Below are 57671 nucleotides of genomic sequence, written 5' to 3'. Positions count from 1 at the left end.
GGTCTCCGGATCGGTAGTGAAGAACACACTCAGCAGGCTGCCCGCCTTCTGCACGCGGTGGGCCACCCCGGCCGCGGAGAGGGCCTCGTGCAGCATCGTCGCGAGCCGGTCGGCGTTGGCGTCGAGGGTGCGGTAGACCTCGACGTCGGCATGCCGCAGGGTCGCGAGACCGGCGGCGACGGCGACGGGGTTCCCCGACAGCGTGCCCGCCTGATACACCGGCCCGGTCGGTGCGAGTCGTTCCATGACATCCGCGCGGCCACCGAACGCCGCGGCGGGCAGTCCCCCGCTCATCACCTTGCCGAAGGTGTAGAGGTCGCCGGCCACACCCTCGAGCCCGTACCAACCGCTCGGGCTCACGCGGAAACCGGTCATGACCTCGTCCATGATGAGCAGCGCGCCGTGGCGCCGGGTGAGGTCGCGCAGTCCGGCGTTGAAACCCTCCACCGGGGCGACCGCACCCATGTTCCCGGCCGCCGCCTCGGTGATCACGGCGGCGATGTCGTCGCCGAACTCGGCGAAGGCCTCGGCGACCGCGGTGAGGTCGTTGTAGGGCAGCACGAGTGTGTCGTGCGCCGACGCACCGGTCACACCGGGGCTCGTCGGCAGGCCGAGCGTGGCGACCCCGGAACCGGCCGCGGCCAGCAGTGCGTCGACGTGACCGTGGTAGCAGCCGGCGAACTTGATGATCTTGGCGCGACCCGTGTACCCGCGGGCGAGGCGGATCGCCGACATGGTCGCCTCGGTGCCGGAGTTCACCAGCCGGACGCGCTCGACGGGGTCGACGCGGCCGATGATCTCCTCGGCGAGTTCGATCTCGCCCTCGGTGGGCGCACCGAAGGACAGGCCGCCAGTGGCCGCCTCACGAACTGCCTCCACGACGGCCGGGTGCGCGTGCCCCAGGATCATCGGACCCCACGAGCTGACGAGGTCGACGTAGGCGTTGCCGTCGGCGTCGGTGAGCCGGCATCCGGCCGCGGAGGCGATGAAACGCGGGGTCCCGCCGACCGCGGAGAACGCGCGCACCGGGGAGTTGACGCCCCCCGGAATGGCCTGCGTCGCGCGGGTGAACAGCGCGGCCGAGGCAGCCGTTCCGGGAGCAGGCGTGGCAGCAGCGGAAGGGGTCACGGCCTACAGTGTTCCAAACGGCACCGGGTGACCCAAATCCCCGCTGGTCAGCGGGGTCGGCACGGCGTCCCAGCGGTGCGGGGACTAGCCCGCGAGCGCCTTGCGCACCTGTTCGGCGATCGCCGCCTGCCCCTGCTCGTTGGGGTGCACCGCGCCGGGGCCCGAGGTGGTCATCGGCTCGATCCAGCGCTCGTCGCCGGCACACGCGTCGTGACCCTCGGACACCTGCGACATGTCGACGAATTCCACCCCTTCGTCCTCGGCCGCGCGCCGGCCATAGGTGTTCAGCGCCGTCTGCAGTTCGCGGATCATCGGCACGTCACCTTCGGCGAGCCGCATCTCGGGATAGCAGCCGACGGTCGGCGGGAGCAGCCACGGATAGCCCGCGAGCAGGATGCGGGCATTCGGCGCCCGGTTTCGCACATCGCGCAGCGCCTGACGGACAGCCGGGTAGATGTCGGCCGCGACCGGGTCGATCAGCGATCGTCCGTAGCGATCGGTGCACGGCGCACCGGCGCGGTCGACGTCGGCGAGTTCGCTGCAGAGCCGGATCGCGCGGCCGTAGGTCTGTTCGTCGTTGCCGCCGATCATCAGCGTCACCACATCGGTGTCCTCGTCGAGGGCGTCGAGTTGAGGTGGCACGCCCTGGTGCTGCGACTCCCGGAAGTCACCGGTGTCGGCGCCCGCGCAGCTGACGTCGGTCAGGTCGAAGTCCTCTTCCTCGGCGACGATGTGCGCGTAGTTCCTCGACGACCGCTGACAGTAGATGGGCGAGTCCTCCTCGAGCGGGCTCACGCCGGTTCCGGCGCTGAAACTGTCGCCGAGGTTCACGTACACCGTCGACTGGGCGGGCTTTTCCGTCGACTGGGCGGGCATTTCCGTCGACTGGACAGGCGCTTGCGTCGACTGTGCATCCGTTTGCGTTGACTGGGCGGGCGTTTGCGTCGACTGGGCGCATCCGGCGAGAAGGGCACCGGCCGCGACGAGTCCGGTCAGGGTCCCCAACAGCCTTCGTTTCGCCACGACGCAATAGTCGCCTCCATCCCGACCACTCGCCAACATCGCAGCTCAGCGGGTCGATCGGAGGCCGGGAGTAGGGTTCGAACCGGCAGAACCGACATGTGAGGATGTGGCTTCGGATGAGTGGCGACAAGAACGTTCTCGACCCGCGGGGAGTGCTCGAAGCGGTGCCCACCGGTCTCTGGATCGACGGCCGGTCCACACCGGCGGCCGACGGCACCACCTTCGACGTCTATGACGCGGCCACCGAGGAGTCGCTCGTCTCGGTCGCGGACGCGGGGGTCGCCGACGCCCGTGCTGCGCTCGACTCCGCCGTCGCCGCTTCCGCGGACTGGGCGGCCACCGCACCGCGCGAACGCGGCGAGATCCTCCGCCGGACCTTCGAACTGCTCACCGAACGCGCGGACGACATCGCGATGCTGATGACGCTCGAACTCGGCCGGGCCCTGCCCGACAGTCGCGCCGAGACCACCTACGGACTGGAGTTCCTGCGCTGGTTCGCCGAGGAGACCGTCCGGATCGGGGGCCGGTTCACTCCGGCGCCGGCCGGCAACGGACGCATCCTGGTGGCACATCAGCCCGTCGGACCGTGCCTGGCCATCACGCCGTGGAACTTCCCGCTCGCGATGGGAACGCGCAAGATCGGTCCCGCGCTCGCGGCAGGCAACGTCATCATCGTCAAGCCGGCTCGCGAGACACCGTTGACGATGCTCGCGCTGGCCGAGGCCTTCGCCGAAGCCGGCCTCCCCCCGGGCGTTTTGTCCGTCCTGCCCACCACGTCGAGCGGCGAGGTGTCCTCGACGTTGATCACCGACGACCGGATTCGCAAGATCAGCTTCACCGGTTCGACGCCGGTGGGCCGCAGCCTGCTCGGCCAGGCCGCCGAGCGCGTGCAGCGCACCTCGATGGAACTCGGCGGCAACGCTCCCTTCCTCGTCTTCGACGACGCCGACATCGACGCCGCGGTCGAGGGCGCGTTCGCCGCCAAGATGCGCAACGGCGGTGAGGCGTGCACCGCGGCCAACCGCTTCCTGGTGCAGGCGGGGGTCGTCGAGGAGTTCACCGAGAAGCTCGTCGCGAAGATGTCGGAGGTCCGCATGGGGCCCGGCTACTCCGACGGGGTGACCCTGGGACCCCTGGTGAATGCCGATCAGCGGGACAAGGTCGCCGACGCGGTCGAGCAGGCGGTCGCCGACGGCGCCCGGGTGCGGCTGGGCGGTGAACGACCGGAGGGACGCGGCTTCTTCTATCCGGCAACGGTTCTCGACAATGTGGACCCGTACGCCCCGGTGACGCGCGAAGAGATCTTCGGCCCCGTCGCGGTGATCAGCACCTTCGACGACGAGTCCGCGGGCATCGAGGCCGCGAACTCGACCGAGTACGGCCTGGCGTCGTACTTCTACAGCCGCGATCTCGAACGCTGCATGAGGGTCGCCGAGCGCCTGGACTCGGGCATGGTCGGGGTGAACCGAGGCGTGATCTCCGATGCCGCTGCACCGTTCGGCGGGATCAAACAGTCCGGGATCGGGCGCGAGGGCGGCAGCGAGGGCATCGACGAGTACCTCTCGGTGAAGTACATCGCGCTCACTTGACTCACCGCTCCCTGAGGCGCGAGGAGCGATAGCGACGAGCCTCGAAGGGTGTTACGTATGTGACTAGTGATGCAGGTGTTACCACTTTGATACCTGTACGCCCGTACTGATCCCTACACTCGGTCACCATGCGTCGTAGAAACCTCACGACCGCGGCTGCCGCGGCCGCGATCGCCACGGCCGCTTCGGTGGCCGTCGCCGTCGCACCGTCCGAGCCGGCCGCGAACGTCCAGAATGCCGCGATCAGTACCGATTTCGGCAGCGTGGACCTCGGCAGCTCCGAACTCGGCACCCCGAACAGCAACTTCCTCTGGCAGAGTCCGCCGACTCGCTACATCGTCGTCCTGGGTGCCAAGTTCGGTGTTCTCGGCCAGACCCCCGATGTCCTCAAGCGCAGGCTCGACGTCGCGGCCAACCTCGGCAAGAAGCACCCGTTCAACCGCATGATCGTCTCCGGCGGCGACACCCACTGGCTCCCGGTCACCGAAGCCCAGTTCATGAACCTCGGCCTCATCCGACGCGGAATCCCGATGTGGCAGATGGTCAATGAAGGAGCGTCGACCTCCACGGTGCAGAACGCCCAGAACACGGTGCGGATGCTCAAGCACATGGGCGCGAACGGCGCGATCATCGTGACCAACGGCTTCCACATGGAACGCGCGATGAAGAATTTCCGCGACGCGGCCCGGCAGCAGGGCGCCCGCATCGAGTTCCGGTCGGCGTACGCCTAGCACCTCACGGGCACCCTTCGCGCGTCGCCAATTCCGTGCCGCTGATTCGATCCCATCAGCGGGACGGAAACGGCACCGCGGGAACGCAGTTCGCCCCGCCGGCCGAAGCCGACGGGGCGAGATCGTGATTCTCAACCAGCGGTGTGGGTGATCAGCGCAGCAGCGCGCGGCTCATGACGACGCGCTGGATCTGGTTGGTGCCCTCGTAGATCTGAGTGATCTTGGCGTCGCGCATCATGCGCTCGACCGGGAAGTCGCGGGTGTAGCCGGCGCCGCCGAAGAGCTGGACGGCGTCGGTGGTGACCTCCATCGCGACGTCGGAGGCGAAGCACTTCGACGCCGAGGAGATGAACCCCAGGTTCTTCTCGCCGCGCTCGGCGCGGGCGGCCGAGGTGTAGACCATCAGGCGGGCGGCCTCGACCTTCATCGCCATGTCGGCGATCATGAACTCCACACCCTGGAACGAGCTGATCGGCTTGCCGAACTGCTTGCGGTCCTTGACATATGCGATCGCCTGGTCGAGTGCGCCCTGCGCGATTCCGACGGCTTGCGCGCCGATGGTCGGGCGGGTGTGATCGAGGGTCTGCAGGGCGGTCTTGAAGCCGGTGCCCTCGTCGCCGATGATGCGGTCGAGCGGGATCGTGCAGTCCTCGAAGTACAGTTCCGCGGTCGGCGAACCCTTGATGCCGAGCTTCTTCTCCAGCGGTCCGACGGTGAAGCCGGGATCGTCCTTGTGGACCATGAACGCGGAGATGCCGTTGGCCTTCTTCTCCGGGTCGGTCACGGCCATGACGGTGTACCAGGACGACTTGCCGCCGTTGGTGATCCAGCACTTCGTGCCGTTGAGCACCCAGTTGTTGCCGTCCTTGCGGGCGCGGGTCTTCATGCCCGCGGCATCGGAGCCGGCCTCGCGTTCACTCAGGGCATACGACGCCATAGCCTCGCCGGACGCGATGCCGGGCAGCACCTGCTGCTTGAGGTCGTCGGAGCCGTTGAGGATCAGGCCCATGGTGCCGAGCTTGTTGACGGCGGGGATGAGCGAGGACGACGCGTCGACACGGGCGACCTCTTCGATGACGATGCACGCCGCGATCGAGTCGCCGCCCTGACCGCCGAACTCCTCGGGTACGTGGATCGCGTTGAACCCCGATGCGACGAGGGCATCGAGGGCCTCCTGGGGGAACCGGGAGTTCTCGTCGACGTCGGCGGCGTAGGGCTCGATCTCCTTCTCCGAGAGCGCCCGGATCGCCTCACGCAGGGCGATGTGCTCTTCCGGGAGTTCGAAGACGTTGAAGTCGGGATTTCCGTAACCCATGACAACTCCTCACGGCACCTGGAGTGCCTGTTCGTTCCCGGCACGCGTGTACCGGCAGATGTTGATCCCCAGTGCAGCACGGCACTGAGTGCCATGTCAACCGCGCGGGACCTCTCCCGGCCGATTGTCCCCGAATCCGCTGCGGTTGTCCCGCGGCCGTTCGCGGGACTCAGCCCTCCCCCAGCTCCTCGGCCACGCGACGTGCGACTTCCGCCGGCGAGGTCCCCGTCGGATAGGTCACGACGGTGACCTGTCTGCCCGGTGTCGCCCGCCGGGTCGACGCCTCCCCGGCCCGTCCGGCACCGAGTGCCACAGCTACCCGTTCGAGCTCCACGCGCAGGCGTTCCGGCGTGGCCTCGGCATCGCCGCGGATCATCTGCCGGAGCAGGAAGTTGTGGGTGCCGGTGACCGCGGCGACGTAGGCGACGACGTGAACCGGCGACTCGTCGGGCAGCCGGGTGCGCAGGAACTCCTCGAACGCCCCCTGGTAGCGATAGGTGGTCACCAGTTCCCGGTCTCGCAGTGCCGGCACCTCCTGCACCACCTGCGCCCGGCGCACCGCGAGTTCCCGATCGCGGACGAAGTGGCCGAAGACCAGTTCCGCGGCGGCACAGACGGCCAGCCACGGGTCACCGCGGTCGGCGGCGAGCCGAGCGCCGACCTGGGCGAGCAACGACTCGTGGTCGGCGAAGATCACGTCTTCCTTGGACCCGAACTGCCGGAAGAACGTGCGGCGGGACATGCCGGCCGCCGCCGCGAGCTGCTCGACGGTCGTCGACTCGTACCCGTGCTCGCTGAACAGACGGATCGACTCGGCGACGACCCGCGTGCGGAACGCGGCCGGATCGGAGTCCGCGGCTGACATGGGTCAAGTATCACCACACCGCGGGCGACGTGGCCGTCGGACCGGCCCCGAGGAGGATGTTCGGCGCCGACCCGTCCACCGGATGGTGTTCCTTACTCGTCAGTAGCGAGCGCCACAAAAGCTAGGTCCGACGCCGATCCACTACGTACGGTGGAGCCATGGCAACCCCCACTTCGGCGAGTCCCGACGAACAGGCCCCTGCTGCGAAGACCCCTTCGACGACGAGTCCGACACCCATCGCCACCGAGCCGACCGTCGACGATCCGGTTACGCCGGCGTCGGTGTCCGCCGACGACGAGCTGTCCGCGGACGAGCGGGCCCTGCTGGTCGACAACCTGCGGTTCGTCCTCGACGGCCGCTGGCGCACGACGAGGGAGACGGTGCGCGAGAACTCGAATCGCGCGGACCTGCTGCCGGACCCGTCCCGGACACTCGACGAAGCCCGTGCGCACACCCTCGAGGTGATGCGCGAGCTCGCCTCTCAGGGCTTCGCCGCCGCCGGGTTCGCCGAAGACCACGGCGGCAGCGGTGACATCGGGGCGTCGATCACCGCCATCGAGATGCTCGGCTACGCGGACCTGTCGCTCATGGTGAAGGCGGGCGTGCAGTGGGGCCTCTTCGGTGGCGCCGTCGAGAACCTCGGCACCGCAAGGCATCACGAGAAGTACGTGCCCGGGATCATCGATCTGAGCGTTCTCGGTTGCTTCGCGATGACCGAGGCCGGCCACGGCTCGAACGTCCAGGCCATCGAGACCACGGCCACCTACGACCGCGATGCCCGCGAGTTCGTGATCAACTCCCCCACCCCGTCGTCCCGCAAGGACTACATCGGCGGCGCCGCCGCACACGCCCGCTACGCCGCCGTGTTCGCGCAGCTCGTCACCGGCGGACCCGACGAGGAGGCCGAAGGGCGTGGGGTGCACTGCTTCGTGGTGCCCATCCGCGACGAGGACGGCAACGACCTGCCCGGTGTCACCACCAGTGACTGCGGATACAAGGGCGGACTCGCCGGCGTCGACAACGGCCGGATCATGTTCGACAACGTCCGGATCCCCGCGGAGAACCTGCTGAACCGCTACGCCGACGTCGCCGCGGACGGCAGCTACAGCTCCCCCATCGAGAACACCAACCGCCGGTTCTTCACGATGCTCGGCACCCTGATCCGCGGCCGCGTGAGTGTGGCCGCGACTGCCGGTGCCGCCGGCCGCAAGGCGTTGGCACTGGCTACCCGCTACGGCCTGATCCGCAAGCAGTTCGAGGCACCCGACGCCACCGACGAGATCACGGTGATGGACTACCTGGGCCATCAACGAAAGCTGTTGCCGCTCATCGCCAAGTCGTATGCTATCGGGTTCGCGCAGAACGAGATCATCGCCGAGCTCCACGAGGTGCAGTCGGTCGCGCCCGACGATTCCGACGCCGGACGTCAGCGCCAGCTCGAGGGACAGGCCGCCGGCCTGAAGGCCTACGCCACGTGGCACGCCTCCCACGCCATCAACGTCAGCCGCGAAGCCTGCGGCGGCGCAGGCTATCTCGATGAGAACCAGCTGTCGATCATGCGTGGCGACATCGACGTCTTCACCACCTTCGAGGGCGACAACACGATCATGACGCAGCTGATCGCCAAGGAGCTGCTGTCGGCGTATTCCGAAGATGTGCAGGGACTCTCGGCCGGCGGCTGGGTGCGTTTCATCGCCGGCATGGCACGTGACGTGGTGGCCGAGAAGACCGCGGTCCGGCAGGTCGTGCAGACCCTGCTCGACGGCTCCGACGAGGACACCGAGAAGTCGGCCCTCACCGACCGCAGCACGCAGATCCGGCTGTTCCGCAATCGCGAGGATCACCTCGTCCGCACGTGTGCGCAACGTCTGCGTCGCGCACTCGACGACGACAACGATGCCTTCGAGGTGTTCAACAACGCGCAGGACCATCTGCTGCAGGTGGGACACGCACACATCGAGCGTGTCGTGCTCGAGGCCTTCGTCGAGGCGATCGAGAACTGCGATTCCCGTTCGGCGGCAGACCTTCTGGGCAAGGTGTGCGACCTGTTCGTCTATTCGGCGCTGGAGGACGACCTGTCCTGGTTCCTGATGCACCGGCACATCTCGGTGGAGCGCGCCAAGGCGATCCGCCGCGGCGTGAACGAGCTCTGCCTGGAGCTGCGCCCGCACGCACGGTCGCTGGTCGACGCGTTCGGCGTCCCCGAGGAGCTGCTGCGCGCACCCATGCTGCAGAACGGCTGACGCCTGCTCCACAGACCATCGCGGCCACCGTCGAGGAGACGGTGGCCGCGGTCGTTTCTCCGGTCTGGTGTTTGAGCATGGGCGATGCGGGCATACTGCCGCCGACGCCGTTGTGGAAACCACGCTGCGACGCACAGACGAGAGCACGTGGGTCCTACGTTCGACCTGACCTGCGCGGCGACTCGTCCCATCCGCGCTTCCACAGAGTGCATCTGCCGATATGGAAGGGAATCATGTTCCGCCACACCGATTACATGCAATTCGACGTCAAACCCGAGAAGCCCGACCCCATCTACGCGCGCAAGCTCCAGGAGCTGCTCGGCGGCGCCTACGGCGAGATGACCGTGACCATGCAGTACCTCATGCAGGGCTGGAACTGCCGCATGAAGGGCAAATACAAGGACATGATCATGGACATCGCGACCGAGGAGATCGGTCACGTGGAGATGATCGCCACCATGGTCGCCCGTCTGCTCGAAGGCGCGCCGGTCACCAACTCGACCGAGAACGCTCTGGGAGATCCGGTGGTGGCGGCCGTACTCGGCGGCACCGATCCGACCCAGGCCATCTTCTCCGGCGGTGGGCCCCGCCTCGCCGACAGCAACGGCGTGCCCTGGAACAGCGGATACATCACACACAGCGGCAACCTCCTGGCCGACTTCCACGCGAACGTGACCGCCGAGGCCCAGGGACGCGTGCAGACCGCGCGTCTGTGGCACATGACCGATGACCCAGGCGTGAAGGCGATGCTGCGGTTCAACCTCGCCCGCGACACCTTCCACCAGAACCTGTGGCTCAAGGGCATCGAGGAGCTCAAGGAAGACGGGCTGGAGGGCACCATCGCCCCCGACGATCTGTTCGACGAGGAGTTCAGCGAGCACGCCAGCACGTTGTGGCACCTCTCCGACGGAGAGGACTCGAACAAGGGCGGCTGGGCCAGCGGACCCACCCCCGACGGTGCCCACGAGTTCAAGTTCCTGGCCGATCCGCAGCCCCTCGGCGACCGGCAGTCCGGCCCCCCACCGGACCCGAAGCTCTACGCCACCTACGACGGCGCGATGGGCACCCCGCAGAAGCCGCAGTTCGGCACCGAGAAGGGTGTCATCGGCAAGATCAAGGACGCCGTCGACCCCGACCCGTCCGGCTAGACCGACAGTTGTTGCGCACGTCGCCCGGCGGCGGACCCGTTCACGGGGACGCCTCCGGGCACGCGCGCGTCCACCCGACAACCGGAGTTCTCATGAGCGCACTACCCGACCTCATCACGACCCCGTTCCGCTGGCTCGGCGCACTCAGACACGCGCGGGTGTTCCACCCCGACGGTCTGCTGTGCGGGGGTCACGCCGCACTGTCCGCGGATCACCCACTGCCCTTCCGGAGCGGCCCGGTGTCGGTGCGGGTGTCGAAAGGGATCGGCACGCCCGGCGCACTACCGGACATCGTGGGAGTGGCCATCAGGTTCCCGGCGAGCGACCCCGGCACCGTGGGCGGCGGTGGCGTCTCGCCGTCGACGAACGCGACCGGCGCCTGGGACCTCCTGCTGGCGGGCCCGGCCCCGCTGGCCGGCCGCCTGCCCGTACCGCTTCCGACGACGCACTGGGCCACCGCGGTGTCGAGCCTGACGCCCTACCGATACGACGGCCGGCTGTACTGGATCCGGGCCCGCATCCTCGAGCCGTCGGACTCCTCCGGGGTGTCGATCGAGGACCTGGCCGCTCGTCTGCGCCGGAACCAGCCGATCGTCATCGTCCTGGAAGCGGGCGCCAGACGGTTCGTGCCCGTGGTCCGGATCGAACTCGACCACGTCCTCACCGGACTCGACGTCGACTTCGACCCGATCCTGCACCGGCCCGAAGGCGTCGAGTTCGCGCCGTCGTGGCTGGGCGATCTACGACGCCGCGCCTATCGCGACAGCCGGGCGGGCCGTCACTCGGTCACGTCCTGATCCCCGGGGTCCCGGCCCGTGGTCGGGGTGCCCCTGGGCGGCAGACCCAGCCGGACCGCCTCGTGCGCCTGCGTGAGTTCGCTGCGCAACCGTTCGACGTCCCGGGCCCATGCCTGGGCGAGTGTCCCCGAGGTCAGCTTCACGCCGATACCCTTGCGGCGCCGGGGTACTCCGTGCAGCTCGCCGAGCGCGGACGAACTCTCCCAGTCCTCCGGGGTGTGACCGTGGTTGGGCGGGAAGATCTTCTCGATGTCGGCGAGCGGGGTCGTGACGGCGCCCTGCCGGAGGGTGGTCTCGGTGAGTTCGACGCTGACATGGCGACGCGCCGCGGACACCTGCACGACCGAGAACCCGAGGAGGAGCACGAAGAAGATCGCCAGCACCGGCCAGTGCACCTGACCGGGTCCGGCGATCTCGAGGGCCAGGACAGCACCGACCAGGATCGGACCGATGACGACGACCCACCAACTGCCCCCGGATTCGGCGAACAAGATCTCCCCCGCCGGTTCCACGGGGTCCGCCACATCGGGTTCCGGGGCGTCGGGTTCGACTACTTCCGGGTCCGCAACGTCGGAGTCCGGGGCGTCGGGTTCCGGGGCGTCGGGCTCGGAGGCGGGCGGATCGGAGGTCACGTGTTCTTCTTGCGGGACCGGCGGGCCGGAGCGTCCGGCTCCTTGCCGGTGTACCAGGTCTCGGCGGGCGGCCGGTAGGCGAGCAACGACCCGAACAGACCGACGATCGCAGCGAGCAGGGGGAATGCGAAGAACTGGATTCCCAGGCTCAGGAACAGCAGCATCGCCACGACGACCAGGGTCAGCGCCGCCAGCGACGACCGCCACCGCACATCGCCGGTGTAGGCCTTGCTGCCCAGCAGGATGTACGCGACCCCCACGACGACGACCATCGCACCCAGCACTCCGGAGGTGACGGTCCCGGTGTCGGCGACCGCGGACACGACGATCACCAGCGCGCCGAGCGCTACCAGCAGCGCGCCCGAGGCCAGCCAGCACCGGTAGGCCCAGACGACGAGTTTCGGACGCAGCGCCGGATCGGGACTTGTCACTGGTTCTTCGGTCCTTCGTTCTGGTTCTCGGACCCCGAGTTCTCGGGGCGCAGGTTCTCGGGGCGCGGCTTCTCGAGATGGACGGGCTCCGAGTGGGGCTTCTCGGGATGAGGGCCGACGCGCTCATCCCGATGTTCGCTGTCACCATACGGCGTGTTCTCGCCGTGTGGGTTCGGGTCATACGGACTGCGGCCGTACGGGTTCTGGCCATACGGATTCTGTCCGTAAGGATTCCGCTCGTACGGGTTCTGGCTGTACGGATTCTGCCCGTACAGGTTCTGGCCGTACGGGTTCTGGCCATACGGGTTCTGTCCGTACGGATACGGCGGCGTCGGGGGGTGGACCGGTTGTGGCTTGCGCGCCTGCGCCATGGCCCGGCAATACGTCTCGGAGTCGCCGCGCATCAGCAGCACTGTCGCGCCGAGCGCCGCGACGCCGCTGATCACCTGCGGGATCATCGCCCAGACCGGCGAGGTGTCGCCGAACAGCGAGAACAGCAGGCTGACCACGACGTAGACGCCCATCGCCGACAGGACCACGCGCGCCCAGTTGTAACCCTTCCGGGTGAACCAGACGACCAATGCGGTGATAGCGGTCAGGAACAGCGAGGTCACGACCAGCACGCCGATCACGAAGCCCGACGACGTCATGAAGTCGACCTGCTCGGGCGGGACCCCCTCTTGCGGCGCCGCGCGCACCTGATCGCGGATCATGTCGACGAACGTGCCCGTCTGCGCGAACAGCGCCACGATCTGCCCGACGATCACCACCACCCACAGTTCGACGGCGATGGAGACGGAGTCGGGGATCTTCGGTCGCGACGACGCGCCGGGGTCGGACTCGGGCGCGGGGCCGTACGGTTCGGGCATGGGACCAGCCTAGTGAATCGGGATCGCCACCAGCGCCCCGCGAGCGGTCACGACAGGCGCTGTGCCACCTCGGCCGCCCAGTAGGTCAGGACGATCGACGCGCCGGCCCGCCGGATCGAGGTCAGCGACTCCAGGATCGCGGCGTCGCGGTCGATCCAGCCGCGTTCGGCGGCGGCGGAGATCATCGAGTATTCGCCGCTGATCTGGTACGCCGCGACCGGGACGTCGCTCATGTCGGCGACGTCGCGCACGATGTCGAGGTAGCTCATCGCGGGCTTCACCATCACGATGTCGGCGCCCTCCTCGAGGTCCAGGCGGACCTCGCGCAGCGCCTCGACCCGGTTGGCCGCATCCTGCTGGTACGTTCGCCGGTCCCCCTGCAACGACGAGCCGACCGCTTCCCGGAACGGGCCGTAGAAGGCCGAGGCGTACTTCGCGGCGTAGGCCAGGATCCCGGTGTCGGTGAAGCCCTCCGCGTCGAGAGCGGCCCGGATGGTGGCGACCTGACCGTCCATCATCCCGCTCGGCCCGAGGAGATGCGCACCTGCCCGCGCCTGGGCCAGGGACATCGAGACATAGCGCTCGAGGGTCTCGTCGTTGTCGACGCGACCACGGTCGTCGACGACGCCGCAGTGCCCGTGATCGGTGAACTCGTCGAGGCATGTGTCGGCCATCAGCACCGTCGCATCCCCGAGATCGTCGGCCAGGGTGCGCAGGGCCCGGTTGAGGATCCCGTCCTCGGCGTCGGCCCCGGAACCGGTGGCGTCCTTGTCCTCCGGACGCGGCACGCCGAACAGCATCAGTCCGCCGACGCCGGCCGCGACCGCCTCGGCCGCGGCACCGCGTAGCGACTCCATCGTGTGCTGTACGACGCCCGGCATCGACGAGATCGGCACCGGCTCGGCGATGCCGTCGGCGACGAACATCGGCAGCACCAGATGTCGCGGCTCGAGTGAGGTCTCGGCGACCAGCCGGCGCATCGCCGGGGTGGTACGCAACCGCCGGGGCCGAATCACGGGTGGCATGTCGTCTCCTTCGTCTCACGAGCCCTTCGAGGCTCGTCGCTATCGCTCCTCACACCCTTCGAGGCTCGTCGCTGCGCTCCTCGCACCTCAGGGCGGCGCCTCAGGGAGCAGGAGCAGCTCAGGAACGCGAGCGGCGAGACTTCTTGCGCGGGGGCGGAAGTGCGCCCTCGGCCCGGAGGCGGGCAGCGTGCTCGGCGAGTGCGTCGACGAGCTCGATCACCGAGGCGTTCTCCGGCTGCACATCCACCCGGAGTCCGAATTCGGTTGCGGTCTCGGCGGTCTTGGGTCCGATGCACGCGACGATGGTGCGCGCGTGCGGCTTTCCGGCGATGCCGACGAGGTTGCGTACCGTCGAGCTGGAGGTGAAGCAGACCGCGTCGAAGCCGCCGGTCTTGATCATCTCGCGGGTCTCGGCGGGCGGCGGGGCCGCGCGCACGGTGCGGTAGGCGGTGACGTCGTCGATCTCCCAGCCGCGATCACGCAGTCCCTCGGACAGGGTCTCGGTGGCGATGTCCGCGCGCGGCAACAGGATTCGGTTGACCGGGTCGAAGACGTCGTCGTAGGGCGGGAATTCCTCGAGCAGGCCAAGCGAGCTCTGCTCACCCGACGGCACGAGTTCGGGGTTGATGCCGAAGGACCGCACCTTCTCCGCGGTGGCCTCACCGACGCACGCGATCTTGACGCCGGAGAACGCCCGGGCGTCGAGCCCGAACTCGGCGAACTTCTCCCAGACCGCGCGGACGGCGTTGGTGGAGGTGAACACGACCCACTGGTAGCGCCCGTCGACGAGCCCCTTGACGGCGCGTTCCATCTGCGCGGGACTCCGCGGCGGCTCGACCGCGATGGTCGGCACCTCCTTGGGCATGGCGCCGTGGCTGACGAGCCGCTCGCTCATGTCGCCGGCCTGGTCCTTGGTACGCGGCACCAGGACGGTCCAGCCGTACAGGGCACGCGACTCCCACCACGAGAGCTTTCCGCGCGCACCCACGACCTTGCCGACCGTGACGATCAGCGGGCCGGTGAGTGCGTTGCCCTGCTCGTTGAGCGTGGCGAGGGTGGCCTCGATGGTGCGCTGCGCGCAGGTGGTGCCGTTGATGGTGATCGCGGCCGGGGTCTGGGGCGCCATCCCGTGCTCGGTGAGGGCGCTCGCGGTCTCGGCGAGGTGACCCGACGTCGCGTGCAGCACCAGCGGGCCCGGCGCGGCCGCCAGGGCGGCCCAGTCGACCTCGCCGCGCACGTCGGCCTCGGTGTGGGTCGAGCCGAGCGGCATACCGGCATAGCTCGGCACGACGGAGGCCGCGGGCAGACCCGGCAGGACCTCGAAGGTGACCGAGGTGCGGGCGACGGCGTTGACCTCGGCGAGCACCGAGTCGGTGGTGAGCGGGTCCCCGGAGACCACACGCACGACGTCGTCGCCGTTGCGTGCCGCCGCGACGAGGGTCTTGGCGACCTCGGCCGGGTCGCCGAGCGCCGGCCGGACCACCGACTCCTCGTCGGCCTGGCCGGCATCACCCTCGACGGCCTGGGGTTCGTCGGGCGGGGAGGCGGGCGTCGACGTGGCGTCGTCGGCGGGTTTCTCGGCCTTCTTGGCGGATCGGCGAGTGTCGACGTCGGGTTCGTCGCGATGCGCACTACCGATCAGCGACACCACCGGCGCGGGCACATCGGGGTCGATGTAGGCCGTGGTCGCGTTGGTGATCACGGTGCGCGCCCGCACGGTGAGCAGGTCTGGGTCCCCTGGACCCGACCCCACGAACAGGATCCGTCCGGGATTTGCCTTCTTCGTACGGCTCATGGGTTCGCACTCTCCTGCCCTCTCGGCGAGGGCTGCAGTTCGTTCTCTGCTAGGGAGAGTTGACGAGGTCGCCCGCTCCCAGCTCCAGCAGTTCGGCGGCGAGATCCTTGCCCAGTTGAACGGCACGATCGACCGGGCCCACCACCGAAGCGCGGATCACGTCCGACCCGTCCTCGGCCGCCACCGCCGCTCGCAGCGACAGTTCGGCGAAGATGCGCCCGTCCTCGTCGATCGACTCGACCACCTCAGCGATCGCGCCGACCGGTGCGGTACATCCGGCTTCGAGAGCCGCGAGTACCGCCCGTTCGGCATCAATTGCCGCGCGGGTGGACTTGTCGTCCAACTCGGCGAGAATTCTCACCAGTTCGGCATCGTCGGAGCGGCACTCCACAGCGAGTGCACCCTGCGCCGGAGCCGGCAGCATGACCACCGGTTCGAGCGCTTCGGAGACCACTTCGGTCCGTCCGATCCGCACGAGTCCGGCGCGGGCGACCACGACTGCGTCGAGTTCGCCGCTGGCGACTTTGCCCAACCGAGAATCAAGGTTGCCTCGTAGGGGGCGGATTTCCAAACCGAGACCCAATGCTTTAAGCTGCGCGGCCCGTCGCGGGGCGGAGGTGCCGATGACCGAGCCGGGCGGGAGCTCGCCGAGCACCAGTCCGTCACGGGCGACCAGCGCGTCCCGGGGATCGACGCGCGTCGGGACGGCCGCGATCGTGAGGTCGTCCTCGGGGGCGGTCGGGAGATCCTTGTAGGAGTGCACCGCGACGTCGACCTCGTTGTTCCGGAGGGCAACGCGGATGGCGGTGGTGAACACCCCGACACCGATCTCGGCCACCGGCGCCGCCGAGGCGTCACCGGCGGTCTTGATGATGACCAGCTCGGCCGGGTGTCCGGCGGCGGTCAACGCATCGGCGATGGTCTGCGACTGGGTCGTGGCCAGCAGCGAACCCCGCGTTCCGATCCGAATCGGCGCGGGAGAGGTTGCGCTCATCGGTCACCCAGCTCGCCGGCCGCGTCGCCCGCGGGCAGGCCACCGAGATGGTCGGGGGCCGAAACCGCTTCCGCGGCACCGGGCTTGAGTTCGAAGAGCTCGCGCAGCGCCTCGGCATAGTGGTCCCCGTTGGGGGTCGAGGCCAGCTGCTTGACGCGCACGGTCGGCGCATGCAGGAGCTTGTCGACGACGCGGCGGACGGTCTTGGCGACCTCGTCGCGCTGTGCGCCCTCGAGGTCCGGGAGACGGGTCTCGAGCCGGAGGATCTCGGCCTCGACGACGTCGGCGGCGCGCTGACGCAGGGCGGCAACCGTCGGGGTGACCTCGGCCTGACGCTGATGTGTGAGGTAGTCGGCGAGCTCGGCGGCGACGATCGAACGGGCCGCGAGGGTGTCGTTCTCGGCGGCCTGGGTCTCGGAGTCTCCGCGCAGTCCCTCGATGTCGACGATGTGCACGCCGGGCAGTCGTGCGGCGGCCGGGTCGACGTTGCGCGGCAACCCGAGGTCGCAGATGACCAGCGGAGCCGCGTCACCGGCACGGGATGCGAGCGCCGAGTGCACCGAACCGACACCGACGACCGCACCGATCGCGCCCGTACATGTGACGACGACGTCGGCCGTGGCCATCGCAGCCGGCAGGTCGTCGAGCCCGACGCCCCGGACGCTGATGCCGTGGTTGGCGGCGATGTTGCCGGCGAGATGATCCGCCTTCTCGACGGTCCGGTTCACGACGACCATCTCGGTCACGCCCTCGCGGGCTAGTTGCGCGGTGGCCAGGCCACCCATCGCGCCGGCACCGACGACGACCGCACGACGCAGGCGATGGGCACCGGTCGCGGGATCGGTGAGCAGCGACTTGGCGCGGTGGAGCGCGACGGAGACCACCGAGGCACCCGCCCGGTCGATCCCGGTCTCGGTGTGTACACGCTTGCCGACGCGCAGCGCCTGCTGGGCCAGCTCGTGCAGGACACGTCCGGCGGAGTCGTTTGCGTCGGCGCTGAGGTAGGCGTTGCGGATCTGGCCGAGGATCTGCTGCTCGCCGACGACGAGCGAATCGAGGCCTGCCGCGACGGTGAAGAGATGCTCGACGGCGGCCTCGGAGTACCGGACGTAGGCGTGACGGGTCATCTCGTTGACGGTCATGCCCGAGTGGTCGCCGAGGACCGCGCCGACCGCCTCGAGGGCCGGGTGGAAGGCGTCGACGACGGCGTAGATCTCCACTCGGTTGCAGGTGGACACGAGCATGGCCTCGGAGATCGCCCGCGAGGAGAGCAGTTCGTCGATCAGTTTGGGCCGGTCGTGGTCGGAGACCGCCAACCGCTCGAGCACCTCGACCGGAGCACTGCGGTGCGATACCCCGAACAACAGAACACTCACGCTGTCACCGTTTCTTCACCCATTGCGTTTCCCTGGTGCCTGCGAGCCGGCTTCGTTCCGCGCGGCTCCTTGACGTCGTCGCGCGACCCGCGAGAGGCCTGGAAAGCCAACACCTGTAGTTCCAAGGCTAGATCAACTTGTCTGACGACAACATCCGACTCCGCCGGAAGCGACACCGGCGTGACGTTGAGCACCTGCCGAACCCCTGCGGCCACGAAGGCGTCGAAGGCGTTCCGGGCGTCGTCGTCGGCCGTGGCGATCACCGCGATCTCGACCGTCGGGACCGCCCGTTGGCAGACGTCCGCGATGTCGGTCAGCGGCGCCACCCGGGGGCCGCCGGCCTCCAGGACCGTGCCGGTCAGGGCCGGATCGGCGTCGAACATCGCAACGACCCGGAACCCTCGCCCGAAGCCGGCGTGCGACAGCAGTGCGCGTCCCAGCGAGCCGGCGCCGGCGAGCGCAACGGTGTGGATGCTGTCGGTGTGCAGGGTCATCGAGATCCGGGCGGTCAGCCTGCCCACGTCGTAGCCGACCCCCCGCACGCCGTTGGCGCCGACATACGAGAGGTCCTTGCGCAGGATCGCGGGGTTGACACCGGCCGCCGTCGCCAGTTCGCCGCTGGACGCCACCAGGACGCCCCGGCGGCTGAACGAGCGCAGCACGTGCAGATAGGTCGCCAGCCGGGCGACTGTGGGTCCGGGGATGTCGGCGGCCGGGATGTCTGGGGCGGGGACGACAGACGCGGGAGGGTCGGCGTCAGCCGACTTCGCACGCTCCGCGCCCACGCTCACTCCCACACATTCGTCGGCGTCGACCAGACACCGAGACCCGACTTTTCCACCGGACAGAAGGATATAACTCGCCTGTGAATCTGTTCACACGGCCCCCCGGGGCCCGCGGTGCTGTGTTAGGCGACGCCCCGGCGGGCTGAGCAGCTCAGCGCCGGCCGGTGAGATCGGCCCGCAGGCGCGGTTCGTCGACCTCCCAGTAGCTGTGTTCGTCGCCGTCGAGCAGGACCACGGGAAGCCGGTCGCCGAACTCGGCGCGCAGGTCGGCACGTCCCTCGTCGGCTGCCAGGTCGACATCGACCTCGCTGAATCCGACGCCCAGCTCGGCGCAGATCCGGGTCAGGTCGGACCGGGCCGCCGCACAGGCCTGGCACCCGGCGCGGGTCAACAGTTCCACCGTCATGGCAACCATCTTCCCAACGTCGCGATGGTGGGATGGCCCCGGGTGACTAGGCTGTAGCCGGCAAGCAGTGCTGGCGCTACGCGTGGGAGGTGGGCAGTGGGCGAGATCCCGGGCCCGGAAGACCGGCAGGACGACCAGACGCCCGAGGACGCCACGATCCTCCCCCCGAATCCCATGCAGGGCGACGGCCCGACCGGCGACGACTGGGAGGCCCACGCCGCACGGGTGGAGTTCACCGACGACTTCGACGAGGACGCCGAACTCCACGAGCTCGTGGACGACGAGACCAACCGCGTCACCAACTGGATCTCCCAGCGCGCGACCGCCGCCACGGGCCGTTTCCGCCAGACCGCGCACGAACTCCGCCAGACCCTCGCCGGCGAGGCGAGCGCGAAGGCCGCCGTCGACTCGCTGCGGTCACGCGAGACGGCCGACATCCCGGGCGAACCCCGGCGCGACCTCACCGCCGCCGCCTTCTTCGACGTCGACAACACCTTGGTGCAGGGTGCGTCGATCGTGCACTTCGCGCGCGGCCTGGCCGCCCGGAAGTACTTCACCTACGGCGACATCATGGACTTCGCGTGGACCCAGGCGAAGTTCCGGATCACCGGCAAGGAGAACGCGCGCGACGTCGCGGAGGGCCGGGAGAAGGCGTTGTCGTTCATCGCGGGCAAGCCGACCGCCGAACTCGTCGAACTCGGCGAGGAGATCTTCGACGACTACATCGCCGACAAGATCTGGCCGGGCACCCGGGCCCTGGCCCAGCGTCACCTCGACGCCGGGCAGCAGGTGTGGCTCGTGACCGCGACACCGGTCGAACTCGCACAGACGATCGCCGACCGACTGGGCCTCACCGGCGCGCTGGGCACCGTCGCCGAGAGCGTCGACGGGGTCTTCACCGGACGGCTCGTCGGTGACATCCTGCACGGCCCCGGTAAGGCCCATGCCGTGCGCGCACTCGCGATCCGGGAGGGGCTCAACCTCAAGCGGTGTACGGCGTACTCGGACTCGCACAACGACGTGCCGATGCTGTCACTGGTCGGCCGCGCGGTGGCGATCAACCCCGACACCGACCTGCGCGACGTCGCCAAGGTCCGCGGGTGGGAGATGTACGACTTCCGCACGGCGCGAAAGGCCGCCAAGTACGGTGCCGGGACCGCGATCGTGCTCGGCGCCGCGGGCGGAGGCGCCGCGGCGGCCGCCCGGTTCCTGCGGCAGCGCTGACCTTTCCTGCCACGCTGCCGGCCCTGGCTCCCCGGATCAGAAGGGCGGTGGGTCGAGGCGGTCGAGTTCTTCGCGGGCTCGTTTGTTGCGGGCGCGTTCATGTCGCCGGCGGGCCAGTTTGGCGTCCAGTCGGCTGGGGGCGCGCTCCCGGTTGTCGGCGGAGGCGATGACGTGTGGTGTGGGTGGGGCTTGGGCGGCCTGTTCGAACCGGATTCGCCGAAGGTTAGGGAAGGTGTCCTCGAGGGTTTCGGCATCCCCGGGCAGGGTGACCCCTTCGGGGGTCTCGTACTCGGTGACCAGGCGGCCGTCTTCGTCGCGGTATTGCACGTCGACCCAGTCACCGTGGGTTTTGAGGAGGTGACTGGGGCGGCATTTGGCGTTGAGGTTCTCACTCGACGTCGCCCCACCCCGGGCGGGGTCGGTGTGGTCGTATTCGGTGACGTGGTCGAGATCGCATGCGAATGCCGAACGGGTGCAGCCGGGTTCGGTGCAATACCCGTCCCGCACCCGCACGAAATCAGCGCACGACGCGGTCGGCCGGTACCCGTTGCCAGGATGGGTTGCCGGGTAAACCACTGCTACCGATGCGGTGGTGTCGCCGGGCTCACCGTCCGATCGAGTTGTGGCGCCACCGTTGTCGTCGTCGGCTCGTGTGTCTTCGGCTGGTGCCGGGTGTTGGGCGGTCCGCCGGTGATCGTCGTCGTTGGTGGCGACGTAGGTGGGTTGGGTGCGGGCCGGGGTGACCGGGGACAGCGTGGCGTCCGGGCGGGCGGCGAGGTCACGCACATGCTCGTCGCTGATGATGCCGTGCTCGTCGAGGAACCCCACCCCCGGCGCCCCCGCGAGGGTGGCGGCGTCGGTGACCACATGGATCACTATCTCGGCGCGCACCGCCTCGAGGACACCCTGCGGGTCGGGAATGTCGGCAGTGCAGGGCTCGTCGTCGGCGCACTGGCACTCGAATGCCGTGCGGGTCAACAGCGCGAACATCGCATCGGACTGGCGGTGCCCGCGCTTGCGCCCGTCTCGTTTGCATACCGCATCAGCGAGGACGCTGACAGCTTTGGCTGAGATCCGCACGTTCTCTGCCGACATGACGGCGGTGAGTTCGGCGGTGCCGTCGGGCAGTTCGTGGGTCCACACCCCACGTTGGTCCATCGCGTCTTTGCGGCGTTGGCGTACCGCATCCGGATCGTGGCGGAACACGAGGCGGTCGACCATGTCCCGCAACCGCGCCCGATCCCACACACCGCTGCGGCGGCGCAGAGTATCGGCGATCTCGGCGTCGAGGGCGGGGATGACGGGGTCGTCGGCGGGGATCAGCTCGGTGCGGGAGAGGATCAGCCGGATCTGCCACTGCGACAGGACCCCGTCACGCAAGGTGTCCGCGGTGTCGGGGAGCCGGTCACGCAGGGCGATTGCCTCGTCGATCAAGATTTCGGCCCGCCGACGCGACACCGCGGCTTGGCGGGCGATCCGGGCGGCGCAGTCGGCGTGGCCGTCCATCACGAAGCCTGAGGCGCTGGTGGTGACGAGCCGGTCGGTCATCGCCGCGATCGTCTGATATCGATGCCAGGCGAGATAGGACTCTCCGCGTCGGGTGGCGTCGAGGCCGGCCATCAACATGACCATGTCGGTCTCGGCCGCGCGGGCAGGATCGACCCCGGCGACGAACTCGCCCGGTAGATCGGTCCACACCCTCACAACGCCCCCGACGCCTGTTTCGCCACCCGCCCCGAGTTGGGTGATGTGTTTCGACCAATGTAAACCCGACCACCGACAAACCCTGATCGGTCTCAGCTGATGACATCGTCGTAGACGAAACGGATTCCGGGCGTTGCGGAATGGGGCGGCCGGGTTGGCGACGCCTGAGTTCCTCGGGTCACCAGGTGGTTTCGACACGGCGCCTCGCTACGCTCGGTGCCGGCTCAACCAGCGGAGGGGGTGCTGGCTCAACCAGCGGTCAGGGGCCGCCCAGTCGACGGGATTCGACGCACGGTCAACAATCTATTGCGACAACCGGATTCGGCCACCGCACCGTGTCGCCCCGGTCCTACAGCGTCGCCACCTCGCTCATGGGATCGATGAGGACCTTCGCGTGGTGTTCGGCGCCACCGAGGGCGTCGAACGCCGCCCCGACACCGTCGAGACCGACCGTCGCGGTGATCAGCGGTGCGACGTCGACCTTGCCGTCCGCGATCATGTGCAGGGTGTCGTGGAACTCGGCGGGATCGTAGGCGAACACGAAGCGCAGTTCGTGCTCCTTGTTCAGCGCCATGGCCGGCCGGAACGTGTCGGGTTCCATGCACACCCCGACCACGACGACGCGTGACCGGAAGGGCGCCTCGGTCACCACGTACTCGATCATCCCCGGGGTGCCCACGCACTCGAAGACGACCGGACCCTTCGGCGTCGCCCCCAGACGGTCGGCCATCCGGAACAGAGATGACCACGGCGCCAACGGAATCCGGCGAAGGGTCCGCATCGCGTCGAAGGCCGCGCCGAGCAGGTCCTGGGCCCGGGTGATGTACTGACCGGCCTCGGCGCACCGCTCGAAGGGTGAGGTCACCGCCGGGTCGACGACGATGTCGGCGCCCACCCGGTGCGCGAGCGCGCGACGGCCGGACGACGGGTCGCTCGCGATGACCGTCCGGACCCCGTCCGCCTTCAGCATGGCGACCACCGCGAGCCCGATCGGCCCACATCCGATCACGACCGCGACGTCGCGACGCCCGACCTCCCCTCGCCGGACCGCGTGGTGGGCGACGGCCATCGGTTCGGTGAGGGCGGCATGCTCGGCCGACAGACCGTCCGGGACCTCGAAGGTCATGTCCTCCGACACCAGCACGAACTGGGCGTACCCGCCGGGTGCGGACTCCGACAGGCCGGTCAGATGCGCCTGGGCGCCATGTCGGATCATCGGCACGGCCACCACGGGCGTGCCGGGCACCCACCGCTTACGGCATCCAGGCCCGTAGGAGACCACCTCGCCGGCGAACTCGTGTCCCATGACCACCGACTGCCCGGACCGCATGAACGCGTCGTAGCCGACCTCTGCGGACACCTCCGCCGAGGCGTCACAGTGGACGCGGGCATGCAGATCCGATCCGCAGATCCCGGCGCGCAGCACCCGCAACAACACCTGCCCGTCACCGGGCTCGGGGGTGGGGATCTCCTGGACCGTCAGCTCGCCGTTCCGGCACACCACTGCACGCATGCATCATGGGTATCAGCTGACGGGCCGGTGCGGGCGCCGAACGCGTGCCGTCCGGTGCCCCGGGGCGACCGGCGTCAGCCGAAGTAGACACTCCCGCGCCGGCTGAGCATCCGGAAGAGGGTCTGCTGGATCTCTTCACGCACGTGATCGGTGAGGTCGAAGACCACCATCGGGTCGTCGGCTGACGCTTCGTCGTAGGACCCGGTCTCGATGGGCCGGCCGAAGTGGATGTGCCACTTCGACGGCAACGGCACCATGCCCAACGGGCCGAGCCATGGGAACAGCGGGGTGACCGGGAAGTACGGCAGGCCGAGGATCTTGGCGAGCGGCTTGAGATCGGCCAGCATCGGGTAGATCTCCTCGGAACCGACGATCGACACCGGGATGATCGGCGCGGCATTGCGCAGCGCGGTGGTCACGAACCCGCCGCGGCCGAACCGCTGGAGCTTGTAGCGGTCCTTGTACAGCTTGCCGATGCCCTTGTAGCCCTCGGGCCAGACCGCGGTCAGCTCGCCGGCACGCAGAAGCCGGTCGGCGTCGGAGTTGCACGCCAGCGTCGCCCCGATCCGCCGGGCCACCTCGCTGATGCCCGGCGTGTCGAAGGCCATGTCGGCGGCCAGCACGCGCAGATACCGGCCCTCGGGGTGGTTGTCACGCACGGCCAGCGAGGTGATGACCGCGTCGACGGGGATGGTGCCCGCGTGGTTGGCGACCAGGAGTGCCCCGCCCTCGCGCGGCAGGTTCTCGATACCGGTGACCTCGACGCGGAACCACTTCTCGTAGACCTGCCGGATGGCCGGGAACCACACCGACTCGGTGAAGTGGGGGTCGAAGCCGAACTCGTCGACCTCGTACTCCCCCGCCATCCGTTCGCGGATGAACCCGGCGGTCGAGGTGAGGGTGTCGGCGACCGCGCCACGCAGTCCGCCCAGGCTGAACAGCGGACTCGACCTCGTCGGGCCGCGGTGTTCGACACCCAGTGCCTCGTCGGGAAGCGTGATCTCGTCGCTGATCGGGGTGACCTGCGCCGGCGCTCGTCCGAACCCGTCGGTGTTGGGATGACCGAGCATCGACTCACGTTGCGCTGCTGCGGTTTTCGACAGGTCGTGACCGACCTGCTGACTCGGGTGGCGTCGGCGACCGGAATCCCGGACCCCACGGGCGTCGGGGCCCGACGGCGACGTGTAGAGCTGAATGACTTTCGCGGTACGTGCATCTGTCGCTCCGCCACGTGCCAAAATGCTCACCCCTAAGTTGTTTCCTGGGTACGGGATCCGGGCCGGGCCGGGGCCCGGATCTACGTCGATGTCGGCGCTCGAGCCGCCGCGGAGAACGATTCGCCGCACGCGTGCGCCGGATGCGATGTGGGTCTGACGTCCAAGTCTAGAGGTTGCACTCACGTTGCGCATGCTCACGACGACTTCGTCACGATCGTGACCCGAAATTTCACTGCAGCTGGTGGGCCGCCGCGACGACCCGCTGTTCGAACAGTTTCCACGAGTCGGACCCGATCACCGGCGTCACACCGCTGCGCTCGATGAAGTCGTCCAGCGTCTCGAGCGTCGTGTACCGCGGGACGAAGCCGAGTTCGGTCCGCATCCGCGTCGTGTCGAGCACCCGGCCATAGGTGAGGAACTCCGTCTGCGACGACCTCAGCTTCGCCGACCGCAGGTCCTGGAACACGCCCGCGATCGGAGCCAGGAGACTGCTCGGAACTGGCAGTTCGACATGTCCGACGCGTCGGATCGCCTGCGTCAGGGTGACCACGCCCTCGCCGGAGATGTTGAACGTGCCGACCTTCCCGGCGAGGGTGACATGCTCCATCGCCGCCAGTGCGTCCTCTTCGTGCAGGAACTGCAACCGCGGCTGGAATCCGATCACCGTCGGCACGACCGGCAGCGAGAGGTACGAACTCATCCGGGTGGTGATCCGCGGACCCAGCATCGCCTGCGGGCGGAGGATGGTGATGTCGATGTCCTGACGCCGGCGGCCCAGCCCCCGCACATAACCCTCGACGTCGAGTAGATCTCGACCGTATCCGCGCTTCGGCTCGCGGGGAGCGCGCGTCTCCTCGGAGAAGTGCGACGGGTCGCGGCTGCTGGCGCCGTAGACCATCGCGGTGGAACGCAGGACGAGTCGCTTGACCGACGGCGTGCGCTGACAGGCCGCGCACACCTGCATCGCCCCGACGAGGTTGAACTCCTTGATCGCCGCCGAGTGCGGGGCGGTGTCGGCGACCGAGGTCGCCGCGTGGACGACCGTGTCCACGTTGTAGGCGGCGAGTGCCTTGGCGATGGTGGGGCGCCGGATGTCGAGACGCAGGAACTCCGCGCGTCCCATCCGACGCAGGAGGTCCTTGCGCGGCACCCGCGAATCGACCGCGAGCACCTTCTCGATGTCGGGGTTGGCCGCGAGGCGCGCCACGAGGTAGCCCCCGAGGAATGTCGATGCCCCGGTGACCAGGACCACCCTGGGCGGGGCGGAGGTGGGTTCGGCCATGTCCCGAGGCTATCGCCAGCCGGACGATTCGGCCCGACGAGCCGCCCTCGGAACGACAAAAGGACCCGCCGAAGCGGGTCCCGATGCCGAAGAAAGGCCTATTTGCCGAGTTTGCGACGCTGCACCCGGGTCCTGCGCAGCAGCTTGCGGTGCTTCTTCTTCGACATGCGCTTGCGGCGCTTCTTGATCACTGAACCCATCGGGGCGCTTCCTCACGATTGACACTGATGTACTTGTTCGGCCCTGGTCTGCACTTCAGCCGGGAACGGCGCCGGGAGCGAAGCGACGAGCGGCGGTGACAAAGGGCTCACCGGCGCATCCAGGTACGCGACCACCGAGCCTACCGGGCGGCACGCCGGATCAGGAAATCGCGGTCGTCGACGATGCCGTTCCGGGGCCGCGGCGACACCCGTTCGCACGCCCGGGACAGCCATCGTCGAAGCAGAAGACCTCCGTGGCCGGCACGGGCCGGTCACGGAGGTCTTCCGATGAAACTGCTGTTCAGGCGTCCAGCGTGCGCCGGATCAGCCGGCGTCGAAGTACGACGTCTCCAGATAGTCGTGGACCGCTTTCGCGTGCACACGGAACGAGCGTCCGACCCGAACCGCGGGCAGTTCGCCGTTGTGGACGAGACGGTAGACGGTCATCTTCGAAACGCGCATCAACGATGCAACCTCGGCGACGGTGAGAAACTGCGACGCCGAAGCCGCGTTGCTCACTGCGCCTGTCCTGTCACCAGGAGTGTCTGCAGGTGCCATGAATCACTCATACCTCCGGTGCACGCGTCGCGGCCGCAGGCTTCCCCTCCTGCGGACATCAGACACGCACGTGCTTAAAGAAGCTTAGCGTGGCAGATGTGAAAAAAGCGACGTGAGAGACCGGTATTTCTGAGATTCCTGTGACTCGACCCCAACATGCTGGGGTTTGTCGGCCCGTCGACCACAATTCATGGGGTGTCGGTGACGGCGTGTCCCTGTGCCAAACCCTCGACTTCCACTCGACGTCCACCGCGGGCGCTGGCCGCCGCGCAGGCACGAGTCGCCTGGTACACGGCGTGCCGTAGGCCGTTGGCCTCGAACTCGCGGATGGCCTCGGCGGTGGTGCCGCCCGGCGAGGTGACGGCCGCGCGCAGATCGACCGGGGACAACCCCGAATCGCTGAGCAGGATGCCCGCACCGCGGATGGTCTGCACCGCCATCTCCGAGGCCTGGGGGCGGGTGAGCCCGAGCCCGACGCCGGCATCGATCATCGCCTCGGCGAGCAGGAAGACATAGGCCGGTCCCGAACCGGAGACCGCTGTGACCGCGTCCATCTGCTTCTCCGGCACGACTGTGACGCGGCCGACCGTCTGCAGGATCTTGACCACGGCCTGCAGCTGCTCGTCGCCGACGTACCGACCGGCCGAGACCGCCGACATCGCCTCGTTCACGAGCATCGGCGTGTTGGGCATGACCCGGATGACCGGCGAACCGGCCTGCAGGGCGCTCTCGTATCGCGACAGGGGCAGACCGGCCACGAGCGTGACGGTCACCCGCTCGGATTCCGCGTTGTCCTCCGCCGAGGCCAGAATCCGCAGGATCGAATCGACGTCGTCGGGCTTGATCGCCAGGAACACGTACTGCGCCGACTCGGCGGCGCTCTTGACGTCGGTGACCAGCACGCCGTACTCATCGGCGATCTCGGCGGCGCGGCTCTCCTGTCGCTCGGCGACGACGAGGTCCTTGGTCGGGGTGCCTGCACCGATCATACCGGCGAGCAGTGCCTCACCGATCTTGCCTCCGCCGATGATGGCGATGCGTTCGGACACGGATGTCTACCTTCCTGAGGGGATGAGGGCGAGCTGGCGGGACTGTGCGACGACTGTCCCGGTCGAGTCCACCACGAGATGGTCCTCCTCGAACATTCCGGGGCCGACCTCCGAACTCGTCGCGGCGAAGCGTAGCCAGCCGGGCGCGGGGTGCCGGCGGACATAGGTCGTCAGCTGCACGGTGGGTGCCCATCCGAACAGCGCCAGATTCATCACGACGGGCGGCGAGATGTCGCCGACCAGGACCGTGAAGTACTCGTCGGGCTCGACGCCCTTCGGCCGGATCCACCCGCGCACCAGCGGCTCGCCGGTCTCGCCGCGGACGACGGGGAACGTCTCCGAGTCGAGGACCAGATCGATGGCGGGGCCCAGGTGATTGACCTCGGCGATCGGCGAACCGTCGAGTGGGATACCCGTCGGCGACGGCTCCACGGGCAGTGTGTCGAGGACCGTGGGGCCGGAGTGGTGCGGCCGGCCGCTGTCGGGCCGGGCCATCGTCACCGACGAGGACACGACGGTGCGGCCCAGCTGCACCGCGTCGACCGACAGGACCGTGACCGTGCGCCCGCGTTTGCGCACGCCGACCACCAGATCGATGTCCGCGGCGTCGGGGGCGGTGAGGTAGTCACTGGAGATCGCCACCGGGATCATCGCGGCAGCCGACTCGGCGAGCCGATCGCCGTCCGGGGTCAGCGCGCTCAGCGCGGTCCGGGCCGCCTTCGCGACGACCATCTGCAGCGTGCCGCCGTGCACCTTGGGACCGATGGTGAACGTCGCGTCGATGTGCGCCCGCAGGGTGAGCGAGTCCGGACCGCTCCGGTCCACCTCGGTCAGCTCCTGCACCTCGGTGATCTTGCTGGTCATCGTCCCGCCTTCGTCGACCCGGCTCGTCCCCCGAGGAGTCAGCTGCTGAACTGGCCGAGGGGCTCGGGGTGCAGCTCCCGCTTGAGGTGCCGCCGCGCAAAATCTAGCGAACGGGCCAGCAGCGCGCTGCGTTCGGGTTTGGTGCGCGCGCTACCCGTCGTGACCTCGAGCACAACCGCCCCGGCGAAGTCGCTCGCCGCGATCCGTCGGCACACCTCCGCGCAGGGCTGGCCCCCGTCGCCGGGGATGAGGTGCTCGTCGGTGGCCGCCCCGTGCCCGTCGGCCAGATGCAGGTGGTTGAGCCGCGACCCCATCCGGTCGAGAAGCGCGAGGGCGTCGACGCCGGCGGTCGCGGTGTGCGAGAGATCGAGGGTGTAGTTCGCGTAGCCGTCGTCGGTCGGGTCGATGGACTTGCCGAACGCCGACGCCGCCAGACCGGGCCCGCCGCCGCGCTTGGCGAGACGCCGGACCGACGGCTCGCCCGCCCCGAACAAGCGGTCGGCGCGCATCGGGAACATGTTCTCCACCGCGACCGCGATGCCGCTGTCGGCTTCGAGCTCGTCGACCAGGTCGTCGAAGGCCGCGACGTAGCCCCGCTGCCAACGGAACGGCGGATGCACGACGACGGTCGACGCACCCAGGTCCTCGGCCGCCTCCACCGCACGGGCGAGCTTCACGACCGGGTCACGTCCCCAGACGCGCTGGGTGATGAGCAGACACGGCGCGTGGATGGACAGCACCGGCACCTGGTAGTGCTCCGAGAGATGTTCGACGCGCCGGATGTCCTGGCTGAGGGGATCCCCCCACACCATGAGTTCCACGCCGTCGAAACCCAGTTCGGCGGCGTAGGCGAAAGCCGCCTCGGTGTTCTGCGGATACACCGAGGCCGTCGAGAGTCCGATCGGGATCTCGGCCGCTGGTGAGGTTCGGCCCGTCTCCGACTCTGACGGGTTCATCGGTTCGGGCCGGCTCACGCGGCCAACAACACCAGCGGCCCGATGGTGACCAGGAGACCCACACCGAGCGCGAGCAGCGTCGTCGGCAGATCCTTGGTGCGTCGGACCACGTGGGAGAGCGTCACGATCCCGAAGATGACGAGGACGGCGAGTACCAGCGCGAAGTACGGATTCCACCGCCAGAGCTCGGTGAAGCCCCAGAACAGCCCGACGCCGACCGCGAGACCCGCGAGCGCCTGCCCGAACAGCACCAGCCATGCCTTCACCGGCGACTGCTCGGCGTCATCCTCTGCCGTATCGGCGGCGTCGGCCTCGCCGGCGGTCGCCGGGCCGGCGGCGGACTGGATGTCCTCGCGTCCGGCCTCGACGCCCGCACCGGTCGGATGGCCGGCTTCGGCGTCGGGCGTCTCGTCGATGTCCGTCGTGTCGTGCAGGGCATCGAGCTCGCCCGGCTCCCCCGGTTCGGCGGCATCCTCGGGGTCGTCGTCCTTCGTGAGGTCGACCCGGCCGGCGTCGTCGGGGTGGGACTCGACCGGCTCGATGGCCTCGGTCGGGTGGTCGTCGCTCCGGGAGACGTCGGTCCGGTGGGCGTCGGTCAGGTCGTCAGACGTCTGGTGGTCGTCGTCGGCCGGGCGGTCCTCGGTCGGGTGGATCTCGGGGTGCGCGGCGGCGATCGCGGCCGTCGTCCCGCCCGCCGTCGCGGCGGCCGCCGCGGTCGCGGCCCAGCCGGACGTCGACTCGTCGTCGGCGTGTCCGTCGTGGTCCTGCCCGTCGAACCCGGGCTCGTCGACCGGTCGCTCGTCCTGGGCCCGATCGCGCTTCTTGCCGCCGAAGAGTTTCCGGGCCAGCCCGGCGACGCCCGCTGCCTTGGGCTTCTTCGCCGAACCGGCGGGACGGGCCGCGGTCCCGGACCGGCCTCTACCGGCGCCGTGTTCCGCACCCTCCACGTCGGCGAAGTTGCGATAGGCATCGAAGTCCATGACCTCGGAGAACCCGCCGTCGCCCCGCTCGCGGGGACCGCCGGGGCCCGCATCGACCTCGGTCAGGTCGTAGGTGACCACGTCGTCGGAGTCGACGACGGACAGATCCTGCCCGTTCTCGCCGACGACCGGGATGATGCCGGTGACCGCGTTCGCCGACTCCTGGTCGACGGGGGCGGTGTCGCGCGGCGGGGTCTGGCCGAGGCGGCGGGCGACCGCCTCCGAGCTGAAGTCGCGGGTCGACATCGGCGGGACGGACCCCTGGCCGTAGCCGGGCATCCCGCTGGCGGTGCGGCCGCCGGGCCACCCCTGTTGCCGGTCGGCACGCGGGCGGTCGACGACGGGCTGGTCCTCGGCCGGGCGCCGCGGAATCGGGTTACCCGACCTCGGGAACGGTCCGGCAGTCGTGTCCGGCCGCCCCCGCGAAGCCGTGTCCCGCTCCGGAGGCGTCGCCTGCTCCGGACGCGCGGTCTCTGCGGACGGCGCCGCCGGCTCGGGCCGGGCGGGGGTTTCGGGCCGGGCCGGACTCTCGGACCGGGCGGAAGTCTCGGCCGGTGCCGGGGTCTCGGCCGGTGCCGCCGAGTCGCCCTCGGCGTCGGAGACCTTCGGGATCTCGCCGGTCAGCTCCGACACCGAGAACGAACCGCTACGACCGGCGCGCCTACGTCCCCGTCCGTCTCGCGATCGAGCCGGTGCGTCGCCCTCCGAACCCTGTGACCGGGCAAGTAGCTCCGACACCGAGATGGGTCGAGATTCGGGCTCCGAATCCTTCGGCATGAAGTGGTTCTCCGTCCTCGTTCTCGAACGTCATTGGTCCGGGGCTCCGGGTCAGCCGACGCCCTCGTGAACGCCGCGCGCAGGAGTCGGCTCCAGCGCGTCGGCCTGCTCGGCGTCGAGTCGGCGCAGGATCACGCCCTCACGAAGAGCCCACGGACAGATTTCCAGTGTATCGACTTGCAACGCGCGCATCGCCGCCTCGGCGACCAGCGCTCCGGCTACGAGCTGCCCGGCCCGGTCGGAACTGACACCCTCGAGTTCCGCGCGATCCGCCTTGGTCATGCGGGAGATGAAGGAGATGAGCTGGCGCAGCCCGCTCGTCGTCAGTTCCCGGCGGACCCGCGGTCCGGCACTCGACGGCGCCGCCCCGGTCAGCCGGGCGAGGCTGCGGAAGGTCTTCGACGTCCCGACGCACAGATCGGGCGCACCCGGTGCGAGCAGTTTCGCCGCCGGCGCCCGCAGTTCGGCGTCGAGCCAGTCACGCAGCACCCCGACCCGCCGACGGTCCGGCGGATCGTCGGGCAACCATTCGCGGGTGAGCCGGCCGGCACCCAGCGGCAGCGACAGGGCCACGTCGGGTTCCTCGTCGACGCCGTTGGACATCTCCAGCGAACCCCCGCCGATGTCGAGCGCGAGGATGCGCCCGGCGCTCCAGCCACGCCAGCGGCGCACCGCCAGCGAGGTGAGGCGGGCCTCGTCGCGACCCGACAGCACCAGCACACGCACCCCGGTCCGGCGCTCGATCTCGTCGAGCAGATCGTCGGAGTTCGTCGCGTCACGCACGGCCGACGTCGCGAAGGCCATCATCTGTTCGCAACCCGACGTCCGGGCGATATGGGTGAATTCGTCGATCGACTCGATGAGCTTGGCGAGGGCACGGTCACTCATCCGCCCGTCGGCGTCTATCTGTTCGGCCAGGCGCAGAACCGCCTTGGTCGAACTCATCGGGGTGGGATGGCCGCCGCGGTGGGCATCGACCACCAGGAGGTGGACTGTGTTGCTGCCCACGTCGAGGACTCCTAAGCGCACGGCTCAACGGTAGTGCAGCCGCCTCGCCCGCCCGATCCCGGCTACCGTATAGAGGTGACCGCCATTTCGCCGTCCGCGCCCCGCATCGACCCCGCGCCGGAGGTCGAACTCGACTTCCCGCGCGAATGGTACGAATTCGCCGATCCCGCCGATCCCGAGCACGTCATCAAGGCCGACCTGACCTGGCTGCTCTCCCATTGGACGTGCGTGTTCGGCACCCCGGCTTGCCAGGGCATCCTCCCCGGCCGGGAGACCGACGGTTGCTGCAGCCACGGCGCCTATCTCTCCGACGACGACGATCGTGAGACCCTGGCCCGCGGAGTCGCCATGCTGACGCCCGCGGACTGGCAGTTCTACAAGAAGGGCTCGGGCAAGGATCCGGTCGGCCCCAGGGGGTATCTCGAGGAGAGCGACCTCGACGACGAGCCCGCACTCAAGACCCGACTTCACAAGGGCGCGTGCATCTTCCTCAATCGCCCCGGGTTCGCCGGTGGCGTCGGCTGCGCACTGCACTCGATGGCGCTGCGCAAGGGACTCGAGCCGCTCACGGTCAAACCGGACGTGTGCTGGCAGCTCCCGGTGCGCCGCGAGCAGGACTGGGTGGAACGTCCCGACGGCACCGAGGTGCTCCAGACGACGATCACCGAGTTCGACCGGCGCGGCTGGGGCGAGGGCGGCCACGATCTGAAGTGGTACTGCTCGGGCTCCCCCGATGCCCACGTCGGCGCCAAGCAGGTGTGGGAATCGTATGCCCCTGAGCTGACCGCACTGATCGGCGAACCCGCCTACGCGGCGCTCGCGGCCGCCTGCAAACGCCGAAACGGCCTGGGGCTCATCGCGATCCACCCGGCGACGCAGGCCGCAACGCAGCGCCGCGAGACCGACGTCAAGTACGAGCTGCAACCCCCGGAGTAGTCCCGCCGGGCCGCTGCCGGCCCGGTGTGGCTCAGGCTTCGAGCTTGTACCCGAGACCGCGAACGGTGATGAGGTGCTTGGGATTCGCCGGATCCGGTTCGATCTTCGAACGCAGCCGCTTGACGTGCACGTCGAGCGTCTTGGTGTCGCCGACGTAGTCGACGCCCCACACCCGGTCGATCAGCTGACCGCGCGTCAGCACCCGGCCGGCGTTGCGCAGCAGGTACTCGAGGAGATCGAATTCCTTGAGCGGCAAGGTGATCGGAGTTCCGTTGACCGACACGGTGTGCCGTTCGACGTCCATCCGGACCGGCCCGGCCTCCAGGATCCCGATCTCGAGGCCGTCGTCGGGCATGTCGCCACCGCGGCGCAGCACCGCGCGGATACGCGCGATCAGTTCGCGAGCCGAATACGGCTTGGTCACATAGTCGTCCGCGCCGAGTTCCAGGCCGACGACCTTGTCGATCTCGCTGTCGCGCGCGGTCACCATGATCACCGGGACGTTAGACCGCGTGCGCAGGGCCTTGCAGATCTCGGTTCCGGACATCCCGGGCAGCATGAGATCGAGGAGCACGATGTCGGGACTCACCCGATCGAAGGTCGACAGGGCTTGTGCGCCATCGGTGATGACGCTGGCCTCGAAGCCCTCCTTGCGCAACAGGAATGCCAGCGGATCCGCCAACGATTCCTCGTCCTCGACGATCAGAACGTGGGTCAACTCTTGTTTCCTTCGTTGTCGTGACCGGAAATCGGGTCGTTCGATGATGCTGCGTCGACCCGGGCCGGCGGGGTGTGATGATGGCCGGCGCCGAGTCCGCGGGGAGGTGAATCCGGATTCGACAGCGCCTGTTCGGCCGCCTCCGGCCAGCCGGTGTCCGACAGGTCCTCCGGGATGCACAGCGTGAACGTGGAGCCGGTACCGGGCTTGCTCCACAGGTTGATGGTGCCGCCGTGGTTGGCGGCCACGTGCTTGACGATGGCCAGTCCGAGTCCGGTGCCGCCGGTCATCCGCGAGCGGGCCTTGTCGACCCGGAAGAAGCGTTCGAAGACGCGCTGCTGATCCTCCGGCTCGATCCCGATCCCGCGGTCGGTGACCGCGATGGCGACCATCGGCCGCCCGTCGATCTTGATGACCCGACGACTGATGGAGACCACGGTGTCCGACGGCGAGTACGAGACGGCGTTGGAGATCAGGTTGTTCAGCGCGGTGAGCAGCAGTGGCCGGTCGCCGCGGATGGTCACCCCGATCGGATCGTCCGCGCGCAGCTCGATCGCCGCCGCCTCGGCGGCGAGGGTCGCCGAGGCCAGCGCGTCGTCGATGAGCGAGTCGACGTCGATGCAGGTGAACTCCGGGGTGACGCCGTCCTGCAGCCGGGACAGCGCCAGCAGTTCGCTCACCATGTTGCCCATGCGCTTGGTCTCGCCGACCACGCGGCGACTGAAGTGTTGCACCGAGTCGGTGTCGTCGGCCGACTCCAGGAGCGCCTCGGCGAGCAGGCCGATCGCGCCGACGGGTGTCTTGAGTTCGTGCGAGACGTTGGCGACGAAGTCGCGCCGGGTCGCCTCCACACGCTTGTGTTCGGTGTCGTCGAGGCCGTATGCGACGACGTAGCGTTCGTCGCCCTGCGCGACGATCTTGGCGTGACAGCGCACGTGCTCGACGCTGGGCCTCGGAGTCCGGCCGGTCGAGACGAAGCCGAGGCTCGACATCGGCGGGCTGAACTCGAAGCGGCGTTCCACCCCGGTGTCGAGCACCTCTTTCACCGCATCCCACACGGGGTCGGCCAGCAGCATCTCGCGCACGAGTCCGAGTTCGACGGCCCGCTGGTTGTACAGGACGACGTCACGGAACTCGTCGACGACGGCGATGGCGGTCTCGGTGTTGCGCACGACCATGCTCAGCAGACCGGCCTTGGTCATCCGCCCGTCGTCGGTGGTCGACTGCACATCCGAGTCGCGGACCTCCGCCCAGGACGGCACCGCACGGGGACCGAGGGTCACCGGGAACACCGGCGCGGTGGCGTCGGCGGCGTCGGCGGGTGCGGAACCACGCGAGAAGCGGTCGAAGAACGCGAATCCGCGAGACCGGTCACGGTCCCGGGTGCGTCGACCGATCACGACACCGAGGCAGAGCGCGAGTACGAACGCGATCGTCGCGGCGGAGATAGCGGCGGTCACAGGGGCAGCTTACGACTCGACCAACTCCGAACGCACATCTGACGAAGGTGTTCGGCAGTTGTTCACGCGGAGTTGGCCGGAGGCCCTGCGAGGGCCGAGAGCTCGGCGACGGGGGCGGTCATTGCGGAACCGGCACCGCCATGTCGGCGAACTCGGGGTGGCGTTCGATGAAACGCTGGACATAGGAACAGACCGGCACCACCTGCTTGCCGCTGCTGCGGATGTCCTCGAGGACGAACCGGACCAGGTGCCCCGCATAGCCGTGACCGCTGAACTGCTCCCGGATCACGGTGTGCGTGACGACGACCTGGTACGGCTCGGAGACATAGTCCAGATAGCCCACGACCTCGTCCTCGCCCGTGGAGTCGGCGACGAGAATCGCCTCGTACCGCTCCCGAGCAGGTGAATGGTCGATCCGCAGGGCACCCACATCCGCCATGCCGTCTAATGTAGCGCGCGCCACACTGTCGACGCCATGGCGAAACGTGTCACGTCTCGTTGTCCGAACGGACCCTCTGCCTACTTCTGCCCCTGGGCGGCCACCGCAGCGGCACCGGCGGCGGCCGCCTCAGGGTCCAGGTACGTACCACCGGGGTTCAGCGGCTTCAGATCGTCGTCGAGGTCGTAGCGGAGCGGGTTGCCGGTGGGGATGTTCAGGCCCGCGATGTCCTCGTCGGAGATGCCGTCGAGATGCTTGACGAGCGCGCGCAGCGAGTTCCCGTGCGCGGCCAGCAGCACCGTCTTGCCCGCCTTGACGTCGGCGACGATGGTCTCGAGGTAGTACGGGATGAACCGCTCGACGACGTCCTTGAGGCACTCGGTCAGCGGCACCTCGGCGAGGTCGGCGTAGCGCGCGTCGCCGACCTGGCTGTACTCCGCGTCGGGCTCGATCGCCGGCGGCGGGGTGTCATAGCTGCGGCGCCACAGCATGAACTGTTCGTCGCCGAACTTCTCCTTGGTCTCGGCCTTGTTGAGGCCCTGCAGCGCGCCGTAGTGACGCTCGTTGAGTCGCCAGTCGCGGATCACCGGAATCCACAGCCGGTCGGCCCGGTCCAGTGCGATGTGCGCGGTCGTGATGGCGCGACGCAACAGCGAGGTGTAGACGACGTCGGGCAGCAGGTCGTGTTCGACGAGGAGCTCGCCACCGCGCTCGGCCTCGGCCTTGCCCTTGTCGGTCAGCGCCACATCGACCCAGCCGGTGAACTGGTTGGACGCATTCCATTCGCTCTCGCCGTGACGCATCAGGATCAAGGTGCCGTTGCTCATGGCGGATAGTTTTCCACAGTCGGTGCGCGCCTTCTCTGCACCGCCGCCGGAATCCCGCGCCGACCCCTGCGCACGACGCGGGAGGACGAAATGGTAATGAACCCATCGATTCGCCGCGCGAAAGGACCGGGGCAGGTCTAGCGTGATCGCATGACAGCCAGTACAGATGCCGGTTCCACCGGCCAGAATGCGGAAAAGCAGCCCGAGCTCAAACGCGTACTGGGCTGGAAGCTGTTGCTGTTGTTCATCATCGGCGACATCCTCGGCACCGGCGTCTACGCGCTGACCGGGCAGGTCGCCGGCGAGGTCGGCGGCGCGGCATGGCTGCCGTTCCTCATCGCGTTCACGGTCGCGACCCTCACCGCCTTCTCGTATCTCGAGCTGGTGACGAAATACCCGCAGGCCGCCGGCGCAGCGCTCTACGTGCACAAGGCCTTCGGCGTCCACTTCATCACGTTCATCGTGCTGTTCACGGTGATGTGTTCGGGCATCACCTCGGCGACCACCGCGTCGCGGGCCTTCGCGGTCAACATGCTGACCGCGTTCAGCGGCGACTCACCCGACGCCACGAATCCGGCACTGTTCGCCATCGCCATCGGCTTCCTGCTGCTGGTCATGTTCATCAACTTCCGCGGCGTCGCGGAGGGCGTCGGCACCAATGTGGTGCTGACCCTGGTGGAGTTGACGGGCCTGTTGCTCGTCCTGTTCATCGGCTACTGGTTCATCATCGGCGGCAACGCCGAACACTGGGACGCGGTGGTGGCCTTCGAGAGTCCCGACGACAAGAACGTCTTCATCGCGGTGACCGCCGCGACGTCACTGGCCTTCTTCGCCCTCGTCGGCTTCGAGGACTCGGTCAACATGGCCGAAGAGTGCAAGGACCCGGTGCGGATCTTCCCGAAGGTGATGTTGAGCGGCCTCGGGATCACCGCCGTCGTGTACGTCCTGATCGCGATCTGCGCGGTCGCCATCGTGCCCGTCGGCGTGCTGTCGGAGAGCGAGACGCCGCTCGTCGACGTCGTTCAGGCCGCCGCGCCCGATTTCCCGATGTCCGATCTGCTGCCGTGGATCTCGATGTTCGCCGTCGCCAACACCGCGCTCATCAACATGATGATGGCCAGCCGATTGCTGTACGGCATGGCCAAGCAGGGCGTCCTGCCGAAGTTCCTCGCCTACGTCCACCCCGGGCGTCGCACACCGTTCTCGGCGATCATCTTCACCACGGTCGTCGCGCTGTGCCTGCTGACCTACGTCAGCGCCGACCCCAAGGGTTCCATCGTCGGCCTGCTCGGCGGCACCACCGCGCTGCTGCTGCTCGCGGTGTTCACCGTCGTCAACATCTCGGTCCTGGTGCTGCGCAAGGACAAGGTGGGCCACAAGCACTTCCGCACGTACACGCCGATCGCGGTCATCGGCGCCGTCACCTGCGGATACCTGACGCTGCCGTTCACCGGACGTGATCCGGAACAGTATGTCGTCGCCGGCTGGCTGCTGCTCCTGGGCGTGATCCTCTGGGCCCTCACCTACTGGTGGAACAAGCGCACCGGGACCGCGCCCGCCTCGGCATACGACGACATCCCGCCGCACGAGATCCCCTGAGTCCGACTCGAATCCGAATGACGTCGTGCCCGGATTCCGGGCACGACGTCATACAAATCTCGATGAAGTTACTTGCGAAGGTCCTTGCGCAGGATCTTGCCCGAGGCCGACTTGGGGATCGTCTCGATGAACTCGACCGCACGAACCTTCTTGTGCGGGGCCACCTTCGAGGCCACGAACTCGATGACCTCGTCCGCGGTGATCTCCGAACCCGGCTGACGTACCACGAAGGCCTTCGGGATCTCCTCCCCCGACTCCGCCTCGATGACCCCGATGACCGCCGCATCGGCGATCTTGTCGTTGGTCAGCAGCAACGCCTCGAGCTCGGCGGGCGGTACCTGGTAGCCCTTGTACTTGATGAGTTCCTTGAGCCGGTCGACGATGTAGACGCACCCCGTCGGATCGACCTGCGCCATGTCGCCGGTGTGCAGGTAACCGTCGGCGTCGATGGTGTCCGCGGTCGCCTGGTCGTTGTTGAGGTAGCCCAGCATCACGTTGGGGCCCTTCACCCACAACTCGCCGGGCTCGGACAGGCCCTCGCTCGGCAGCTCGATCTCCGCACCCGAAGCCGGGTCGACGATCTTGTTCTCCGAGTTGGCCACCGCCCAGCCGGTCGAGGACAACGGCGGGTCCTGCTGACCCAGCAGACCGGCGGTGTCGGCCGGGATCATGTGGCTCACCGGCGACAGCTCGCTCATCCCGTAGCCCTGCAGCATGTGCAGGTCCAGACGCTTGGCCACCGCCTGACCCAGCTCATCGTCGAGCGGCGCGGCACCGGACATCATCGTGTGCAGCGACGACAGGTCGTAGTTGTCGATGATCGGGTGCTTGGCCAGCGCCACGGCCACCGGCGGCGCGATGTAGGCCATCGTCACCTTGTGGTTCTGGATGTTCTCCAGGAACTCCACGAGATCGAAACGAGGCATGACGACGAGCGACGCGCGGTTGTAGAGCGCGGCGTTGAGCAGCACGGTCATGCCGTAGATGTGGAAGAAGGGCAGCACCGCGATGACCACGTCGTCGGCACCCATGCCCTGGAGCGGGCGGATCTGGGCGACGTTCGCGACCAGGTTGCGGTGCGAGAGCGCCACTCCCTTCGGATTGCCGGTCGTCCCCGACGAATACGGCAGCACCGCGACATGCGTCGACGGATCGAAGGACACCTCCGGCGCGGCCAGTCCCGCGCCCAGCAGATCCGCGGCGTTGGGGTGACCCGAGCTGTCCTGGCCCTCCCCGTCGAGGACGATCAGATCCGCATCCGCCAGCCCGACCTCGTCGGCCGCCGCCTTGGCCTGCTCCAGCATCGGGGAGATCGTGACCAGCATCTTGGCGCCCGAATCCCGCAGCTGCTTGGCGATCTCCGGCCCGGTGAACAACGCGTTGATCGTGGTGGCGGTGCCGCCGGCGCGCAGGATGCCGTGGAACACCGTCGCGAACGCCGGGATGTTGGGCGACAGGATGCCGACCACGTCGCCCACCCCGATCCCCCGCGACGCCAGCGCTCCCGCCGCCGCGTCGATCTGCGAGATCAGCTGGGCGTACGTCGTCGTCGCGCCCGACTTCGGGTCCACGAGCGCGGTGCGTGCCAGATCCTCGTCGGCCACCGCGCCGAACAGGAACTCGTACACGCTCACATCGGGGATCTCGACGTCGGGGAACGGACTCTTGAAGCTCATGGCACCTCCATTGGGGAATTTCTCGCCCGCATCGTATCAACGCATGTTGACATGATGTGACGTGGACCTCTCGCGAAGAGTCTACGATTCGTCCGATTCGGCGGTGACGTCACTCGCCTGATCGGCACCGTCGACCACCGATTCACCCGGCACATAGCGGCCTTCGAGCGGCGCACCGGCCTCGGGCAGGGACTCCTTGTCGATGAGGTGCTCGAACGCGAGGAGGTTGCGCAGGGACTCGCCGCGCGAGACCCGCCACGCCCACTCGCGCCGGATCGAGGTGAGGAAGCCGAGCTCGAGCAAGGTGTTGAAGTCGCCGTCCGCTGCCTCGAGGACCTGCCCCAGGATGCGATCGACCTCGCCGGAGCTCAGCGCATCGGCGGAGATGCGGCCCACCAGGTAGATGTCACCGGTGTTGTCGATGGTGTAGGCGACCCCGTACAGCCGGCGATTGCGTTTCAGCAGGTGCTTGTACACCCCGGCGTAGTTCTCGTCGGGGCGGCGGCACACGAAGGCCTCCACCCGCACACCGTGCTCACTCGCCGTCAGCAGCACCGTGGTCTTGAGTTTGCGTTCGCCGGGCAACTCGACGACCACGTGGTCGACGTCGGCGCCGCCGCCGCTCTTGCGTGTGAAGGCGATCTCGTTCTCGCCCAGCGTCTTCTCGAGCAGGTCGACGACCTCGGTGCGACTCACGGCGTCCTCTCTTCGATGGAATCGGAATCCCTTGCGCAGCGGGCGGTGTCCGGCTGCGTCAGACCGTCACCCGGTTGCGCCGGCGACGCCAGCGGCGCCGGAGGCGAGCCGAGGCCGCGGCCGTCACCGTCGCGTCGGGCGATTCCGGGCCCTGGCGCGCGGCGAACGACCGCATGGCTCGGCTGTAGCTCTCCAGGAGCTGATCCACCGTGTGATCCCAGGAGAACTGCTCGGCATGTGCACGGGCGTTGTGGCCGAGTTCGACGAGACGATCGGGTTGCGCCAGGAGTTTCTCGAGCGCGTTGGTCCAGTCGCCGACCGCGTGGCCGTTGACCAGGACACCGGTCCGCCCGTCGTCGACCGCGACCCCGAGACCGCCGACGTTCGCGGCGATGACGGGCGTCCCGCACGCCTGGGCCTCGATCGCGACGAGGCCGAAACTCTCCGAATGACTGGGCACCGCAACGACATCCGATGCCCGGTACACCTGTGCCAGGCGTTGCGCCGGCTGGGGCGGGAGGAAGGTCACCGAGTCCGAGATCCCCAGCTCGGCAACCTGGTCCATCAGTGCGGTCGGTCGCTGGAGGCCGGAACCCGACGGTCCGCCGACCACGAGCAGACGCAGTCTGCGGCCGGTCGAGGCGGCTTCGGAGATCAGCGGCGCGGCCGCGGCCACGAGGAGGTCCGGCGCCTTGAGCGGTTGGATTCGGCCGACGAACGTCACGATCGTCTCGTCGGGGTCGAGGCCCAGTGCCACCCGGGCCTGCGCGGCCGAACCCGGGGTGTAGCAGTCGAGGTCGGCTCCCGGGGTCACCACGTCGATGCGGGCAGGATCGGCGCCGTACATCGAGAGCAGCTCTGCCGCCTCGGTTTCGGTGTTCGCGACGAGCCGGTCGGCCTCACCGACGACCTGTTGTTCGCCGATCACCCTTAGTTGCGGTTCGGCGGTGTCGCCCTCGGCGAGTGAGGCGTTCTTGACCGCGGCGAGGGTGTGCGCGGTGTGCACCAGCGGGACGCCCCACCGGTCGCGGGCGAGCCAGCCCACCTGACCGGAGAGCCAGTAGTGGGAATGGATCACGTCGTAGTAACCGGGCGCCTGGGCCGCCTCGGCACGCAACACCCCGGCCGTGAACGCGCACAGCTGGGCGGGCAGGTCGCGCTTGTCGAGGCCCTCGAACGGACCGGCGACCACATTGCGCACCGTGACCCCCGGCGCGGCGGCGACCGACGGCGCATCGGCCGACGACGTCGCACGGGTGAAGATCTCGACCTCGACTCCTCGGCGGGCCAGCCGGGTCGCCGTCTGCCAGACGTAGACGTTCATCCCGCCGGCGTCGCCGGTGCCCGGTTGCGCCAGCGGCGAGGTGTGCACGGAGATCAGCGCGACACGCCGCGGGGACGGGCTGGAGGTCATGGTCTCCACCATAGAGAAACGTCGCACCGGCCGACGCGTCCCCCGGCGTGCGGACACCCTGCACGCCCGCCGCCGCGATCACCTAGACTGCTTTCGGTAACGATTGTCATTTGCGTAAAGGTTGTCGATGAGGAAATCCCTGTTGGCCGCGGCCGGCGTGCTGTCCGCCGCGGCCCTGGTGCTGTCTGCCTGCTCGAACGACTCCGGCGGGAGCGACGGACCCCCGACCGTGGTGACCTCCACGAACGTGTGGGGTTCGGTGGCGGCCGCCGTCGCCGGGGACAAGGCCCAGGTCACCGCGCTGTACACCAACGCCGACGGTGACCCGCACGAGTTCGAGCCGTCCGCCGCCGACACCGCGACCATCGCCGACGCCGACGTCTTGGTCTTCAACGGCGGCCACTACGACTCCTACATGGAGGAGGCCGCGGCGAACTCCGACGCGACGGCCGTCGACGCCTACTCCCTGCTGGGCGGTGAGGAGCATGCCGCCGAGGCGCACGGAGACGACCACGCCGAACACGGCGACGACCACGCATCCGGCGGGGACCATTCCGACGGGGCCCACGACCACTCGCAGGGCGATCAGAACGAGCACGTCTTCTACGACCTCCCGGTCGTCGCCCAGGTCGCCGACAAGGTCGCCGACGCGCTGGCCGAGCAGGACCCGGACAACGCGGAGACCTACCGCGCCAACGCCGAGACCTTCACCACCGGCATCGACGGCCTGCGGGCGAAGCTCACGACCATCCGGCAGCAGCACGAGGGCACCGAGGTCGCCCAGACCGAACCGCTCGCGGGCTACCTGCTGACCGAGGCCGGGCTCGTCGACATCGCACCCGCCGGGTTCACCCAGGCCGTCGAAGAAGGCCAGTCACCGGCCGCTGCCGACCGCGCCGCGCTGCAGGACATCCTCGCCGACCGTCGTGCCGCGGTGCTGATCTACAACACCCAGGCCGTGGACCCGGTGACACAGGCGATGCTCGATGTCGCGGGTTCGGCCGGCGTTCCGGTCGTGAAGTTCACCGAGACACTGCCCGACGGCGTCACCGACTACCTCGTGTGGCAGGGCGCCCAGATCGACGCGCTCTCCGCGGCGCTGGGTTCCGGTTCCAATTGACCGGGACAGGCAGCGACGGGGCAGAAACGGATCCGCATCCGGTCGTTGCGTTCTCGGGTGCCCGACTCGCGTTCGGCGACCGGATTCTCTGGGACGACCTGAACCTGACCATCGAGCCCGGCGAGTTCATCGCGGTCCTGGGGCCGAACGGTTCGGGCAAGACGTCGTTCCTGCGGGTCCTGCTGCGCCAGTACGCGCTCGACCGCGGCAGCGTCGCCACCATCGACGCGGTCGGTTACATCCCGCAGCAGCACGCCGAGGACGACGCCGACCCGATGGCCATCCGCGGGCGCGACCTCGTCGGTTTCGGTGTCGACGGCGGCCGCTGGGGCGTCGGTCTGCGCGGGCGGGCGCGGCGACGCGAACTCGTCGACCGCGCCCTGAGCGCGGTGGACGCGCTGCCGTACGCCGACGCCCCGCTCGGCGTCCTCTCCGGCGGTGAGCAGCAACGTCTGCGGGTCGCGCAGGCGGTTGTCAGCGATCCCGGCCTGCTGCTCTGCGACGAACCACTCGCCAGCCTCGACCCGACCAACCAGCAGGTGGTCGTCGAACTCATCGACCGCCGCCGACGCGAGGCGGGGACCGCGGTCGTCTTCGTGACCCACGAGATCAACCCGATCCTCCCCTACGTCGACCGCGTGCTCTATCTCGTCGACGGCAGGTTCCGCATCGGCGCGCCGCACGAGGTGATGACGACGGAGACGCTGAGCGAGCTATACGGCAGTGATGTCGAGGTGCTGCGCGTCAACGGCCGTCTCGTCGTGATCGGCGGCGAGGACGCCCACCACTGTGCCGCGGAGACGGATTCGGGAATCGCACGCTCGGGCGGGCCGGCGTGAGCACCACCTACTCCGCCGTCGACCGCTCGCTGAGCGATCTCTGGGATTTCTCCACGACCATCGACCTGCTCGGTTACGACTTCATGCAGCAGGCCCTCCTCGCGATGGTGCTGCTCGGCCTCCTCGGCGGCCTGTTGGGTCCGCTGATCGTCGCCCGGCAGATGTCGTTCGCGGTACACGGTGCCAGCGAGCTGTCAGTGACCGGCGCCGCGGCGGCCCTGCTGATCGGGTTCAGCGTGAACCTCGGCGGTGTCATCGGTGCGGTCATCGCCGCGGCGGTGTTCGGTTTCCTCGGCAACAAGGCACGGGAACGCGATTCGGTGATCGGCGTCGTGATGGCGTTCGGCCTCGGTATCGGCGTGCTCTTCCTGGCCCTGTACGGCCGGATCGGCACCGGTTTCGCACTGCTGACCGGCCAGGTCGTCAGCGTCGGCATCAACGGGCTCGTCGCGATCGCCATCACCACCGGGATCGTCGTCGTCGTGCTGGCCGTGATCTACCGGCCGCTGCTGTTCGCCTCGACCGACCCCCGCGTGGCGCAGGCACAGGGCGTACCCATCCGGACGCTGTCCGTGGTGTTCGCGATCATCATGGGCCTGGCGGCCGCGCAGGGCGTGCAGATCATCGGCGCGCTGCTGGTGATGTCGCTGATGATCACCCCCGGCGCCGCGGCCGCGCGCGTCACGTCGAATCCGACGCGCACCCTGGTGCTGTCGGTCGTGTTCGCCGAAGTCGCGGCGGTCGGCGGGCTGCTGATGTCGCTCGCCCCGAAACTGCCCGTGTCGGTCTTCGTCACGATCATCTCGTTCGCGATCTACGTCGTGTGCCGGATCATCGGGAACCGCCGCGTGCATCGCACTCGCTGAGTCACGGCGTGCACCGCACGCGCTGACGGGTCATTCCTCGGCGAAGCCGGGGTTGCAGCCGGCGCCGACCATGTCCTCCTCGGCGACGACGGGACGTCCGGGTTCCAGGTTCCAGCTGGGCTTCTCGGGCTCGACCAGACGGGCGAACCGCCAGTGGCAGTCGAACTGGGCCTGCATGCCGGGTGTGTCGGCGGTGGGATCGAGCGCGACGACCTCGGCCCACGCGGACGCCATCGCGCCGGGTTCGGTGGTGTAGCGGCCGGAGCGCGTGGGGAACACCGAGAGACTCGGACCGACGGCGGTGTCGGTCCATTCGGTTCGGTCGATGTAGGGCGGGCGGTAGAGGACCGGCGCGGGCGCCGACGTCGCCGGGTACGGCATGGCGGTGGTGACCGGCGGGGTCGTCGGTTCGGGTGAGGTGGCGCTGCTCGCCGCCGGGGAGTTCGGCGTCGGTTGCCCGCAGGCGGACAGGAGCGCGGTCAGCGCGACGACGACGGCGACGAGCACGACCGCCCGCGGGCTCCCCGCGCACCCCGGCTCGTCCGGCCCCGACGTCATACCGCCACCTTAGGTGACGAGTAACCTGCACCTGTGGTCCCCCGACGCAGCAGGACGCGGACGCTCGCCGTGGTGCTCACCGCGATCGCCGGAGTTCTCCTGTGCCTCACCGGGTGCGCCCGCACGCCGGACCCCGGCCCCCTCCAGCCGACGCCGACGCAGCGGGTCCAGGCCACCCCGGGCGGGCTCGTCCTCGACGGAAAGCCTTGGTGGCCCGCCGGTTTCAACGCCTACCAACTGGGCACCGACTGGGCGGTGAACAGCGGGTGCGGTGCCGAGGTCGACCTCGACGCCTACTTCGCGAAACTGCCCCCGCGGGCACTGACCCGGTTCAATGTGTTCTCGTCCTTCGCCGTTCACAAGCGCAGCGGGCTCCTCGACTTCGCGCCGCTCGACCGGGTCTTCGCCGCCGCGGCCCGGCATCGCCAGCTGGTGCTGCCGGTACTCGCCGGCGGGTCCGGGGACTGCGAGGACGGCCGGTTCAAGGACCGTGAGTTCTACGCCCGGGGCTGGCGCACACCGCCGTCGGTCAACCAGCCGTCCTTCGCGCAGTGGGTCGAGACCGCGGTGACACGGTGGCACGACGAACCGTCGGTCGTCGGCTGGGAGCTCGTCGGCGAGCCGGAGGCGAGCCGGTGCGGTCCGGACTCGTGCGAGTTGGACGCGCGCACCTGTCCCGCCGACGCCACCGCTGTCCTGCGGTCGTTCTTCGACTCGGCGGGCGCGCTGCTGCGCTCCTATGACGCCGACCGGCCGATCTTCGCGGGTCTCGTCGGCGGCGACCAGTGCGGCCTGGCCGGTCCCGGTTATCTCGACGTCGCCCGGTCTCCCGGCATCGACGTACTCGACTTCCACGACTACCGCACCGGACGCGGCCAGACCTCCGGTCCGCTCGGCAGCGACCTGGCGACTCGCGTCCGTCAGGCCCGGAGCGCCGGAAAGCCGTTGGTGGTCAACGAGATCGGCATCGACGCCGGCTCCTGCCTGCCCGCGACGACGCGCGCCCGGGCGTTCGAGGACATCATCGCGAACCACCGCGCGCTCGGTGTCGCCGGCGCGCTGCTGTGGGCTTTCGTCCCGGATCCGCGGGAGTCGTCATGCACCTACGACATCGGACCGTTCGACCCGGCCTGGAGTGTGGTCCGCGCCAACATCCTGTGACCCCGCGGTCTACGAAACCCCCGGCCGATCACAGGATTCGGTACATCCGCCAATCCGGTAGATCGGCGCCGTCGTTACGGGCCTCGAGCGCGAGCACCCCGAGCTGGGCCCCGTTCTCGTACATGGTCGGATACCGCTGATTGATCGCGTCGGACAGACCCCGGCCGGCCGAGGGAACGGTGAGGAAGTACTGGACCCCGCCGTTGCGCGGATCGTTGAGCAATTCGGTGAAGTCACGGTCGGAGGGGATGACGAACTGGCGGGGCCGGGTGGACTGCGCCACCACCGCGAACCCGTAGACGGTGTCGCACAACACCGATCCGTCGGGCAGCCGGAGGTCGTCGAGGTACTCCGCGAGCGCGCGTTCGGTGGAGAACGAGCGCACGATGCGTTCCTCGCCGAGGTACTTGGGAGACACCGAATCCGGTTGCGGACGAACCACCGATCCGAGAGCGAACTCCTGCGGCGCGTACTTGGGTGACGTCATGCCGTAGGTCGTGACCGGGAGCGCCGCCGCGACGACGACGAGCGCCACCGTGACCGCGATCTTGTACCCCCACCGGGAAGCGTACGGACGCACCGGGGCGAGATAGGCGTGTGCGCCCATGCGCCGCACGGGAACCTGATGCCGCAGCGGCACCGACATCAGGGCCACGATCGCGGCCAGCAAGATGACGGTCATGTAGAACCGCAGGAAGCCGAACGTCGATCCGCGTGAGTAACCGAAGATCTGGAACGCGAGTACCGCGACGATCAGCAGTACGGGCAGCAACGGCATCAGGCGGCGCCGGCGCGCGCGCACCGCGATCAGTCCGAGGATCAGGATGGGCAGGAGCGGCGCGAGGATGGTGATCTCGGTGAGCGAGAACCTCACCGCGTCTCCGGTGGTGGCCGAGCCGCTGCCGCCGGACTGGGCGATGATCGCGGCATTGCCGTATTCCGAGGTGAACTGGGCGAAGGCATCACCGGTGATGAGCCACCCGGCCGCCGCCCAGGCGAGAAAGGCCAACGCGCTGGGCGCGAGGGTGAGCGTCACGTCGAGCAGGACACGAGGCACCCGCTTCGCGGGGTCGTGCCGGGAGTAGGTCACCCAGGCGACCACGAACGCGGCCGCGATCGCCGCGGCACCGCCGTCGTAGCGGGTGAGGTAGGACAGCGCCAGCGCGATCCCCGCGACGACGAGTTCGTGGACGTCGTCGGTGGACACCCATCGGATGAGTCGCCGGGACGCCCAGGCGAGGAAGAAGAGGTAGGGCGCCTCACTCATCCCGTTGGCCGCGTACAGGACGATCATCGGGTTGATCGCGTAGAGGACCGTGAACGTGCCCGCCACGCGCGGGCTGAGTCCCTGATCGCGTGCGATGCCGGAGATCTGCACGATCGATCCGGCCATGAAGGCCGACGACATGATCACCGCCGACACCGCATGCGTCGTCATCTCCGGGAACCACGGACTCAACGCGACGAGGGGCAGCTGGACGACCGCGGTCAGCGGGGTGAAGACGAAGCCGATCGCCGCCAGGTGCGGGGAACGGCTGAACAGCACGCTCTGCGCCGACTGCACCCGCGACAGCGCGTCGCCGAACAACAGATGGACCTCGGTGGCGAGGTAGATCCCGATCACGAGGTAGGGGATCCACGCGGCCAGGAAGATGATCACCCCGGCCGGGACGCGGCGCCTCACGTCCGGGCTCCCGCTGGTTCCGCGGTGTCGTCCTCGTCGCCGTCCTTCTGGCCGGCCTGATCGCTCGCCGCACTCTGGCTGCTCGTCGACAGACCGTGAAAGGTCTTCTCCCAGTACGACGGATTGACCAGGATCTGCCACATGCCCTTGATGGCGGCGACACTCATCATCAGCCAGTACAGCGGGATCAGCAGCGCCGACAGCAGCAACTCGCTGCGGTCGTCCTCGCGGATCGCGATCAGGTTCATGTAGATCGCGGCGCCGTTGCCCAGCAGCATCGAGAGCAGCGCCAGATAGTAGATGGGCCCGGGGAACAACTCCGCGACGAACGCGGGCTGCCCGCCGATCCACATGGCCAGGATGAGCCAGAAGACCATGTTGAGGCAGGCGATCACCGGCGTCCCGGCGATGAGCAGCGTGAACCGCACGAATGCGACCGGCCCGAGGATGTGCCACAACTTGACCGGGTGACGCATGTGGACGAGCCACGTCTGCATGTAGCCCTTGTACCAACGGGAGCGCTGGCGGACCCAGTTGATGGCGTCGACGTTGGCCTCTTCCATCGTGACCGAGTCGAGCACCAGGGTGCGGTATCCGTGGTCGGCGATGCGCACACCGAGGTCGGCGTCCTCGGTCACGTTGAACGGATCCCACGCCCCGATCGTGTCGAGGACGTCGCGCTTGAAGTGATTCGACGTGCCGCCCAACGGGATCGGCGCCCGGCTGACCATCATGCCCGGCAGCAGGAACCCGAACCAGATCCCGTAGTCGGCGGTGAACCACTCGGTCAGCAGGTTGTCGCGCACGTTGTGGAAGCTGAGCTTGCCCTGGACGCACACCACCGACTCGTCGTCGGAGTTGTTCAGCACATGGACGGCGCGGCGCAACTGCAGCGGATCGGGTTTGTCCTCGGCATCGAAGATGGTGACGATGTCGCCGGTGGCGAAGTGCATTCCGTAGTTGCAGGCCTTCGGTTTGGTGCGGGGTTGCGCCGGCGGTGTCAGGACAACGGTGACGATGCCGTTCTCCTCGACTCCGCGCGCCGCCTCGATCGTCGGCTCATCGTCTTCTTCGAGCAGCAACAGCACCTGCAGCTTCTCGCGCGGATACTCGATGGTCTCCATCGCCGCCACGAGCTGTCCGACCACCTCGGGCTCACCGTAGGCCGGGACGAAGACGGTGTAGTGGGGCAGCTCGTCGTCGGGGATCGACCGGGCCTGCTCGTCGGACACCCGGATCGCCCCGTTGACCAGTCCGCGGCGGAAGATCACCACCCGGTCGACCAGGGTGACCACATACCCGATGGTGGCGATCGACACGAGTGTCGCGCAGGTTCCGACGGGATAGAAGACCATCGCGACGGCGACGAGGCCGAGGACCGTGAATCCGATGATCTTCTGGATCCGGCTGAACGCCACCGACGCCGACATGTCCGCGTCGGCATCGCGGAGGCGGTTCACCGCGTCGTCGAGTGCCTGCGCCCGGTACGCCGGGTCGGCGAGCAGTTCGGCGACCGGACGCCGGGGCCGGGTGCTCCGCGCGACGCCGGGTGCGTCCGCGTCCCGCATCTCGTGGTCGTCGCTTCCGTCGGCTGCGTTCATCACCGCTCCTCCACCGCCTCGGCACCGAGCTGTGCGCCGATCAACGCGCCGGCCAGCTGGATGAGCAGGGTGCGGTCCTTGTACTGCGGGTCGCTGTCGCTCAGCACCGAGTTGCCGCGCAGCAGGATGATCATCAGCGAGTTGAGGTTCGCCAGGATGGTGATCCGGGGTTCGGGGAAGTACGCGTCGGGTTCGTGGTTGTCGACCGCCCACAGCATGACCTGCTGCGTGCGGTTCCCGTTGGTCCACCACCACGACAGCACGGTGTAGGTCAGGTATCGCTCGTCGTCGACGACACTCCACAACTTTCCCTCGACCCCGAACGGCAGCGCCAGGTCGAACGGCTCGCTCGACCGATCCCGGGAGAGGTCGTACCGGAAGATGTCCGGATACACCTCGAGCGCCAGGGACCGGCGGCTGTCGACGCTGTCCACGACGACCCGGCGCGGACGCGCGAACTTGTCGAACGCCCGCGTTCCGCGGCTCTGCACGAGAACCTGCCGGTTGAGCGTCGCACCGGGTCCGTACAGGCGGCTGACCCAGCCGTAGACGCCGACCGATTCCTGTCGCCACCCGACCGGCACCACCAGCGCCGGACCGATGTCGAGTTGGGGGAACCGCGCGCTCTGCCACGTGCTGCCGACGGGCGGGGTGGGGATCATCGCGAGGATGACCGCGGCCAGGAGTACCACCAGGCCCGGCCGTCCCACGAATGCCACCTTGGGCGCCGCGAAGTGTCCGGTGTCCGGCGGCGCCCAGTGCATTCCGCCGCGCCGCCGGTAGTCGAACAGCATGTACGACGACGTGGCGAGCGCGGCGATGAGCGCCGGGTACGGGACGAGGACGTTGCGGGGTGCGTCGAGCAGATAGAAGATCACCAGCGCACCGGTCCCGATGCCCCCGGCGAGCAACGCCGCAAGCGCCTTGCGCCGCCACGTCCGGCCCACCGCGATCGCGGTCGCAGCCACCGCCATCAGCACCAGCGTGAAACCCGCAGCGAGGGTTGTGCCGCCGAGCGGCAGCACGACTCCGCGCACCGGCAACGGGAATATCAGGGCGAACAGCAGCCACGCCCACCGGTATCGCGCGACGGGACGCAGCCCGAACAACAGGATCGATGCCCCGAGCACGAACAGCCACAGCGCGAGCAGGTCCATGTGGGTCGTGAGATACGCACGGGCGTAGCGCGGGTTGACCAGGTACTTCATCGCCAGCGACAGGATGAGCACGACGATCCCGACGATGACGTCGGTCTGCCGGTCGTAGATCGGCAGTTCGTCGAAGCGGCGCCACGAGACACCGACGACCGCGACGAGGCTCAGGACGACGAGTACCGGCACGTACAGGATCAGCGTCTGCGCCATGAGCTCGTCGGCGACGGCCCGGATGGTGTTCCAGAAGCCGAGTGCGGTGCAGGCGAGCAGGAACAGCCATCGCAGGGCGATGGCCCGGTCGGGGTGCTCGACGAACATCCGGACCGGCTGCGCCGGTTTCCGGCGCGTCGCCACCCCGACGACTCTCGAGTCGACGACCCTGGAGACGGTCGATGGCACCGGAGATCAGTCCCCGTCGGTGTGCCGGCGCCGGCGCCGGAGCACCAGTGTCGCCGCGACGGCGGCGATGAGGACGGCGACGGTCGTGACCGCCACCGCGGGCCACAGCGAACCGTCCGACGACTCCGTCTCCGGCTGGCCCTCGTCGGCCAGCACCTCCACCGGTTCCTCCCCGGCCACTTGCAGCAGGGCGTCACCGTTGAGCGACGGCCACCGGTCGGGATCGGCCTCCAGCCAGGTGAGCACGGCGTCGAGGTCCGCGGAATCGTCGGTCGAGCTGGCCACGAGCACGGTCCGGCCGGCATCGCGCGCCACCTGCAGCGAGCCGAATTGCAGTGTCGGGGTGACGACCACCTCCGAGCGCCGGCCGTCGTCGTCGCGGACCGAGATCGTGCCGCCGTCCGCGGTGACAGGCAGGTCCACGTCCGGGACGCCGCGACCGTCGGCGGCGATGATCACGGCCGGACCGTCGGTGGCCATCGCGTCGTCGACGGGCATCACCTCCACCCCGAGGCGCACCGCGGACAGGCGCTGCAGACCCGACATGAGCGACACCGCACGCCGGACGTCGGCGACGTCGCCCGCCGTCCATGCGACCGCCGTGCTCGGCATCAGCGACTGCGGCAGTGACACGAAGCCGGCCGGGGAGGGCGGGTCGGCGGGCTCGGAGCGGACCTCACCGGACGAGTCGAGGCTCAACGAGCTGCGCACCCCCTCCCCGCACTGTTCGCGGAAGTCACCGTGGTTGTAGGTGACCGTCAGCTCGGTGTATCGCGTCAACAGGTCCTGCGGGATGTCCACCCAGTGGTCGTAGCTGCCCGACCCGTCGGCCGGCCAGGATGCGATGACCCGCGGTCCGATCGCCACCGCGATCTGCCCGCCCATCGGCGTATAGGCACCCTTCACCTGGACCCGGACGTTCTTCGACGGCCGCCCCAGGCGCGTCTGGTCGACGCCGAAGGAGATCGACGGCCAGCCGGTGGCGGTCACCTGTTGATCGCCGACACCCAGGTCGGCCAGCGTGTTGACGACCGGGGCGAGCTGGGGCGCGTCGAACGGCGCGCCGGCCACGGCCGCGGAACTGATCGCGATCGACGACAGGTTCGAGGTCAGGAAGCCGACCTGCGACGGCAGCTGGTCGGCGCCACCGCCGATCCGCAGCACGGGCCACCCCGCGGCGCCGGGAGCGAGACTCAGTCCCTGGAGCAGATCGGAGTTGATGACCACCTGCCGTTCGAGCGGCTCGACGGCCTCGGTGGGGGCCGTGGCGCGCCGGGACAGCGAATCGGTCTCGATCTCGACGGCGGCCGAGCCGTAGTTCGCCACGACGGCGGTCGCCAGCGAGACGGCCGCGGCTCCCTCGGCGGGCCGCACGTCGTCGGGGACGTAGATGGTGAGCTTGCGCAGGACCGGAGGGAGGAACTCGGCGACACTGTTCGGGGCCGCTTCCCGGCCGCCGTAGGACGCGGTCGCGTTCTCGATCCGGAACCCCGAATCCGGATCGAACAGGCAGGTGCCCGCGGTACGCAGGTACGTCCGCAGGACGAGGTCGGCGGCGTTGCGATCCACCCGGACACCGCGCAGGGGCAGGACGATGGGCGAGTTGACCGACGGGCTGATGGGCGTGCGCGAGATCAGCCTGCCCTCCTGCAGGACGTCGACGTTGCCACCGGTGACGAACGCCGGATACTGTGCGACGCCGCGGAGTTCGGTCGGCGTGAGATTCGGCGGTACCGCCAGGGCAAGACTGACCTCGCCCTGTTGCCCGGGGAACGAGATGGTCGTCGACGAGCCGAGGTCGCGCAGACTCAGTGGCGGCGGCGGGTCACCGGGGGCCGCGCCGGCGACGGGGACCGTGCCCGCGCCCATCGAACCGGTTGCCGCGAGCAGGAGACCGGCGAGCAGCACGGTCGATGTGCGGAGCAGTCGAGAGCGCGATCGACCGCGAGATCCCCAGGACACGTGCATTTCTCACCCTTCGAGTGCTCCCCGTTCCCGACCTGTGCACCGCCCCGCAGAAGAACTTATCGGATGTGAACGATTGGGACACCTTTTCGGGTTCCTGTCGTGTCGCCCGCCTCCGCCGGCGTTGCGGGCGTTTCGATTCGCACACGTTCGCCCGAACAGGGGCCGAACTCTGCGACCATGGCGGGGGTCGAGAAGTCCGGCGAACTCGAGGGAGCGCGATGCGACAGGTTCACGCCGGTGAACACGTCGACGGCGGCGTCTACGTCGACATCGCCGACGCGACGATCTGGCACTTCACCGCCGGGGAGGCGCACGGCCCGCCGGTGGTGCTGCTCCACGGGCTGTTCGCCTCGGCGTCCGCGTGGGGAACGCAGATTCCCGCGTTCCTCGACGCCGGCTTGCAACTGTTCGTACCCGAACGGTCCGGTCACGGACACAGCCCCGATCTCCCGGGCGACTTCAGCCTCGAACGCATCGTCGCACGCACGATCGTCTATCTCGAGACCGTCGTACGCCGACCGGCTCATCTGGTGGGCTGGGCCGACGGCGCCCCGGTCGCGCTGCTCGTCGCCCGCGAGCGTCCGGACCTCGTCCGCCGGCTGGTGTTCGTCGGCGGATACCTCAACAGTGCCGGCCGGACCGCCGACGAGTTCATCGACCAGGTGACGCGGCGCGACCCGGTCACGGTGGATTACCTGCGCATCTACTACGACACCACCTCACCCGACGGACCCGAGCACTTCGACACCGTCTACGACAAGGCGGTCCGGATGCTGACCACCGAACCGGACTGCGAGGTCGCCGCGTTCGCGCGAGTCGAGGCGCCGACGCTCGTGGTGGTCGCCGACCGGGGCCTCGTCCGCCTCGAACACGCGCTGGAACTCGCGCGGACCTTGCCGCGCGGACGGCTGGCCGTCATCCCGGGCACCCACATCCTCCCGGTGGAGTCACCCGAGCTGTTCAACCCGCTCGTCCTGTCGTTCCTCGCCGCCGACCCGCCGTCGGTGTGGGAGTTCGGCTGAGTCAGGCCGGCGAGTGCACCCGGTACCACGCCTGACGACGCAGGGCGTCCGGGTCGGCCTCGACGTGGTCGGGGTCGTCGAGGACGAGGACCTTGCGGTCGGCGGTGGTGTAGGCGGGCCAGCCGAACCCCGGATCGCCGTTGCGCGCGAACCCGCCCCACCGCGTCTGGACGTTCCGGGTGACGCGTCCGGTGGCGGGCCAGTCCGCGAGGGCCAGGCCCGCGCCCATCGGGGCGCGGTAGGCGCCGAACACGCTGAACAGCTCGGTGGCGTGCGTGGCCCCGAAGCCGGTGGCCTCGAGCACCTTCGTCTGATAGTCGTAGCGATACACGTAGGTCGGGGCGACCGCGCTGTGCCCGTCGGCGAAAGCGCTCATCGGCGCCCAGAAGATCGAATCCCCGGCCAGGCGGATGCGGTCACGGTCCCCGTCCTCGTAGTGCGAGGCGATCTCGCGCCGGACCTCTTCGTCCTCCACCCGCATCAGCGTGCGCTCGGCGTCGGGCAGGACGTTCCAGAGTTTGGCGAACAACTTGCCCTCGTCGCGGTTGCTGCCGATCACGAGCGGCACCGGCTGGGTGAGTCCGCCGGCGGCCGCGGCCAGCGGCGACCGAGGCAGCAGATCGCCGTCGACCACGGGCGCGAACGGGATCGCTCCCCCGGCGGTCTTGGTGGCGAATCGCATCAGCCGGTTACCCGCCGCCAGCAGCAACGCCGGGTTGGGCGAGGTGAGGAGCCGCTGCGCATGCACCGTGTCGACCGGCGGTTCGTCGCGCTCGAGAGAGGTCGCACGACGCTGCGGATCACGCAACAACCGGACGAATTCGTCCGCGTAGATCCGCGCGGCGTCCGGTTCGACGATCAGTTCCGGAGCCGGGCTCTGTGCGATCGCGTGGTGGTACAGCCCTGTCGTCGACGGCGCCGAGAGCAGTGACAGCACCGACGATCCGCCCGCGCTCTCGCCGAAGATGGTGACGTTGCCGGCGTCGCCGCCGAAGGCCTCGATGTTGTCCTGGACCCACTGCAGTGCCGCGATCTGGTCGCGGAGGCCGACATTGGAGTCGAAAGGTCGGTCGTCGGTGGCGAACTGACCGAGGTCGAGGAAGCCGAACGGGCCGAACCGGTACTGGATGGTCACCACGACGACGTCCTGGGACCGGGCGAGAAAGGCGCCGTCGTACAGCGGGGTCGCGGCCGTGCCGAGGATGAAGGCGCCGCCGTGGATGAACACCATCACCGGACGCGGCGTCGACGACGGGACATCCGGCGAGTAGACGTTCAGTGTGAGGCAGTCCTCTGCCATCGGCGCGAACTTGCCGGGCGCGATGGCGGTGAACCGCTTCTCCTGGATGGCCGCCTTCGCCACCTTGGTGCAGTCGCGAACGCCAGGCCAGTCATGGGCCGGCTCCGGTGCGCGGAAGCGACGGTGGGCCACCGGCGGCGCCGCGAACGGGATGCCTCGCCAGCTGATGGTCCCCTTGCGCAGCCGCTTCCCCCGGGCGCCCTCGACCACTCCGTTACGGGTGGTCACCTTACTGTCCAGTAGTGCCATACCCCCACCGTAGACGAAACGGGAACTTCGTCTACCCCCGTCGTGTACACCGCGGGCGGGGTGGCCCGGCAGCACCGCCGACCTAGAATGCCCTCATGAGTCCCGGCGCGTCGCGCATCGACCTGAACGCCGACCTCGGCGAGGGCATCGGCGACGACGAGGCGATGCTCGGTGTCGTCACCAGCGCCAACGTGGCGTGCGGCTTCCACGCCGGCACCCCCGGTGACCTGCTCACCACCTGCCGGGCCGCGGTCGCCGCCGGGGTCCGGATCGGCGCCCAGGTGTCCTACCCCGACCGCAGCGGCTTCGGGAGACGGTTCATGGACATCACGACCGCCGATCTCGTCGCCGACCTGATCTACCAGATCGGTGCGCTCGACGCCCTCGCCCGCTCGGTCGGCGGCGCCGTCACCTATGTGAAACCCCATGGCGCGCTCTACAACACGGTCGTCCATCACGCGCAGCAGGCCGACGCCGTGGTTGCGGCCGTCCGGAACGTCGACGCCGGGCTGGCGGTCATGGGGCTGCCGGGGTCGGAGGTGCTGGCGCGGGCCGAACGCGCCGGCCTCGCCACCATCACCGAGGCGTTCGCCGACCGCGCCTACACCCCGGAGGGCTCCCTCGTGCCGCGGGGAACCGACGGTGCGGTGCTGTCCGACAGCGCCGAGATCGCCCGTCGGGTCGTCGAACTCGTCACCACGGGCCGGATCGGCGCGATCGACGGAACATCGATCGACGTCGACGCCGAGTCGATCTGTCTGCACGGCGACACCCCGGGGGCGGTCGAGCACGCCCACTCCGTGCGGGACGCGCTCACCGCAGCCGGGATCGACATCGGCAGCACGCCGGCCTGACCGGCCGTGCTGGTGCTGCTACCGGCGTCGCTGGCGGGCGAACTCGGCCAGGACCACGCCGGCGGCGACCGAGGCGTTCAGGCTCTCGACGTCACCGGCCATCGGGATCGACAGGATCGAATCACAGCTCTCCCGGACGAGGCGGGACAGACCCTTGCCCTCCGAGCCCACCACGATGACGGTGGGGCCGCTGCCGTCGTAGTCGTCGAGCGTGACGTCGCCGTCCGCGTCGAGACCGACGAGCTGCGCACCCTGATCGGCCCAGTCCTTCAGTGTCCGTGTGAGATTGGTGGCGCGGGCGACCGGTAGGCGCGCCGCGGCACCGGCGCTGGTCCGCCACGCGACCGCCGTCACGCTCGCGCTGCGACGCGCCGGGATCACCACACCGTGACCGCCGAACGCCGCGACCGAACGGATCACGGCACCCAGGTTGCGCGGGTCGGTGATGTTGTCGAGGGCGACGAGCAGTGGCGGGGTGCCGCTGGCCTTGGCCTCGGCCATCAGGTCGTCCGGATGGGTGTACTGGTACTCCGGTACCTGCAGGGCGATGCCCTGGTGCATTCCGTTGGTGGACAGGCGATCCAGTTCGGGCTTGCCGACCTCGAGGATCGAGATCGCCGAGTCGCCGGCGATCTTGACCGCTTCGG

General features: G+C 69.0%; 52 protein-coding genes (2 of these 52 running past the window's edge). 14 read left to right on the top strand and 38 right to left on the bottom strand.

Annotation, left to right across the window (positions count from 1 at the left end):
- Positions 1–1128 carry the 5' portion of a glutamate-1-semialdehyde 2,1-aminomutase gene (gene hemL / locus KTR9_RS05475; RefSeq protein ID WP_014925556.1) on the bottom strand. 222 nt of this gene lie to the left of the window's left edge, so the window shows 1128 of its 1350 coding nt (coding positions 1–1128); it begins with the start codon at positions 1126–1128; the stop codon falls past the left edge of the window.
- An 84-nt stretch (positions 1129–1212) separates the two neighbouring features.
- Positions 1213–2004, bottom strand: coding sequence for an SGNH/GDSL hydrolase family protein (locus tag KTR9_RS05470; RefSeq protein ID WP_338010627.1), 792 nt, complete (start codon positions 2002–2004; stop codon positions 1213–1215).
- A 263-nt stretch (positions 2005–2267) separates the two neighbouring features.
- Here KTR9_RS05470 and KTR9_RS05465 point away from each other — a divergent pair, with 263 nt between their 5' ends.
- Positions 2268–3740: an NAD-dependent succinate-semialdehyde dehydrogenase gene (locus tag KTR9_RS05465; RefSeq protein ID WP_044505973.1), complete on the top strand. Its 1473-nt coding sequence runs from the start codon at positions 2268–2270 to the stop codon at positions 3738–3740.
- A gap of 128 nt (positions 3741–3868) precedes the next feature.
- The gene (locus tag KTR9_RS05460; RefSeq protein WP_014925553.1) at positions 3869–4471 is read left to right on the top strand and encodes a YdcF family protein; all 603 of its coding nucleotides are present in this window, start codon (positions 3869–3871) and stop codon (positions 4469–4471) included.
- Between the two features lie 151 nt (positions 4472–4622).
- On the opposite strand, the gene KTR9_RS05455 is transcribed toward KTR9_RS05460, so the two are convergent.
- Both KTR9_RS05455 and KTR9_RS05450 read right to left on the bottom strand, forming a co-directional pair.
- Entirely contained in the window at positions 4623–5786 is a 1164-nt protein-coding gene (locus tag KTR9_RS05455) for an acyl-CoA dehydrogenase (protein WP_014925552.1), read from the bottom strand.
- A 169-nt stretch (positions 5787–5955) separates the two neighbouring features.
- Positions 5956–6651: a TetR family transcriptional regulator gene (locus KTR9_RS05450; RefSeq protein WP_014925551.1), complete on the bottom strand. Its 696-nt coding sequence runs from the start codon at positions 6649–6651 to the stop codon at positions 5956–5958.
- 158 nt (positions 6652–6809) lie between these two features.
- Between KTR9_RS05450 and KTR9_RS05445 the strand changes: the two genes are divergently transcribed.
- The 3 genes from KTR9_RS05445 (at position 6810) to KTR9_RS05435 (ending at position 10839) form a co-directional block, all read left to right on the top strand.
- Positions 6810–8894 carry an acyl-CoA dehydrogenase family protein gene (locus KTR9_RS05445; RefSeq protein ID WP_014925550.1) on the top strand — a complete coding sequence of 695 codons (2085 nt, stop codon included), beginning with the start codon at positions 6810–6812 and terminating at the stop codon, positions 8892–8894.
- 233 nt (positions 8895–9127) lie between these two features.
- Positions 9128–10042 carry a manganese catalase family protein gene (locus KTR9_RS05440; RefSeq protein WP_014925549.1) on the top strand — a complete coding sequence of 305 codons (915 nt, stop codon included), beginning with the start codon at positions 9128–9130 and terminating at the stop codon, positions 10040–10042.
- Between the two features lie 92 nt (positions 10043–10134).
- Positions 10135–10839: a hypothetical protein gene (locus KTR9_RS05435; protein ID WP_044505971.1), complete on the top strand. Its 705-nt coding sequence runs from the start codon at positions 10135–10137 to the stop codon at positions 10837–10839.
- On the opposite strand, the gene KTR9_RS05430 is transcribed toward KTR9_RS05435, so the two are convergent.
- From KTR9_RS05430 to KTR9_RS05390, 9 genes are all read right to left on the bottom strand, one after another.
- Complete coding sequence (locus KTR9_RS05430) at positions 10821–11471, bottom strand: hypothetical protein (RefSeq protein WP_049942571.1); 651 nt, start codon at positions 11469–11471, stop codon at positions 10821–10823. The genes KTR9_RS05435 and KTR9_RS05430 overlap by 19 nt on opposite strands.
- Positions 11468–11902 carry a hypothetical protein gene (locus KTR9_RS05425; RefSeq protein WP_044505969.1) on the bottom strand — a complete coding sequence of 145 codons (435 nt, stop codon included), beginning with the start codon at positions 11900–11902 and terminating at the stop codon, positions 11468–11470. The genes KTR9_RS05430 and KTR9_RS05425 overlap by 4 nt, the downstream gene beginning before the upstream one ends.
- Complete coding sequence (locus tag KTR9_RS05420; RefSeq protein WP_014925547.1) at positions 11899–12771, bottom strand: hypothetical protein; 873 nt, start codon at positions 12769–12771, stop codon at positions 11899–11901. The genes KTR9_RS05425 and KTR9_RS05420 overlap by 4 nt, the downstream gene beginning before the upstream one ends.
- Before the next feature lie 47 nt (positions 12772–12818).
- On the bottom strand, positions 12819–13796 hold the full coding sequence (gene hemB, locus KTR9_RS05415) for a porphobilinogen synthase (RefSeq protein ID WP_014925546.1): 978 nt from the start codon (positions 13794–13796) through the stop codon (positions 12819–12821).
- 118 nt (positions 13797–13914) lie between these two features.
- A complete protein-coding gene (locus KTR9_RS05410) occupies positions 13915–15591 on the bottom strand; it encodes a uroporphyrinogen-III synthase (protein WP_010842032.1) in 1677 nt (558 codons plus the stop codon).
- A 49-nt stretch (positions 15592–15640) separates the two neighbouring features.
- Positions 15641–16585, bottom strand: a complete 945-nt coding sequence (gene hemC, locus KTR9_RS05405) for a hydroxymethylbilane synthase (protein ID WP_010842033.1) — start codon at positions 16583–16585, stop codon at positions 15641–15643.
- On the bottom strand, positions 16582–17961 hold the full coding sequence (locus KTR9_RS05400) for a glutamyl-tRNA reductase (RefSeq protein ID WP_010842034.1): 1380 nt from the start codon (positions 17959–17961) through the stop codon (positions 16582–16584). Before KTR9_RS05400 ends, hemC begins: the two co-directional genes overlap by 4 nt.
- On the bottom strand, positions 17958–18746 hold the full coding sequence (locus tag KTR9_RS05395) for a redox-sensing transcriptional repressor Rex (RefSeq protein ID WP_010842035.1): 789 nt from the start codon (positions 18744–18746) through the stop codon (positions 17958–17960). Before KTR9_RS05395 ends, KTR9_RS05400 begins: the two co-directional genes overlap by 4 nt.
- A 151-nt stretch (positions 18747–18897) precedes the next feature.
- Positions 18898–19152, bottom strand: a complete 255-nt coding sequence (locus KTR9_RS05390) for a glutaredoxin family protein (RefSeq protein ID WP_044505967.1) — start codon at positions 19150–19152, stop codon at positions 18898–18900.
- Between the two features lie 96 nt (positions 19153–19248).
- Here KTR9_RS05390 and KTR9_RS05385 point away from each other — a divergent pair, with 96 nt between their 5' ends.
- On the top strand, positions 19249–20376 hold the full coding sequence (locus tag KTR9_RS05385) for an HAD family hydrolase (RefSeq protein WP_010842037.1): 1128 nt from the start codon (positions 19249–19251) through the stop codon (positions 20374–20376).
- Between the two features lie 36 nt (positions 20377–20412).
- Here the strand turns inward: KTR9_RS05385 and KTR9_RS05380 are convergent, their stop codons facing one another.
- From KTR9_RS05380 to KTR9_RS05335, 11 genes are all read right to left on the bottom strand, one after another.
- The gene (locus KTR9_RS05380) at positions 20413–22074 is read right to left on the bottom strand and encodes an HNH endonuclease signature motif containing protein (RefSeq protein ID WP_044505964.1); all 1662 of its coding nucleotides are present in this window, start codon (positions 22072–22074) and stop codon (positions 20413–20415) included.
- Between the two features lie 355 nt (positions 22075–22429).
- Positions 22430–23593 carry a zinc-binding dehydrogenase gene (locus KTR9_RS05375; protein WP_044505962.1) on the bottom strand — a complete coding sequence of 388 codons (1164 nt, stop codon included), beginning with the start codon at positions 23591–23593 and terminating at the stop codon, positions 22430–22432.
- Between the two features lie 74 nt (positions 23594–23667).
- On the bottom strand, positions 23668–24840 hold the full coding sequence (locus KTR9_RS05370) for a lysophospholipid acyltransferase family protein (protein WP_014925542.1): 1173 nt from the start codon (positions 24838–24840) through the stop codon (positions 23668–23670).
- A 199-nt stretch (positions 24841–25039) separates the two neighbouring features.
- Positions 25040–26092, bottom strand: coding sequence for an NAD-dependent epimerase/dehydratase family protein (locus KTR9_RS05365; RefSeq protein WP_014925541.1), 1053 nt, complete (start codon positions 26090–26092; stop codon positions 25040–25042).
- A gap of 98 nt (positions 26093–26190) precedes the next feature.
- Positions 26191–26292, bottom strand: coding sequence for a 30S ribosomal protein bS22 (locus KTR9_RS26830; protein ID WP_003402602.1), 102 nt, complete (start codon positions 26290–26292; stop codon positions 26191–26193).
- Between the two features lie 324 nt (positions 26293–26616).
- Complete coding sequence (locus KTR9_RS05360; protein ID WP_004019963.1) at positions 26617–26850, bottom strand: helix-turn-helix domain-containing protein; 234 nt, start codon at positions 26848–26850, stop codon at positions 26617–26619.
- Positions 26851–27038: 188 nt separating this feature from the next.
- On the bottom strand, positions 27039–27899 hold the full coding sequence (gene proC, locus KTR9_RS05355) for a pyrroline-5-carboxylate reductase (protein WP_014925540.1): 861 nt from the start codon (positions 27897–27899) through the stop codon (positions 27039–27041).
- 6 nt (positions 27900–27905) lie between these two features.
- Entirely contained in the window at positions 27906–28763 is an 858-nt protein-coding gene (locus tag KTR9_RS05350; RefSeq protein WP_010842044.1) for a thioesterase family protein, read from the bottom strand.
- Positions 28764–28801: 38 nt separating this feature from the next.
- Positions 28802–29719 carry a sugar phosphate isomerase/epimerase family protein gene (locus KTR9_RS05345; protein ID WP_014925539.1) on the bottom strand — a complete coding sequence of 306 codons (918 nt, stop codon included), beginning with the start codon at positions 29717–29719 and terminating at the stop codon, positions 28802–28804.
- Positions 29720–29733: 14 nt separating this feature from the next.
- Complete coding sequence (locus tag KTR9_RS05340; RefSeq protein WP_014925538.1) at positions 29734–31476, bottom strand: hypothetical protein; 1743 nt, start codon at positions 31474–31476, stop codon at positions 29734–29736.
- A gap of 51 nt (positions 31477–31527) precedes the next feature.
- A complete protein-coding gene (locus KTR9_RS05335) occupies positions 31528–32505 on the bottom strand; it encodes a Ppx/GppA phosphatase family protein (protein WP_193363228.1) in 978 nt (325 codons plus the stop codon).
- Positions 32506–32559: 54 nt separating this feature from the next.
- On the opposite strand from KTR9_RS05335, the gene KTR9_RS05330 reads away from it, so the two are divergent.
- Positions 32560–33420 carry a hypothetical protein gene (locus tag KTR9_RS05330; RefSeq protein ID WP_014925537.1) on the top strand — a complete coding sequence of 287 codons (861 nt, stop codon included), beginning with the start codon at positions 32560–32562 and terminating at the stop codon, positions 33418–33420.
- A 31-nt stretch (positions 33421–33451) separates the two neighbouring features.
- On the opposite strand, the gene KTR9_RS05325 is transcribed toward KTR9_RS05330, so the two are convergent.
- The 4 genes from KTR9_RS05325 to KTR9_RS05310 all read right to left on the bottom strand — a co-directional run bounded on the left by KTR9_RS05325 (position 33452) and on the right by KTR9_RS05310 (position 36864).
- A complete protein-coding gene (locus KTR9_RS05325) occupies positions 33452–34138 on the bottom strand; it encodes a response regulator transcription factor (protein WP_014925536.1) in 687 nt (228 codons plus the stop codon).
- Positions 34135–35598 carry a sensor histidine kinase gene (locus tag KTR9_RS05320; protein ID WP_044505954.1) on the bottom strand — a complete coding sequence of 488 codons (1464 nt, stop codon included), beginning with the start codon at positions 35596–35598 and terminating at the stop codon, positions 34135–34137. Before KTR9_RS05320 ends, KTR9_RS05325 begins: the two co-directional genes overlap by 4 nt.
- Before the next feature lie 118 nt (positions 35599–35716).
- Complete coding sequence (locus KTR9_RS05315; protein ID WP_014925534.1) at positions 35717–36037, bottom strand: GNAT family N-acetyltransferase; 321 nt, start codon at positions 36035–36037, stop codon at positions 35717–35719.
- 80 nt (positions 36038–36117) lie between these two features.
- The gene (locus KTR9_RS05310) at positions 36118–36864 is read right to left on the bottom strand and encodes a phosphoglyceromutase (protein ID WP_010842052.1); all 747 of its coding nucleotides are present in this window, start codon (positions 36862–36864) and stop codon (positions 36118–36120) included.
- A gap of 150 nt (positions 36865–37014) precedes the next feature.
- Here KTR9_RS05310 and KTR9_RS05305 point away from each other — a divergent pair, with 150 nt between their 5' ends.
- On the top strand, positions 37015–38463 hold the full coding sequence (locus tag KTR9_RS05305) for an APC family permease (protein WP_014925533.1): 1449 nt from the start codon (positions 37015–37017) through the stop codon (positions 38461–38463).
- Between the two features lie 68 nt (positions 38464–38531).
- Here KTR9_RS05305 and KTR9_RS05300 read toward each other — a convergent pair whose 3' ends face one another.
- The 3 genes from KTR9_RS05300 to mshA all read right to left on the bottom strand — a co-directional run bounded on the left by KTR9_RS05300 (position 38532) and on the right by mshA (position 42249).
- Positions 38532–40139, bottom strand: a complete 1608-nt coding sequence (locus tag KTR9_RS05300; protein WP_014925532.1) for a 4-coumarate--CoA ligase family protein — start codon at positions 40137–40139, stop codon at positions 38532–38534.
- 81 nt (positions 40140–40220) lie between these two features.
- Positions 40221–40835, bottom strand: coding sequence for a YbjN domain-containing protein (locus KTR9_RS05295; RefSeq protein ID WP_014925531.1), 615 nt, complete (start codon positions 40833–40835; stop codon positions 40221–40223).
- Positions 40836–40893: 58 nt separating this feature from the next.
- On the bottom strand, positions 40894–42249 hold the full coding sequence (gene mshA, locus KTR9_RS05290) for a D-inositol-3-phosphate glycosyltransferase (RefSeq protein WP_014925530.1): 1356 nt from the start codon (positions 42247–42249) through the stop codon (positions 40894–40896).
- Positions 42250–42376: 127 nt separating this feature from the next.
- Between mshA and KTR9_RS05285 the strand changes: the two genes are divergently transcribed.
- From KTR9_RS05285 to KTR9_RS05275, 3 genes are read left to right on the top strand one after another with little or no spacing between them, the layout of a single operon-like run.
- Complete coding sequence (locus KTR9_RS05285) at positions 42377–43369, top strand: metal ABC transporter solute-binding protein, Zn/Mn family (protein ID WP_014925529.1); 993 nt, start codon at positions 42377–42379, stop codon at positions 43367–43369.
- Positions 43366–44208, top strand: coding sequence for a metal ABC transporter ATP-binding protein (locus KTR9_RS05280; RefSeq protein WP_014925528.1), 843 nt, complete (start codon positions 43366–43368; stop codon positions 44206–44208). The genes KTR9_RS05285 and KTR9_RS05280 overlap by 4 nt, the downstream gene beginning before the upstream one ends.
- On the top strand, positions 44205–45074 hold the full coding sequence (locus tag KTR9_RS05275; protein WP_014925527.1) for a metal ABC transporter permease: 870 nt from the start codon (positions 44205–44207) through the stop codon (positions 45072–45074). Before KTR9_RS05280 ends, KTR9_RS05275 begins: the two co-directional genes overlap by 4 nt.
- Before the next feature lie 30 nt (positions 45075–45104).
- On the opposite strand, the gene KTR9_RS05270 is transcribed toward KTR9_RS05275, so the two are convergent.
- Positions 45105–45632, bottom strand: coding sequence for a DUF2599 domain-containing protein (locus tag KTR9_RS05270; protein ID WP_014925526.1), 528 nt, complete (start codon positions 45630–45632; stop codon positions 45105–45107).
- A gap of 33 nt (positions 45633–45665) precedes the next feature.
- Between KTR9_RS05270 and KTR9_RS05265 the strand changes: the two genes are divergently transcribed.
- Positions 45666–46793, top strand: coding sequence for a beta-mannosidase (locus KTR9_RS05265; RefSeq protein ID WP_044505951.1), 1128 nt, complete (start codon positions 45666–45668; stop codon positions 46791–46793).
- 28 nt (positions 46794–46821) lie between these two features.
- Here the strand turns inward: KTR9_RS05265 and KTR9_RS05260 are convergent, their stop codons facing one another.
- The 4 genes from KTR9_RS05260 to KTR9_RS05245 form a co-directional block, all read right to left on the bottom strand.
- The gene (locus KTR9_RS05260) at positions 46822–48477 is read right to left on the bottom strand and encodes a glycosyltransferase family 39 protein (protein WP_014925524.1); all 1656 of its coding nucleotides are present in this window, start codon (positions 48475–48477) and stop codon (positions 46822–46824) included.
- Positions 48474–50078, bottom strand: a complete 1605-nt coding sequence (locus KTR9_RS05255; protein WP_014925523.1) for a glycosyltransferase — start codon at positions 50076–50078, stop codon at positions 48474–48476. The genes KTR9_RS05260 and KTR9_RS05255 overlap by 4 nt, the downstream gene beginning before the upstream one ends.
- Entirely contained in the window at positions 50078–51550 is a 1473-nt protein-coding gene (locus tag KTR9_RS05250; RefSeq protein ID WP_044507614.1) for a hypothetical protein, read from the bottom strand. The genes KTR9_RS05255 and KTR9_RS05250 overlap by 1 nt, the downstream gene beginning before the upstream one ends.
- Positions 51551–51637: 87 nt before the next feature.
- Positions 51638–53599 carry a hypothetical protein gene (locus KTR9_RS05245; protein WP_014925521.1) on the bottom strand — a complete coding sequence of 654 codons (1962 nt, stop codon included), beginning with the start codon at positions 53597–53599 and terminating at the stop codon, positions 51638–51640.
- Positions 53600–53817: 218 nt separating this feature from the next.
- Between KTR9_RS05245 and KTR9_RS05240 the strand changes: the two genes are divergently transcribed.
- A complete protein-coding gene (locus tag KTR9_RS05240) occupies positions 53818–54621 on the top strand; it encodes an alpha/beta fold hydrolase (RefSeq protein ID WP_010842066.1) in 804 nt (267 codons plus the stop codon).
- Position 54622: 1 nt separating this feature from the next.
- Here the strand turns inward: KTR9_RS05240 and KTR9_RS05235 are convergent, their stop codons facing one another.
- A complete protein-coding gene (locus tag KTR9_RS05235) occupies positions 54623–56170 on the bottom strand; it encodes a carboxylesterase/lipase family protein (protein WP_014925520.1) in 1548 nt (515 codons plus the stop codon).
- A gap of 95 nt (positions 56171–56265) precedes the next feature.
- Between KTR9_RS05235 and KTR9_RS05230 the strand changes: the two genes are divergently transcribed.
- On the top strand, positions 56266–57024 hold the full coding sequence (locus KTR9_RS05230) for a LamB/YcsF family protein (RefSeq protein WP_014925519.1): 759 nt from the start codon (positions 56266–56268) through the stop codon (positions 57022–57024).
- An 18-nt stretch (positions 57025–57042) separates the two neighbouring features.
- Here KTR9_RS05230 and rlmB read toward each other — a convergent pair whose 3' ends face one another.
- On the bottom strand, positions 57043–57671 hold the 3' portion of the coding sequence (rlmB, locus tag KTR9_RS05225; protein WP_014925518.1) for a 23S rRNA (guanosine(2251)-2'-O)-methyltransferase RlmB. 322 nt of this gene lie beyond the right edge of the window; 629 of the gene's 951 nt are visible here — the last part of the coding sequence; its start codon lies beyond the right edge, outside the window; the stop codon is at positions 57043–57045.

It is taken from the genome of Gordonia sp. KTR9 (assembly GCF_000143885.2).
In the GTDB taxonomy this organism is placed as follows: domain Bacteria; phylum Actinomycetota; class Actinomycetes; order Mycobacteriales; family Mycobacteriaceae; genus Gordonia.
Note: the sequence above shows the minus strand (reverse complement) of the source record. Positions and strands in the feature narration are given on the sequence as shown.

What these genes read in the sequence shown, in the direction of transcription:
- KTR9_RS05470 (WP_338010627.1), bottom strand. Translation starts at nt 2,004, where the DNA reads ATGCCCGCCCAGTCGACGGAAAAGCCCGCCCAGTCGACGGTGTACGTG.
- KTR9_RS05465 (WP_044505973.1), top strand. Translation starts at nt 2,268, where the DNA reads ATGAGTGGCGACAAGAACGTTCTCGACCCGCGGGGAGTGCTCGAAGCG.
- KTR9_RS05460 (WP_014925553.1), top strand. Translation starts at nt 3,869, where the DNA reads ATGCGTCGTAGAAACCTCACGACCGCGGCTGCCGCGGCCGCGATCGCC.
- KTR9_RS05455 (WP_014925552.1), bottom strand. Translation starts at nt 5,786, where the DNA reads ATGGGTTACGGAAATCCCGACTTCAACGTCTTCGAACTCCCGGAAGAG.
- KTR9_RS05450 (WP_014925551.1), bottom strand. Translation starts at nt 6,651, where the DNA reads ATGTCAGCCGCGGACTCCGATCCGGCCGCGTTCCGCACGCGGGTCGTC.
- KTR9_RS05445 (WP_014925550.1), top strand. Translation starts at nt 6,810, where the DNA reads ATGGCAACCCCCACTTCGGCGAGTCCCGACGAACAGGCCCCTGCTGCG.
- KTR9_RS05440 (WP_014925549.1), top strand. Translation starts at nt 9,128, where the DNA reads ATGTTCCGCCACACCGATTACATGCAATTCGACGTCAAACCCGAGAAG.
- KTR9_RS05435 (WP_044505971.1), top strand. Translation starts at nt 10,135, where the DNA reads ATGAGCGCACTACCCGACCTCATCACGACCCCGTTCCGCTGGCTCGGC.
- KTR9_RS05420 (WP_014925547.1), bottom strand. Translation starts at nt 12,771, where the DNA reads ATGCCCGAACCGTACGGCCCCGCGCCCGAGTCCGACCCCGGCGCGTCG.
- hemB (WP_014925546.1), bottom strand. Translation starts at nt 13,796, where the DNA reads ATGCCACCCGTGATTCGGCCCCGGCGGTTGCGTACCACCCCGGCGATG.
- KTR9_RS05410 (WP_010842032.1), bottom strand. Translation starts at nt 15,591, where the DNA reads ATGAGCCGTACGAAGAAGGCAAATCCCGGACGGATCCTGTTCGTGGGG.
- hemC (WP_010842033.1), bottom strand. Translation starts at nt 16,585, where the DNA reads ATGAGCGCAACCTCTCCCGCGCCGATTCGGATCGGAACGCGGGGTTCG.
- KTR9_RS05390 (WP_044505967.1), bottom strand. Translation starts at nt 19,152, where the DNA reads ATGACGGTGGAACTGTTGACCCGCGCCGGGTGCCAGGCCTGTGCGGCG.
- KTR9_RS05375 (WP_044505962.1), bottom strand. Translation starts at nt 23,593, where the DNA reads ATGCGTGCAGTGGTGTGCCGGAACGGCGAGCTGACGGTCCAGGAGATC.
- KTR9_RS05365 (WP_014925541.1), bottom strand. Translation starts at nt 26,092, where the DNA reads ATGGCCGAACCCACCTCCGCCCCGCCCAGGGTGGTCCTGGTCACCGGG.
- KTR9_RS26830 (WP_003402602.1), bottom strand. Translation starts at nt 26,292, where the DNA reads ATGGGTTCAGTGATCAAGAAGCGCCGCAAGCGCATGTCGAAGAAGAAG.
- KTR9_RS05360 (WP_004019963.1), bottom strand. Translation starts at nt 26,850, where the DNA reads ATGGCACCTGCAGACACTCCTGGTGACAGGACAGGCGCAGTGAGCAAC.
- KTR9_RS05350 (WP_010842044.1), bottom strand. Translation starts at nt 28,763, where the DNA reads ATGACCAGCAAGATCACCGAGGTGCAGGAGCTGACCGAGGTGGACCGG.
- KTR9_RS05345 (WP_014925539.1), bottom strand. Translation starts at nt 29,719, where the DNA reads ATGAACCCGTCAGAGTCGGAGACGGGCCGAACCTCACCAGCGGCCGAG.
- KTR9_RS05340 (WP_014925538.1), bottom strand. Translation starts at nt 31,476, where the DNA reads ATGCCGAAGGATTCGGAGCCCGAATCTCGACCCATCTCGGTGTCGGAG.
- KTR9_RS05315 (WP_014925534.1), bottom strand. Translation starts at nt 36,037, where the DNA reads ATGGCGGATGTGGGTGCCCTGCGGATCGACCATTCACCTGCTCGGGAG.
- KTR9_RS05310 (WP_010842052.1), bottom strand. Translation starts at nt 36,864, where the DNA reads ATGAGCAACGGCACCTTGATCCTGATGCGTCACGGCGAGAGCGAATGG.
- KTR9_RS05305 (WP_014925533.1), top strand. Translation starts at nt 37,015, where the DNA reads ATGACAGCCAGTACAGATGCCGGTTCCACCGGCCAGAATGCGGAAAAG.
- KTR9_RS05300 (WP_014925532.1), bottom strand. Translation starts at nt 40,139, where the DNA reads ATGAGCTTCAAGAGTCCGTTCCCCGACGTCGAGATCCCCGATGTGAGC.
- mshA (WP_014925530.1), bottom strand. Translation starts at nt 42,249, where the DNA reads ATGACCTCCAGCCCGTCCCCGCGGCGTGTCGCGCTGATCTCCGTGCAC.
- KTR9_RS05285 (WP_014925529.1), top strand. Translation starts at nt 42,377, where the DNA reads ATGAGGAAATCCCTGTTGGCCGCGGCCGGCGTGCTGTCCGCCGCGGCC.
- KTR9_RS05270 (WP_014925526.1), bottom strand. Translation starts at nt 45,632, where the DNA reads ATGACGTCGGGGCCGGACGAGCCGGGGTGCGCGGGGAGCCCGCGGGCG.
- KTR9_RS05255 (WP_014925523.1), bottom strand. Translation starts at nt 50,078, where the DNA reads ATGAACGCAGCCGACGGAAGCGACGACCACGAGATGCGGGACGCGGAC.
- KTR9_RS05250 (WP_044507614.1), bottom strand. Translation starts at nt 51,550, where the DNA reads ATGTTCGTCGAGCACCCCGACCGGGCCATCGCCCTGCGATGGCTGTTC.
- KTR9_RS05245 (WP_014925521.1), bottom strand. Translation starts at nt 53,599, where the DNA reads ATGCACGTGTCCTGGGGATCTCGCGGTCGATCGCGCTCTCGACTGCTC.
- KTR9_RS05240 (WP_010842066.1), top strand. Translation starts at nt 53,818, where the DNA reads ATGCGACAGGTTCACGCCGGTGAACACGTCGACGGCGGCGTCTACGTC.
- KTR9_RS05235 (WP_014925520.1), bottom strand. Translation starts at nt 56,170, where the DNA reads ATGGCACTACTGGACAGTAAGGTGACCACCCGTAACGGAGTGGTCGAG.
- KTR9_RS05230 (WP_014925519.1), top strand. Translation starts at nt 56,266, where the DNA reads ATGAGTCCCGGCGCGTCGCGCATCGACCTGAACGCCGACCTCGGCGAG.